This window comes from Bradyrhizobium sp. CCBAU 53421 (assembly GCF_015291625.1).
Classification (GTDB): domain Bacteria; phylum Pseudomonadota; class Alphaproteobacteria; order Rhizobiales; family Xanthobacteraceae; genus Bradyrhizobium.
In genome coordinates, this window is sequence record NZ_CP030047.1 from 2,094,527 (window position 1) to 2,152,197 (window position 57,671).

Consider the following 57,671-nt stretch of genomic DNA (forward strand, 5'->3'; position numbering starts at 1 on the left):
GTTGCCGCGATCGGCGTGTTCTGCACCTTCGCGGTGTTCTGGACGCTGCCGACGGCCTGGCTGTCAGGCACCGCGGCCGCCGGCGCGATCGCGCTGATCAACTCGATCGGCAACCTCGCCGGGTTCGGCGGGCCCTATCTGATCGGCTGGGTGAAGGAGACAACCGGCAGCACGTCGACCGGCCTCCTGGTGCTGTCGCTGTTGCCGCTCGCCGCCGGCCTGCTGGTCTTCCTCGGCAGCCACGAAACCAAGACCGAGTTCGCGGGGGCGAAGTAGGGCGCCTCTCACATATCAGGTGCTCCCGTAGCCCGGATGGAGCGGAGCGCAATCCGGGGACCCTACCGTCACCGATGGGGTCCCGGATTGCGCTTCGCCTCATCCGGGCTACGCATTTTCGGAACTTTCCGCCGCCGAACCTCACCCTGCTCACGAATAGGTTATCACTGACGAATATTGACATTCATCAGTGATAAATCGATACTCTTCATCAGTCGTCAGTCCGATGGAGATTTCAGATGTTCGTTCGTTCCGTTTTGTCGAGCTATTACAAGCTCTTGACCGGAGCGTCGCTGGCTTTCGCGGTGTTCGCGCTGACCGGCTGCAACGATAAGGCGGCCGAAAACGCTGACCCCGGGCGCCCCGTTCTGGTGGCGACCGTCCATTACGAGGCTGAAACCCCTGAGCGCAGCTTTGTCGGCACCATCAAGCCCCGTATCGAAGCCGATATGGGCTTTCGGGTTGCCGGCAAGGTGGCCAAGCGGCTGGTCGAGGTCGGACAGACAGTCGACGTCGACCAGCCCTTGGCCACCCTCGACGAGGTCGACCTGAAGCTGCAGGCCGAGCAGGCGGAGGCGGAATTCCGCGCCGCCACCGGCGTGCTGGCCCAGGCCGCGGCCGCCGAGCAGCGCGCCAAGGACCTGAAGACCAAGGGCTGGACCACCGATGCGGCGCTCGATTCCGCCAAGGCGGCCGGCGACGAGGCGCGGGCGCGGCTGAACCGCGCCGAGCGCTCGGTCGAGCTGACCAGGAACTCCCTCTCTTATGCAACGCTGGTGGCCGACACCCGGGGTGTCGTCACAGCGACCATGATCGAGCCCGGCCAGGTGGTTGCCGCGGGCCAGGCCTCGGTCCGTGTCGCCCGACTTGGCGAGAAGGAAGCTGTCGTCGCGATCCCCGAGACGCTTCTTGCTCGTGCCAGGTCGGGCGTTGCCACGGTGGCGCTGTGGTCGGATGCCAAGAAGAGCTATGCCGCGAAGCTGCGTGAGGTCGCCCCGCAGGCCGATCCCGCGACCCGCACCTATCTCGCGAAATTCTCGCTGCCGGATGCCGACGAGGCGGTCTCGCTCGGCATGACAGCTACCTTGACCCTGGCCGACAAGGCGAGCGAGCGGGTGGCAAAGCTGCCGCTGTCGGCGCTGTACAGCCAGGGCGGCGATCCCTCGCTCTACATCGTCGACGACAAGGGCGACATCGCGCTGAAGCCGGTCAAGGTGAAGGCCTATGAGAGCAGCAACGTCGTGATCTCCGGCGGTGTCGATGACGGTGCCAAGGTGGTCGCTCTCGGCGTGCAGAAACTCGATCCGAGCCAGAAGGTCCGGGTCGTGTCGTCGCTGTCGTTCTAGTCGGTTTTGTTCCGTCATTGCGAGCGAAGCGAAGCAATCCATCTCGCAGCAAGACAAGTGTGGATTGCTTCGTTCGCTTCAGCGCAAAATTGCTCTGCAATTTTGTCGCGAGCTCCTCGCAATGACGGCCGTGGCGGTAACGGTTTGGGGAATTGGAGTCTGACATGAAGCGCTTCAACCTTTCGGCCTGGGCGGTCAGCCATCCGACGCTGGTGCTGTTCCTGATGATCATCCTCGGCGCCGCCGGCTTTTTCTCCTACGAGAAGCTCGGCCGTGCCGAGGATCCGTTCTTCACCGTCAAGGTGGTGAACGTCTCGGTGATGTGGCCGGGCGCGACCTCGCAGGAAATGCAGATGCAGGTTGCCGACCCGATCGAGAAAAAGCTGCAGGAGCTGCCGTTCTTCGACAAGGTGCAGACCTATTCCAAGCCGGGCTTCACGGCGATGCAGGTCTCCTTCAAGGATTCGACCTCGCCGAAGGACGTGCCCTATCTCTTCTATCTCATCCGCAAGAAGCTGGTCGACGTGCAGGGCGAGCTGCCCTCCGGCATTCTCGGACCGGTGGTCAACGACGAGTTCTCCGACGTCGATTCGATCCTCTATATGATGACCGGCGACGGTGCCGATTACGCGCAGCTCAAGAAGGTCGCGGAAGGTTTTCGCCAGCGTCTGCTGAAAGTGCCTGGGGTCACCAAGATCGACCTCTATGGCACCCAGGACGAGCGCATCTTCGTCGAGTTCTCGCACGCCAAGCTTGCCACCCTCGGCATCACGCCGCAGGCGCTGTTCGACTCGCTCGCCAAGCAGAACAATGTCACCCCGGCCGGCATGGTCGAGACCTCGTCGCAGCGCGTGCCGCTGCGCGTCACCGGCGCGCTTGACGGCGTCAAGGCGGTTGCCGAGACGCCGGTCGAGAGCAACGGCCGCGTGTTCCGGCTCGGCGATATCGCAACCGTCAGCCACGGCTATGTCGATCCGCCGAGCTTCAAGGTGCGTCAGGAAGGCAAGCCCGCGCTCGGCATCGGCGTCGTCACCGCCAAGGGCGCCAACATCCTCGAGCTCGGCAAGGAAGTCCAGAAGGCGACCGCCGAGTTCCTCAAGGCGGTGCCGCAGGGCGTCGATGTCCAGCAGATAGCCGACCAGCCCAAGGTGGTCGAGCACGCCGTCGGCGAGTTCGTGCACTCCTTCGTCGAGGCGCTCGCGATCGTGCTGTTCGTCTCCTTTGTCGCGCTCGGCTGGCGCACCGGCATCGTGGTGGCGCTCTCGGTGCCGCTGGTGCTCGGCATCGTCTTCATCGTGATGAACGCGATGTCGCTCGACCTGCACCGCATCACGCTCGGCGCGCTGATCATTGCGCTCGGCCTGCTGGTCGACGACGCCATCATCGCGGTCGAGATGATGGTGGTGAAAATGGAACAGGGCTGGGACCGCATGAAGGCGGCGTCCTTTGCCTGGGAATCTACCGCGTTTCCGATGCTCACGGGAACGCTGGTCACAGCCGCTGGCTTCCTCCCCATCGGCTTTGCCAATTCGGCAGTCGGCGAATATGCCGGCGGCATCTTCTGGATCGTGGCGATCGCGCTGGTCGCCTCCTGGTTCGTCGCGGTGATCTTCACGCCCTATATCGGCGTCAAGCTGCTGCCCAACATCAAGGTGCACCAGAACCACGACCCGCACGCGATCTACGAGACGCGGATGTATCGGGCCTTGCGTAGCGTCGTGCAGTGGTGCGTCGATCACCGCATCAAGGTGGTGGTGGCGACCGTCGGCGTGTTCGTCGCCGCGATCGTGGGCTTCGGCCACGTCCAGCAGCAGTTCTTCCCGCTGTCGGAGCGGCCCGAGCTGTTCCTGCAGCTCCGTCTGCCCGAGGGTACCGCCTTCAACGTGACTGAAAAGGCGGTGAAGCAGGCCGAAGGGCTCTTGAAGGGCGACGACGATATCCAGACCTACACCGCCTATGTCGGCCAGGGCTCGCCGCGCTTCTGGCTCGGCCTCAACCCGCAACTGCCGAACGAGGCGTTTGCCGAGATCGTGATCCTCGCCAAGAACGTCGAGGCGCGCGAGCGCGTCAAGGCCAAGATCGAGCAGGCTGCCGCCGACGGCGCGCTGAACGAGGCGCGGGTCCGGGTCGACCGCTTCAACTTCGGTCCGCCGGTCGGCTTCCCGGTCCAGTTCCGCGTGATCGGGCCCGATGCCAACAAGGTGCGCGACATCGCCTACCAGGTCCGCGAGGTCATGCGCCAGAACAAGAATGTCAAGGACGTCCAGCTCGACTGGAACGAGCAGTCGCCCTATCTGAAGCTCGCCGTCGACCAGGATCGGGCGCGCGCGCTCGGCCTGACCCCGCAGGACGTCTCGCAGGCGCTGGCGATGCTGATCTCGGGCGCGCCGGTGACGACGATCCGCGACGGCATCGAGAAGGTCGGCGTGGTCGCCCGTGCGGTGCCGTCGGAGCGGCTCGATCTCGGCCGCGTCGGCGATCTCACCATCACCACGCGCAACGGCGTCGCGGTGCCGCTGCAGCAGATCGCCAAGATCGAATATGCGCATGAGGAGCCGATCCTGTGGCGGCGCAACCGCGACATGGCGATCACCGTGCGCTCCGACGTCGTCGACGGCGTGCAGGCGCCCGACGTCACCAACCAGATCGCGCCGAAGCTGAAGGACATTCAGGCCCATCTCGAGCCGGCCTACCGGATCGAGCCGGGCGGGGCGTTCGAGGAATCCGCCAAGGGCAATGCGTCGATCTTCATCCTCTTCCCGGTGATGGTGATGGTGATGCTGACGCTGCTGATGATTCAGCTGCAGAGCTTCTCGCGCCTGACCCTGGTGTTCCTGACCGCGCCGCTCGGGATCGTCGGCGCCTCGCTCGGGCTCAACGTCGCCAACCAGCCGTTCGGCTTCGTGGCGCTGCTCGGCCTGATCGCGCTTGCCGGCATGATCATGCGCAACGCGGTGATCCTGGTCGATCAGATCGAGAGCGACGTGGCATCCGGCCTGACCCGGCGGGAGGCGATCGTCGAGGCCACCGTCCGGCGCGCCCGGCCGGTGGTGCTGACCGCGCTCGCGGCGATCCTCGCCATGATCCCGCTGTCGCGCTCGGCGTTCTGGGGCCCGATGGCGATCACCATCATGGGCGGATTGTTTGTTGCGACTTTCCTGACCTTGCTGTATCTGCCGGGCCTTTACGCCCTCTGGTTCCGCAAGACCCTCGAGGAGAGCGGCCCCGAGCAAATCAATACTGCGCCGCAGCATGCCGGCGATGCGCAACGCGCATTTCCGCTTGCTGAAGCCGCTGAATAATTGAAGATTGAGCAGGCCAACATGACACTGATCTCGGAACATAGCGAAACCGACACCCGCGAGCGAATTCTCGTGGTGGCGGAGCGCTTGTTCCGGCAGATCGGCTACCAGAAGACCACGGTCGCCGACATCGCCAAAGAGCTGCGGATGAGCCCCGCCAACGTGTACCGCTTCTTCGATTCGAAGAAGTCGATCCACGAGAGCGTGGCCCGCGGCCTGATGGGCGAGGTCGAGATCGAGGCGCAGCGCATCGCGCGGTCGGAAGGGCCGGCGGCGACGCGCCTGCGCCAGATGATGACGACCATCAACCGCATGAACACCGAGCGCTATGTGGGCGATTCCAAGCTGCACGAGATGGTCGAGATCGCGATGCAGGAGGACTGGGAGGTCTGCGCCGCCCATATGGAGCTGATCGGCCAGACGATCGGTGAGGTGATCGCGCAGGGCGTGGCCTCGGGTGAATTCGAGGTCAAGGACCTGCAGCTTGCCGCGCTGTGCGCCGGCACGGCGATGATGCGGTTTTTCCACCCGCAGATGATCGCGCAATGCGCCAACAAGCCGGGCCCGACCATCGACCAGATGATCGATTTCGTGATCGCCGGCCTGTCGCCGCGCGCCCGTGCCAATTGAGCTGCCGGGCCTGACGTTTTCGTCAGTTGACTCTTGCATGATTGCAGGCAAATCGACGTGGTAGCCCGGATGGAGCGCAGCGTAATCCGGGGTCATTTCCGTGTGTGACACTGTCCCGGATTGCGCTGCGCTCCATCCGGGCTACGGCAACAGGGGCTCTCCGTGACCGCCAAAGACCTGCATTTCTATGAGCCGAAGAACGGCCACGGCCTGAAGCACGACCCGTTCAACGCCATCGTGGCGCCGCGGCCGATCGGCTGGATCTCCTCGCGTGATGCGGGCGGCAACGTCAACCTCGCGCCCTACAGCTTCTTCAACGCCTTCTGCTACACACCGCCGATCATCGGCTTCTCCTCCACCAACTGGAAGGACAGCGTCGCCAACATCCAGGACACCGGCGAGTTCGTCTGGAATCTGACGACGATGGATCTCGCCAAGAACATGAACGCGACCGCCGCGCATGTCGCGCGCGACGTCGACGAGTTCAAGCTCGCAGGGCTGACGCCGGTCGCCGGCAAGCTCGTCAACGTGCCGCGCGTCGCCGAAAGTCCGGTGTCGTTCGAATGCAAGGTGAGCCAGATCGTCCAGCTGCAGGGCGCCGACGGCAGGAAGGCCGAGGCCTGGCTGACGCTCGGCGAGGTGGTCGCCGTGCACATCGACAAGGCCTTCATCAAGGACGGCGTCTATCAGACCGGTCTCGCGCATCCGATCGTCCGCGCCGGCCGGAGAGGGGACTATTTCGAGATCAAGCCGGAAAACCTGTTCGAGATGATCCGGCCGGATTGAGTACTGCTCTATCCTCCCTCTCCCCGTTCTTCACGGGGAGAGGGTTAGGGTGAGGGGCAGCTTCCACGAGTCGTGTACGCGGTGAGACGTGTACCCCCTCACCCGGAACGCATCTGGCGATGCGTTCCGACCTCTCCCCGCAAGCGGGGCGAGGTCAGGGACGACGCATTCGCGCGCTCCGCATGACGACAACTCACCACGACAATGTGAAATTTCCGCCCGCAGTGATGAAAAACCGTCACTCGCAACCTCCGAGCGAGCAGTCTAACCTCCCGCGCGCCAGGCCGGATCAACGGCCGGCCAACAGAGTGGGAGGATGCGATGACACGCCAACCGCGGAGCAATCCAACAGAAGAGCGGCGCGATCCGGACGTTTCACGACGAACGCTGGTCCAGGGGCTTGCGGTTTCCGCGGCCGCCGGCGTAACGGGCATCGGCAGCGCGCTGGCCCAGAACGCGCCCGCGCCGGTCGGACCGCCGACAACCATCACCAGCCCGCCGCGCGACTTCAGTCCGCGCGGTGCGCCGACCACCTATTTCTGGGACCCCGACATCATCGCGGTCGATCCGTCCTTCAACGACCTTGCCCAGCCCAACACCTCGATCAAGCGCCTCTATACAGGGCTGCTGTGGGCGGAAGGCCCGGCCTGGAGCTCGCAGGGCCGCTATCTCCTGTGGAGCGACATCCCGAACAACCGGCAGATGCGCTGGTCGGAGGATGACGGCCATGTCAGCGTGTTCCGCATGCCGTCGAACTACTCGAACGGCAATTCGTTCGACTTCCAGGGCCGCCAGCTGTCCTGCGAGCATCTCACCCGCCGGGTGACGCGCTACGAGAATGACGGCACCGCGACCGTGCTCGCCGACAACTACCAGGGCAAGCGGCTGAACTCGCCGAACGACATCGCCGCGCATCCCGACGGCAGCTACTGGTTCACCGATCCGCCCTATGGCGGCCAGCTCTATGAAGGCGAGCCTGACGCGGCCGGCGGTCCGAGCAATTCCGCCGGCAAGCTCAATCCGCGGATCGGGCAGCCGGCGGGCTTCGTGCCGGCCAAGCGCGAGCTGCCGACCAATTGCTATCGCATCGATCCCTCGGGCCGGATCGATCTCGTGGTGACCGAGGACCAGGTGCCGGACCCGAACGGCATCTGCTTCTCGCCGGATTACAAGAAGCTCTATGTCGTCTCGACCGGCAAGGGACCGGGCGACACCGGCGCCGGCGGCAAGGGCGACGTCTTCGTGTTCGATGTCGGCGCCGACAACAAGCTCTCCAACGGCAAGCGGTTCAGCGATTTCACGATCGACGGCGTGAAGTGCGGGCCGGACGGCATCCGCTGCGACGTCAACGGCAATGTCTGGTGCTCGAGCAATGCCGGCCGCGCGGTCGGCTACAACGGCGTGACGGTGTGGTCGCCGGAAGGCAAGCTGCTCGGCCGCATCCGGCTACCCGAGGTCTGCGGCAACATCACCTTCGGCGGCCCCAAGCGCAATCGCCTGTTCATGGCCGCAAGCCAGTCGCTCTACGCGGTCTATCTGGCGACCCAGGGGGCCGGGCCGGCGTAAGCGCGCGGGCAGCAGGGCGCCGGCATGACCCGCCGGCGCCGTCCCCCGCTACCTGATTGTCGCAGCTCAGCTTTCGGAACTGAACGCGCGCCCCGCCGTTAACAAACGGCGGCTCGGCCGCGTCAATTTCGCTTTATTTGCAGGGCGAGGTGTTCACCCGTGAACGGCACTTTCCGCTAGGATCATCCCACCGCAGCGCCGATCCATGAGGACCCCGCCATGAGCTTCCGCCGCGATTATCTTTCCAAACCGATCTTCTCCTGGGCGCGTGGCGTGCTGCCGACCATGTCGGACACCGAGCGCGAGGCGCTGGAAGCCGGCGACGTCTGGTGGGACGCCGACCTGTTCACCGGTAATCCCGACTGGTCGAAATTGCTGGCGTTCGCGCCGGCCCAATTGACCGACGAGGAGAACGCCTTCCTGCACGGTCCGGTCGACGAGCTCTGCGCGATGCTCGACGAGTGGAAGATCAATTGGGAATGGCGCGACCTGCCGCCGGAAGTCTGGGCCTTCATCAAGGCGAAGAAGTTCTTCGGCATGATCATCCCGAAGGAGTTCGGTGGCCTCGGCTTCTCGCCCTATGCGCATTCCGAAGTGGTGCGCAAGATCTCCTCGCGCTCGCTGACCGCGGCCGTCACCGTGATGGTGCCGAACTCGCTTGGGCCGGGCGAGCTCCTGATGCGGTTCGGCACCAAGGAGCAGCAGGACAAATGGCTGCCGCGTCTCGCCGCAGGCCAGGACATCCCCTGTTTCGGCCTGACCAGCCCGGAGGCCGGCTCGGACGCCGCCTCGATGATCGACACCGGCATCATCTGCAAAGGCAATTTCGAAGGTCGCGAGGTGCTCGGGCTGAAGCTCAATTGGCACAAGCGCTACATCACGCTCGGGCCGGTGGCGACGCTGCTCGGCCTCGCCTTCAAGGCCTATGATCCGGATCACCTAGTCGGCAGCGAGGACGAGCTCGGCATCACGGTTGCGCTGATCCCGACCCATCTGCCCGGCGTCTCGATCGGCCATCGTCATCTGCCGGCGATGCAGGTGTTCCAGAACGGCCCGAACTGGGGCAAGGACGTCTTCATCCCGCTCGACTACATCATCGGCGGCCAAGAGCGGTTAGGGCAAGGTTGGAAGATGCTGATGACGGCGCTTGCCGCCGGCCGCGGCATCTCGCTGCCGTCGCTGTCGGCCGCCGGCGCGGCCTATGCCGCGCGCACCACCGGTGCCTATGCCCGCATCCGCGAGCAGTTCGGCATCTCTATTTCCAAGTTCGAGGGCATCGAGGAGCCGCTGGCGCGCATCGCCGGCACCGCCTATCTGCTCGACGCCGCGCGGCGGCTGACCTGCGCCGCGTTGAACGAGGGGCATCATCCCGCCGTCATCTCGGGGATCATGAAGCTGCACGCCACCGAGCGGATGCGGATCGCGATCGACGACGCCATGGACATCCATGGCGGCAAGGCCGTGATCGACGGCCCGCAGAACTATCTCGGCGGGCTCTACCGCTCGGTGCCGGTCGGCATCACGGTCGAGGGCGCCAATATCCTGACCCGCAATCTGATCGTGTTTGGGCAGGGCGCGATCCGTGCGCATCCTTATCTGCTGCAGGAGATGAACGCGCTCAGCGAGATCGATCGCGACAAGGGCTTGACCGCGTTCGACACCGCATTCTGGAAGCATGTCGGACATAGCTTTGCGACCATGTTCCGCGCCTGGGGCCGCAGCTGGAGCTTCGGCCTGTTCGCGCCGGCGCCGGATGCCGGCGATGCCACCGAGTTCTATCGCCAGCTCTCACGCTATTCGTCGGCGTTCGCGCTGTGCGCCGACATGGCGCTGCTCACCCTCGGCGGCGCGTTGAAGCGCAAGGAGATGCTCTCCGCACGGTTCGGCGACATCCTCTCCGAGCTGTATTTGCTCTCGGCCGCGTTGAAACGCTGGCAGGACGAGGGCCGGCAGAAGGAGGATCTTCCGGCGCTCGAATGGTGCATGGCATCGGGCTTCAAGACCATCGAGAACCGCTTCGCCGAAATCCTTGCCAACCTGCCGAACCGCCCGGTGGCATGGATGTTGAAATTCCTGATCCAGCCGTTCGGCGCACGCGTCACGGGTCCGTCGGACCGCGTCGTGCATCTCTGCGCACAGCTCGTGCTGTCGGCCTCTGTGGCACGCGACCGCCTGACGCCCGACCTCGCCTTTGTCGAGGACGATGGCGGCATCGCGCGGCTGGAAAAGGCCTTCCGCCTCGTCGTCGCGGCCGAGGACGCCGCCAAGCAGCTGCGCGCGGCGCGGCTGCATGACTGGAAGGAGGCGGTGAAGAAAGGCGTCATCACCGAGGCCGACGGCGAGAAGCTCGCCGCCGCTCATGAGGCCGTCACAAAAGTCATCGAGGTCGATGATTTTGCGCCAGAGGCGCTGTCCCCGATTTACAAGAAATCCGCCGACGTGCATCAGTTCTTCCAGGAGCTTGGTGAGCAGAGGGCGGCGAGCTGATGGCGCGACCAGTCTTTATCGTCGACGGCAGCCGGACGCCGTTCCTGAAGGCGCGCTCCGGTCCTGGCCCATTCACCCCGGTCGATCTCGCCGTGCAATGCGGCCGGCCGCTGCTGGCGCGGCAGCCGTTCGCGCCCACCGCGTTCGACCAGGTCATCCTCGGCTGCGTCAACGTGATCGCCGACGAGATGAACCCGGCGCGGGTCGCGGCGCTCCGGCTCGGCATGGGCGAGCAGATGGTCGCCTTCACGGTGCAGATCAATTGCGGCTCCGGCATGCAATCGATCGACACCGGCTATCGTTATATCCGCGAGGGCATCTCCGATTTGATCCTCGCCGGCGGCGCCGAGGCATTGAGCCACGCGCCGCTGGTCTGGCCCAATTCCGGCGTGCGCTGGTTTGCCGGCTTTGCCGGCGCCAAGGGCTTGGGCGCCAAGATCGCCGCGGCCCTGAAGGTGAGGCCGAGCTACTTCAAGCCGATCATCGGGCTGGAGCGCGGGCTGACCGATCCCATCACCGAGCTCAACATGGGGCAGACCGCCGAGAAGGTCGGCCATCTCTTCGGCATCACCCGCGCGCAATCCGACGCCTACGCCGCCGAGAGCCATCAGCGGCTCGCCAACGCGCAGAAGCAGGGTTTTCTCAAGGGTGAGGTCGAGACCGCGTTCTCCCGCGACGGCAAGTTCTACGACCATGACGACGGCGTCCGCCCGGACTCGACGCCCGAGACGCTGGCAAAGCTGAAGCCGGTGTTCGAGCGCCCGTGGGGCCAGGTCACCGCCGGCAATTCCTCGCAGATCACCGACGGCGCGTCCTGGGTGATCCTGGCGTCCGAGATGGCCGTCGCCAAGCACGGGCTGACGCCGAAGGCCGTCATCCTGGACAGCCAGTGGTCGGCGCTCGATCCCTCGATCATGGGGCTCGGTCCGGTGCTGTCGGCGAGCGCGCTGCTCAAGCGCAACGGGCTGACCCTTCAGGAGGTCGAGACCTGGGAGCTGAACGAGGCCTTTGCCACCCAGGTGCTCGGCTGTCTCGCTGCCTGGAACGACGACAAATTCTGCCGCGAGATCTTGGGACTCGACGGCGCGGCGGGCGAGATCGACCGCGCGAAGCTCAATGTCGACGGCGGCGCGATCAGCCTCGGCCATCCCGTCGGCACCAGCGGCAACCGCATCGTGCTGCATCTGGTCAATGCGATGAAGCGGCTCGGCACCAGGCGCGGCGTCGCCACCGAATGCATCGGTGGCGGGCAGGGCGGCGCGATGTTGATAGAGACGGTGTGATCATGGATTCACGGATCATGGACGTTCTCTCTGGCCGCGTGCTCGAGCTCGGGCCGAAGCCGGCCGCCGACAGCCCCTACAGGAATTTCAAGCTGACGCGCGACGAGGACGGCATTGCCTGGCTGCTGTTCGACCGCGCCGGCACCAGCGCCAACACGCTGTCCGCCGATATGATCGAGGAGCTCGATGCCGTCGTCGCGGCGCTGGAGAGCCAGCGGCCGACCGGCCTTGTGGTGCGCTCGGCGAAAAAGAGCGGCTTCATCGCCGGCGCCGACGTCAACGAGTTTCGCGGCGCCAGCGATCCCAGCGCGGTCGAGACCGCGATCGGCCGCGCCCATGCGGTGATCGATCGGCTCGAGGCGCTGCGCGTGCCCTCGGTCGCCGTGATCCATGGCTTCTGTCTCGGCGGCGGCCTCGAGGTCGCGCTGGCCTGTCAGATGCGGATCGCGATCGACGATGCCAGGTTCGGCTTCCCCGAGGTGATGCTCGGCCTACATCCTGGCCTGGGCGGCACCGTGCGCTTCACCGAGCTGGTCAACCCGATGCAGGCGATGACCTTGATGCTGACCGGCAAGACGATCGACGCGCGCCGCGCCAAATCGCTCGGCCTGGTCGATGCCGTCACCCAGGAGCGCCATGTCCGCAACGCGGTGAAGGACGCCGTGTTCGGCCGGCTGAAGCGCGCCAGGCCCGGCGTGCTCAACTCGCTGCTCAATCTCGGTCCGGTCAGGGGCTTGCTTGCGTCGCGGATGCGCAGCGAGGCCGAGAAGGCGGCGCCGCGCAAGCATTATCCGGCGCCCTATGCGCTGATCGATCTCTGGGAGAAGCACGCCGGCAACCGCTCGGCGATGCTGAATGCGGAGAAGGCCTCCTTCGCCAATCTGATGGTGACGCCGACCGCACAGAATTTGATCCGCGTGTTCTTCCTGCGCGAGCAGATGAAGAAGGTCGCCGGCAGCGGCAACAAGGTTGCGTACGTCCATGTCATCGGCGCCGGCGCGATGGGCGGCGATATCGCCGCCTGGTGCGCCAACCAAGACATGCGCGTGACCTTGGCCGACATGAAGGCCGAGCCGATCGCGGGCGCGATGAAGCGCGCCGCGGAGCTGTTCGGCAAGATCATGCGCAAGAAGATCGATCAGCGCGACGCGCTCGATCGGCTGATCCCCGACATGGACGGCGAGGGCGTCCGCAACGCCGATCTGATTATCGAGGCGGTGCCGGAAAAGCTCGAGCTCAAGCAGAAGGTCTATGCCGGCCTCGAGCCGAAGATGAAGGCGGGCGCGATCCTCGCCACCAATACGTCGAGCATCCCGCTGCAGGATCTGCGCACCACACTGGCACGGCCGGAGCGGCTGCTCGGCCTGCATTTCTTCAACCCGGTGTCGCGGCTGCAGCTCGTCGAGGTCGTCAGCCATGACGGCACCGATGCGGCGATGCTGAAGGAGGCGCTGGCCTTCGTCGGCGCCATCGATCGTCTGCCGCTGCCGGTGAAGAGCTCGCCGGGCTTCCTCGTCAACCGCGCGCTGACGCCCTACATGCTGGAAGCGATGATGATGCTGGACGAGAAGACCGACCAGCGCCTGATCGACGCGGCCGCGGTCGAGTTCGGCATGCCGATGGGGCCGATCGAGCTCGCCGACCAGGTCGGCCTCGATATCTGCCTCGATGTCGGCGACATGCTGCGCTCGAAGTTCGGCGACAGCTTGCCGCCGACGCCGGCATGGCTGCGCGAAAAGGTCGCCAAGGGCGAGCTCGGCCGCAAGACCGGCAAGGGCTTCTACACCTGGAAGGACGGCAAGGCGGAGAAGACGCCGCTGCCGGAGACCGGCCCGAAGGTGAGCGACGAGATGATCGACCGCCTGGTGCTGCCGATCTCCAATGTCTGCGTCGCCGCCTTGCGCGAGGGCATCGTCGACGACCCCGACATGGTCGACGGCGCGATGATCTTCGGCACCGGCTATGCCCCGTTCCGCGGCGGCCCGCTCAACTATGCGCGCAGCCGCGGCGTCGACAATGTGGTGTCGACCATGCAAACGCTGATGCGCAAGTTCGGCGGACGATTTGCGCCGGATACCGGCTGGGAGGGCTTCAAGTGACCGACACCCAAACGCCCGAAACTCATGTTCACGCGCCGCCGATCAGCGGCAACGAGCCGCAGGGCGATCTCTGCATCCGCACGCTGGCGATGCCGGCCGATACCAATGCCAATGGCGATATCTTCGGCGGCTGGCTGCTCAGCCAGATGGACGTCGGCGGCGGCGTGTTCGCCTCGAAGGTGGCGAAGTCACGCACCGTGACGGTTGCGATCGACGCGATGAACTTCCGCAAGGCGGTGTATGTCGGCGATCTCGTCTCGGTGCACGCCAACCTCGTGCGCGTCGGCCGCACCTCGATCACGGTGCATCTCGAAGCCTGGGTGCTGCGCCGCCGCGAGCAGCAATCGATCCTCGTCACCGACGGCAATTTCACCTATGTCTCGATCGACGAGCAGGGCCATCCGCAACCGATCCAGCGCGATGGTGCGACGATTTCGTCCTGACGTCTCTCGCGCGCAGACGCTGCTGATTCGACGCGAGGGAAAACGCGTCGAAACTGAGACCGCAGCGCGGCTTGATTGCAAAAGCGCCGCTTCGCATCGCAAATAAACCGAGGAACAAACAGGCAGTGACACCGTTGTCGGGCCGGAATCAAACTGAGGCCCGACTATGTCTGACTGCTACGTCATCGAAGTGAGTTCACAGACCGCGGGTATCGTGGTGCGCGATACCGGTGGTTACGCGTTTTTTGCAGCCTCGCACCGCTTCCAAGCCCTCGAAGGCCAGATCTTCCGCAATGCACGCGAAGCCGAGCGCGCCGCGCGGCGGCTTGTCACTGGGCAAGATTTGCAGCTGGCCTCCTGATATGGAGCCCCGGCGGCGCGCCGTTTGCGTGCGCCGCAATACTCTGTATTGATGCATCCGAACTCACGGAAATGTTTTTCGGATGTCGCAGACACAAGACAAGGCGCTGCTGTTCGATATCGACGGCACGCTCGCCGACACCGATCCGCTGCATCTGGCAGCGTTCAACCGGGTGCTCGGTCCTCATGGACACAGCTTCGATCACGCGCGCTTCGGCCGTGAGCTGCAAGGCTTCTCCAACGCGTCGATCGGCGAGCGCTTCCTCGCTCGCGAGCCGGCCGAACGCCGCGCCGTCATCCTCGGCGAGAAGGAGCGGATCTTCCGCGAATTGGTCGCTGGCCGGATCGTGCCGGTGCCGGGATTGCTGGCGCTACTCGAGGCGGCCGATCGCGCCGGCGTGCCGATGGTGGCGGTGACCAATGCGCCGCGCCCGAACGCCGAGCTGCTGCTCGCGGGACTAGGCATCGCGCACCGATTCAAGGCGGTGGTGATCGGCGACGAACTGGCGCACGGCAAGCCGCACCCATTGCCGTATCTCGAGGGGCTGCGCCTTGCAGGCGCGCAGGCTTCGGCTTCGATTGCGTTCGAGGATTCGCGCTCCGGCATCCAGTCCGCGACGGCGGCGGGCATCGCGACGATCGGGATGCGAACCGGGCTCAGCCATGCCGATCTGGTCGCGGCCGGCGCCGTCGCCAGCGCGGCGGCATTCGATAATCCGGAATTGATTCGCCTCGTCGCATCGGCCATGTCTTGGTGAGCAACGGCATGGTGAGGAATCGTGCCGGCACTCACCGGCCTGGCCTTGCTGCAACGCAGTCCTTAACCCCGATGATGCTTGCTCGTTGACCTCGGTGCCGAACGGTCGCACCATGGGCCAGAGCGTGATCAGGAAGACTGGAATCCGGTTTTCCGAATCGATCGTGCTCCAACCGTCGCCGTTTCAAGGGGGCCGCCGTGGCCGGACTCTCCCACCGCCAGACTGAAATCCTCAACATCGCACGTGCATTCGGCCGGGTCATGGTCGAGGACCTTGCCAAGCGATTCGAGGTGTCGGCGCAGACCATCCGCAAGGACCTCAACGATCTCTGCGACGAGCGGTCGCTGACCCGCATCCATGGCGGCGCGATCATCGCCTCGGGCGTCGAGAACCTCGCCTATGAGGCGCGCCGCTTCGTCGCCGCCGAGGAGAAGAAGGCGATCGGCGCCGCCGCGGCGGCGCGGATTCCGAACGGCTGCTCGCTGTTCATCAATATCGGCACCACGACCGAGGAGGTCGCGAGTGCGCTGACCTCGCATGAGGACCTCTTGGTCATCACCAACAACCTCAACGTCGCGATGCTGCTGTATCGCCATCCGCGCATCGAGGTGGTGGTGGCCGGCGGCACGGTGCGCCGCGCCGACGGTGCCGTGGTCGGCTCGACCGCGACGCAGCTGATCGGCCAGTTCAAGGTCGATTACGCGATCATCGGCGCATCCGCGATCGACGAGGAGGGCGCGCTGCTCGACTTCGACTATCGCGAGGTGCAGGTGGCGCAGGCCATCATCGCCAATGCGCGCAACGTGATGCTGGTGTCGGATGCGACAAAGCTCCGCCGCAGCGCGCCGGTGCGGATCGCCCATATGAGCCAGATCCAGACCTTCGTCACCGACTCGCCGCTGCCCGCGGGCCTCGCCAACATTTGCCACAGCCGCGGCATCGAGGTGGTCGTCGCGATGGACAAGCCGGCCGTCGATATCGACGACAACGGCACCGACGCTGCACCGGCGACGCTGCGTAGCGCGTAGCCGACTCTCCACGCATTCGTGCTCTGACCCGTCACCCTGAGGAGCGCGCATTTGCGCGCATCTCGAAGGGCGAACGGCCACACTCGGGCCATGCACCCTTCGAGACGCTACGCGCTCCTCAGGGTGACGGATCTGGTAGCGGATGTGCCGGACGAAACCTGCCCCACCTCGGTCATCCTGCCCAAAGAATCCCCAGCAAAAGTTCCCCATTTTCACTTTGCTTTCGTTTTCTGTTGTGATCTACTCAATTCCGAAAGTAAAACCGTCAAAGCGAAAACGGTTGCCGGGGGAAGCGTTCTTTGGACCGAATTTACGACCTCGCCATCATCGGAGGCGGCGTTAATGGCTGCGGCATCGCGCGCGATGCGGCGGGCCGGGGTAATTCTGTTTTCCTCTGTGAAATGAATGATTTGGCCAGCGGGACGTCGTCCTGGTCGACCAAGCTCGTGCATGGCGGCCTGCGCTATCTCGAGTATTACGAGTTTCGTCTGGTGCGCGAGGCGCTGATCGAGCGCGAGATCCTCTGGCAGATCGCGCCCCACATCATTCGCCCGCTACGTTTCGTTTTGCCGCACCACGCAGGCCTGCGCCCGGCCTGGCTGCTGCGGCTCGGCCTCTTCCTTTACGACCATATCGGCGGCCGGCATTTGCTGCCGGCGACCCGCTCGCTTGATCTGACCCGCGACGTGGTCGGCAAGCCGCTGATCCCCGGGCGCTACACCAAGGGCTTTGAATATTCCGACTGCTTCGTCGACGACGCGCGGCTGGTGGCGCTGACCGCGCGCGACGCCGCCGATCGCGGCGCGGAGATCCGCACCCGCACCCGCGCGGTCGAGGCAAGGCAGGTCGACGGCATCTGGCACGTCACGGTCGAGGATACGACGAGCGGTTCGCGCGAAACGATCAAGGCCCGCGTGCTGGTCAATGCCGGCGGTCCCTGGGTCGAGCAGGTGCTGGCGTCGGGTGTCGGCGTCAATGCGCGCGCCAAGGTGCGGCTGGTGCAGGGCTCGCACATCGTGGTGCCCAAGCTCTACGATCACGACCGCGCCTACATCTTCCAGAACGCCGACGGCCGCATCATCTTCGTCATCCCCTATCAGAACGATTTCTCGCTGATCGGCACCACCGATCGCGACTATGACGGCGATCCGGCCAAGGTGAAGGCGACGCAGGAAGAGATCGAGTATCTCTGTGCCTCCGCCAGCGAGTATCTCGCCAAGCCGGTGAAGCCCGAGGACGTGGTCTGGAATTACTCCGGCGTGCGTCCGCTCTATGACGACGGTGCGAGCGAGGCCAAGGCCGCGACGCGCGACTATGTGTTCGAGCTCGATACGCCCGGCGGTGCGCCGTTGCTGTCGATCTATGGCGGCAAGATCACCACCTATCGCCGTCTCTCCGAAGAGGCGCTGGAGCGGCTGTCGCCCTATCTGCGCGGCGCGAAGGCGCAGGAAGGCTGGACCGGCAAGGCGCCGCTGCCCGGCGGCGACATGGACGTCTCCGCGGTCGCGGCGCTCGCCGCCGAGTTGGTTCGCAGCCATCCGTTCCTCGCGCAGTCCCACGCCAACCGCCTCGCGCATGCCTATGGCACGCGCGCCGGCAAGGTGTTGGGCAATGCAGCAACGGCTGAAGATCTCGGCCGCTCGTTCGGCGCCACCTTGACGGAGAGTGAAGTCCGGTACCTGATGGCGAACGAATGGGCTCGGACTGCGGAAGATGTCGTCTGGCGACGATCCAAGCTGGGCTTGCGGATGACGGCGGGTGAAATCGCCGCGCTCGACGAGTGGATGGCCGCCAACCGCGTGTCCGGTGAACGTCCCCTCCGCGAAGCGGGAGGACGGGCATGAGCGTTACACTGCAGAATGTCACGCGAACCGTGGATGGCATTCAGACCATCCGCGACGTCTCGCTGACGCTGGAGCGTGGCACGCTCAGCGTGCTGCTCGGCCCGACGCTGTCGGGCAAGACCTCGATCATGCGGCTGCTTGCCGGGCTCGACAAGCCGACCACCGGCCGCGTGCTGGTCGACGGCAAGGACGTCACCGGCGCCGACGTGCGGCAGCGCTCGGTGGCGATGGTCTATCAGCAGTTCATCAACTATCCCTCGCTGACGGTGTACGAGAACATCGCCTCGCCGCTGCGGGTGCAGGGCAAGCCGAAGGCCGAGATCGAGCAGCGGGTGGCCGAGGCGGCCAGCCTGTTGCGGCTCGAGCCTTACCTCAAGCGCACACCGCTGCAGCTCTCCGGCGGCCAGCAGCAGCGCACGGCGATTGCGCGCGCGCTGGTCAAGGGCGCCGACCTCGTGCTGCTCGACGAGCCGCTCGCCAACCTCGACTACAAGCTGCGCGAGGAGCTGCGCGCCGAGCTGCCGCGGATCTTCGAGGCATCGGGTGCGATCTTCGTCTATGCCACCACCGAGCCGTCGGAGGCGCTGCTGCTCGGCGGCGACACGGTGTGCATGTGGGAAGGCCAGGCGCTGCAGACCGGCGCGACGTCGAAGGTCTACCGCCATCCCGACACGCTGCGGGTCGCGCAGGTGTTCTCCGATCCGCCGCTCAACATCATCGGCATCGAGAAGAAGGGCGACCGGGTGGTCTACGCCGGCGGCGAGCAGGCGCCCGCCGCCGGGCTCTACGCCAAGCTGCCCGACGGCGCCTACAAGATCGGCTTCCGCGCGCACCAGCTCGAGGTCGGCAGCGTCGCGCCCGGCCGCCACAAATTCTCCGCCGCCGTGACGGTGACCGAGATCACCGGCTCGGAGAGCTTCGTCCACGTCCATGTCCACGGCTCCAACTGGGTCGCGGTGCTGCACGGCGTGCACGAATATGAACCCGGGCAGGTGCTCGACGCCGCGCTCGATCCCGACAACATCTTTGTGTTCGACGCCGCCAACCGCCTGGTCGCATCGCCCGCGACCGCGTTTGCAAGCGAACTGTACGGCAGTTCGCTTGCGGAACGCGCGTCAGCCAGCAAGAGCAATTGAGGGAGATGCCCGATGGCTCGCATTGACCTCGTCGATCTCGCGCAATCCTACAACGGCAATGACGCGCCGCTGGAATCCTTTGCGCTGAAGCCCGTGACCATGACCTGGCGGCAGGGCGGCGCCTATGCGCTGCTCGGCCCCTCCGGCTGCGGCAAGACCACGCTGCTGAACCTGATTTCCGGCATCGTGACGCCGTCGCGCGGCAAGATCCTGTTCGACGGCCAGGACATCACGCCGCTGTCGACCCAGAAGCGCAACATCGCGCAGGTGTTCCAGTTCCCGGTGATCTACGACACCATGACGGTGGGTGAGAACCTGGCGTTCCCGCTGAAGAACCGCGGCGTCGCCAAGGCCGAGGTCGATGCCCGGGTCAGGCAGATCGCCGATCTGCTCGACCTCACGCCGTACCTCAACCGCAAGGCGACGCGGCTCACCGCCGACGCCAAGCAGAAGATCTCGCTCGGCCGCGGCCTGGTGCGCTCCGACGTCGCCGCCGTGCTGTTCGACGAGCCGCTGACCGTGATCGATCCCGAGCTGAAATGGCAGCTGCGCTCCAAGCTGAAAGCGCTGCATCGCGAGCTCGACCTCACGATGATCTACGTCACCCACGACCAGACCGAGGCGCTGACCTTTGCCGACACCGTCGTCGTCATGCATGACGGCCGGGTGGTGCAGAGCGGCACGCCGGCCGAACTGTTCGACAAGCCGGCGCACACCTTCGTCGGCTATTTCATCGGCTCGCCCGGCATGAACATCGTGCCCGCCGAGGTCTCAGGTCACGAGGCGCGGATCGACGGCCATGTCATCGGCCTGCATCGAAACTATGGTGTGCTGCCGGCCGGCAAGAAGATCGAGATCGGCGTGCGGCCTGAATTTGTCGATGTCGCGGCGCCCGCGTCCGGGCTGCTGTCGGCCACCATCGAGCGGATCGACGATCTCGGCCGCATCCAGTTCGCCCGCGTCCGCGTCGGCAACACCAAGCTCGCGGCGCGCGTGCCGCCGGGCTTCTCGGTCTCCGGCGATACCGCCGGCCTGGTGTTCAATCCCGCCTACGTCCACGTCTATGCCGACAGCCATTTGGTGGAAGGGGTCGCCTGATGGACAAGACCATCAACCAAAAAGCTTGGTTCCTGGTGCTGCCGGTCTTCCTGGTGGTCGCGTTCTCGGCGGTGTTGCCGCTGATGACCGTCGTCAACTATTCGATGCAGGACACCTTCGGCAACAACCAGTTCTTCTGGAACGGCGTCGGCTGGTTCAAGGAGCTGCTCGATCCCTCGACCGATCTCGGCGGCCGCTTCCTGGCCTCGCTCGGCCGCAACCTGTTCTTCTCCGCGGTGATCCTCGCGATCGAGGTGCCGCTCGGCATCGTGGTCGCGCTGTCGATGCCGCGCGAGGGCTGGAGCGTCGCGGCCTGCCTCGTCATCCTCGCATTGCCGCTGCTGATTCCGTGGAACGTGGTCGGCACCATCTGGCAGATCTTCGGCCGGCCCGATATCGGCCTGCTCGGCTATGTGCTGAACCACCTCGGCTTCAACTACAATTACGTCTCCAATGACGTCGACGCCTGGGTCACCGTCATCGTGATGGACGTCTGGCATTGGACCAGCCTGGTCGCGCTGCTGTGCTACGCCGGCCTGAAGTCGATCCCCGACGCTTATTACCAGGCGGCGCAGATCGACGGCGCCTCGCGCTGGGCGGTGTTCAAGGCGATCCAGCTGCCGAAGATGAACCGCGTGCTGCTGATCGCGGTGCTGCTGCGCTTCATGGACTCGTTCATGATCTACACCGAGCCGTTCGTGGTCACCGGCGGCGGTCCCGGCAACTCGACGACCTTCGTCTCGATCGAACTCGTCAAGATCGCGCTCGGCCAGTTCGACCTCGGCAAGGCCGCGGCGCTGTCGCTGGTCTACAATCTGATCATCCTGATCGTCTGCTGGGTGTTCTACACCGTGATGACCAATGCCGGCGCCGATCGTCCGCAGAAAGAGGGGAAGGCCTGATGCATTCGATCCCCGGCCGTCGCCTCATCATGGGGCTGTTCCTGATCTTCCTGCTGTTGCCGATCTACTGGCTCGTCAACATGAGCTTCAAGACCAACGCCGAGATCGTCTCGACGATGACGCTGTGGCCGCATACGCCGACGCTGCAGCACTACAGGCGTATCTTCACCGACGAGAGCTGGTATTCGGGCTACATCAACTCGCTGGAGTATGTCGTCATCAACACCGTGATCTCGATCGCGGTGGCGTTGCCGGCGGCCTACGCGTTCTCGCGCTACCGCTTCCTCGGCGACAAGCATCTGTTCTTCTGGCTGCTGTCCAACCGCATGGCGCCGGCGGCGGTCTACGCCCTGCCGTTCTTCAACCTGTACTCGGCGATCGGCCTGTTCGATACGCCGTGGGCAGTCGCGCTCGCGCACTGCATCTTCAACGTGCCGCTGGCGGTGTGGATCCTCGAAGGCTTCGTCTCGGGCGTGCCGCGCGAGATCGACGAGACCGCTTTCCTCGACGGCTATTCGTTCCCGCGCTTCTTCATCAGGATCCTGGTGCCGTTGATCGCGAGCGGGATCGGCGTCGCCGCCTTCTTCTGCTTCATGTTCTCGTGGGTCGAACTGCTGCTGGCGCGCACGCTGACCTCGGTGCAGGCCAAGCCGATCGCCGCGATCATGACGCGCACGGTCTCGGCTGCCGGCATGGACTGGGGGCTGCTCGCCGCCGCCGGCGTGCTCACCATCATTCCGGGGGCGCTCGTGATCTGGTTCGTCCGCAACTACATCGCGCGCGGCTTCGCGCTCGGCCGGGTCTAGGAGGCACTTATGGAATCCATCGCATGGATGGCATGGACCTGGCCCACCGCGGCCTTCTTCGTGCTGCTTGCCTCCACGCTCGGGATGATGACCTGGCTCGCGATCGCCAATCCCGAGGCGGAGCGGGTCGGCGTGCTGCGCATTCCGACCACGCGCGGCGATCGTCTGTTCGTTTCGCTGGTGCTGGCCGCGGTGATCCACCTTTTGTGGATCGGCCTCGTCGGTACCGATCCGATTTTCACCCTGCCGATCGGGGAGGGGGTCGAGATTTCGAGCCTGTGGCTCGGAACGGTAATTTCGCTTCTTTCAGCCGTGGTGATCTTTCGCACCGTCTGAAGAACGCGAAGAAGAGCAGATCCGGGGTCTACCCGGGCCTGGATTTAGTCGCTGCAACCGGAGGAATCTAATGCGACATTTACGAATGACTAAAGATAGACTTTTGACGATGACCAGCGCGGTCGCGCTCGTCGCAGCATCGGTCACTCTTGTCGCGCCGGCCCGCGCCGACGAGGCGGCCGCGAAGAAGTGGATCGACAGCGAATTCCAGCCGTCGACCCTCTCCAAGGACGACCAGATGAAGGAGATGCAGTGGTTCATCAAGGCCGCTGCCCCCTTCAAGGGCATGGAGATCAACGTCGTCTCCGAAACCCTGACGACCCACGAATATGAATCCCGCACGCTCGCCAAGGCGTTCGAGGAGATCACCGGCATCAAGGTCAAGCACGACATCATCCAGGAAGGTGACGTCGTCGAGAAGATCCAGACCCAGATGCAGTCCGGCAAGAACGTCTATGACGGCTGGATCAACGATTCCGACTTCATCGGCACCCACTTCCGTTATGGCCAGGCCGTCGACCTGACCGAATGGATGAAGGGCGAAGCCAAGGACGTCACCGATCCGATGCTCGACATCGACGACTTCATCGGCAAGTCGTTCACGACCGCACCGAACGGCCACCTCTACCAGCTGCCCGACCAGCAGTTCGCGAACCTCTACTGGTTCCGCTACGACTGGTTCACCAACCCGGAATACAAGGCCAAGTTCAAGGCCAAGTATGGCTACGATCTCGGCGTGCCCGTGAACTGGTCGGCCTATGAAGATATCGCCGAGTTCTTCACCAACGACGTCAAGGAGATCAACGGCGTCAAGGTCTACGGCCATATGGACTATGGCAAGAAGGATCCTTCGCTCGGCTGGCGTTTCACCGACGCCTGGCTGTCGATGGCCGGCAACGGCGACAAGGGCCTTCCGAACGGCCTGCCGGTCGACGAATGGGGCATCCGCATGGAAGGCTGCCGTCCGGTCGGCTCGTCGGTCGAGCGTGGCGGCGACGTCAACGGTCCGGCGTCGGTCTATTCGATCGTCAAATATCTCGACTGGATGAAGAAGTATGCTCCGCCGCAGGCGCAGGGCATGACCTTCTCCGAGTCGGGCCCGGTGCCGTCGCAGGGCAACATCGCCCAGCAGATATTCTGGTACACCGCCTTCACCGCCGACATGGTGAAGCCGGGCATCGCCGTGATGAACGCGGACGGTACGCCGAAGTGGCGTATGGCCCCGTCGCCGCACGGCTCGTACTGGAAGGACGGCATGAAGCTCGGCTACCAGGACGTGGGTTCGGCCACGCTGCTGAAGTCGACCCCGGTCGACCGCCGCAAGGCGGCGTGGCTCTATCTGCAGTTCATCGTCTCCAAGACGACGAGCCTGAAGAAGAGCCAGGTCGGTCTCACCTTCATCCGTGAATCCGACATCTGGGACAAGTCGTTCACCGAGCGTGCGCCGAAGCTCGGCGGCCTGATCGAGTTCTACCGCTCGCCCGCGCGCGTGCAGTGGACCCCGACCGGCAACAACGTGCCTGACTATCCGAAGCTTGCTCAGCTCTGGTGGCAGAACATCGGCGATGCGTCGTCCGGTGCGAAGACGCCGCAAGCTGCGATGGACGCGCTCGCCGCGGCCCAGGATTCGGTGATGGAGCGTCTTGAGAAGTCCGGTGTGCAGGGTGCCTGCGGACCGAAGCTGAACAAGAAGGAAACCGCCGAGTACTGGTACAAGAAGGCCGAGAAGGACGGCACCATCGCTCCGCAGCGCAAGCTCGCGAACGAGAAGCCGAAGGGCGAAACGATCGACTACGACACGCTGATCAAGTCGTGGCCGGCGAGCCCGCCCAAGCGCGCCGAAGCGAAGTAAGGCGGCAAGGCGTACCAGCCCACGCCATCCGCAAACTGCAAAAGGCCGGGAGCAATCCCGGCCTTTTTTGCTGCATCGACGGCTGTGGAGGCCGGCGCACGATTGTGCTCAAATGGAGCGATGAGGTCATCATGCGTCTCCGCGTCGCCGCATCATGATCCGGGGAGTTCACCATGCGCATGATTTTTCGCTGTGATCCGCGGCTCGCCGATCATCTGCCGCGGCCACATCCGGCCCGCAGTGCGTTGCCCGATTGGCTGCGCGCGATGCCGGCGAAGGCGCATTCCGACATCCACGACCGCGAGATCCGCACGGTCAAGCAATGTCCGCCCTTTGTCGATGCGATGGCCCATGGGGTCATGATCCCGCTGCCTTGCGATGTCAGGGTCGAGCGGGGCGCCTTCGCCTGGGACTGGGACATTCCGGAGCCCGCAACGCAGGGCCATCCGCGCGCGCCGCTCAGCTTCCATCCCGTCGCGCAATTCGCCGGCGCGCCGTTCGCCAACGGGCAGGCCGCGCTGAAGTTCAACAGCTTCTGGACCATCGAGCTCGAACCGGGCTGGTCGCTGTTCGCGACCCATCCGGTCAATCGCGACGACCTGCCGTTCCGCGTGATCTCAGGGCTGGTCGACGCCGACCGGTTTCACGACGGCGGAATCAATTTCCCGGCGGTCTGGACCCAGCCCGAATTTGCCGGTGTGCTGCCGAAGGGGATGCCGGTCGTGCAATGCTTCGCGGTGCCGCGCGAGGCCCCCGAACTGGCGTTCGAGGCCTTCGACGACGCGCACCGCGAAGCCTATTCGAAAGTCGTCGGCGAAGTGTTGGCCGCGCCCAACGTCTACCGCAAGCATTTCCGCGCCAAGCGCGGCCGGCTAACCACCTAGCGCGATACGCAGCGCGCCCTCGTCGAGCCAGAGGCGGCCGTGCGGGGCCGAGGTCAGCGCCATCGCGATCGATCCGAACAAATGCGGACGCAAGGCATAGGCGCGCGCGAAGGCCTGCATCGCGGCGTCGGTCTCGCCGCTCTCCTGTAGCGTGATCCCCAGATTGAGGGCCGCTTCGGCGTAATCCGGCTTGATCTCGAGCGCCTTGCGATAGGCGTTCGCGGCGCCATCGTGATCGCGCAAATCTTGCTTTGCGACGCCGAGATCGAACCACACCGAGGCCGGCGCCGCGCCTGTCGTGGCGCGTTCGAGCAGCCTCACCGCGCGAGCGAGATCACCAGCCTCCCAGGCCAGCCGGCCGAGCCGCGCATTGGCTTCCTGATGTTCCGGGATGGCCTTGAGGATCGCCTCCCAGGCCTCGCCGGCCTGCGCCTTACGACCGGCAAGTTCGAGCGTGCGTGCCTTCTCGACGAAGGCCTCGCGCTGCGGCTTGAGCGCGATGGCGCGGTCGAGATGCGTCAGTGCCGCATCGAATTCGCCGCCGGCACGGGCGAGGCGGGCCGCGAGCAGCCGCGCGGCCGCATTGTCCGGGCGTCGCGCCAGGCTGGTCTCGACATGCCTGCGGGCCGGCTCGATCTCGCCTTTGACAAACAGCACGGCGGCCAGCAGATGGCTCAACATCGGCTCGCCTGATTGGCGTGCAAGTCCGCGCTCGCAGAGTGCGATCGCCTCGTCGTGTCGGCCGCCATTGAACGCCGCGGTGGCGCGTCGAACGATATCCTCGGCGTTGTTCTTGCTCATTCCGTGCGCGACCGTCTTCAAGCACGTTCCATGCTATGCGGCGCCGGAGATCAATGAAAGAGGCCGGGAGCGATCCCGGCCTGCCTGTTTTCCGTCATTGCGAGCGAAGCGAAGCAATCCACCTATCCGTTCGCGGGAGACGATGGATTGCTTCGTCGCTTCGCTCCTCGCAACGACGACGTGGGCAGAGCGAGGTCCCTTACTCCGCCGGCTCGGTCGCCTTCAGCGTCGGATAATCCGTGTAGCCCTTGGCGCCGCCGCCGTAGAAGGTCGCCTTGTCCCACTCGTTGAGCGGGGCGCCGGTCTTGAGCCGCTCCACCAGATCGGGGTTGGAGATGAACGGCTTGCCGAACGCGATCAGGTCGGCAGCTCCTGCCTCCAGCACCTTCTCCGCCAGCGCGAAGTCGTAGCCGTTGTTGGCGACATAGGTCTGCTTGAAGCGCTTGCGCAGCGAGGCGTAGTCGAACGGCGCGTTGTCGCGCGGACCGCCGGTCGCGCCCTCGATGACGTGGATATAGGTCAGCTTCAGCGCGTTGAGCTGGTCGACGATGTGGTCGAACAGCGCTTGCGGATTGGAGTCGGAGACGTCGTTGGCCGGGGTCACCGGTGAGATGCGGATGCCGGTGCGGTCGGCGCCGGCCTCCTTGGCGACCACCTTGGAGACCTCCAGCATCAGCTGGGCGCGTTTCTCGATCGAGCCGCCATAGGCATCGGTGCGCTTGTTGGTGCTGTCGCGAGCGAACTGGTCGAGCAGATAGCCGTTGGCGCCGTGGATCTCGACGCCGTCGAAACCGGCCGCCAGCGCGTTCGCGGTGCCGCGCTTGAAGTCCTCGATGATCCCGGGGATTTCCGACAATTCGAGCGCGCGCGGCTCGGATACGTCGGCGAAGGTGCCGTTGACGAAGGTCTTGGTCTTGGCCTTGATCGCGCTCGGCGCCACCGGTGCGCCGCCGTTCGGCTGCAGCGAGGTGTGCGAGATGCGGCCGACATGCCAGAGCTGGATGAAGATGTGGCCGCCGCGCTCATGCACGCGATCGGTGACCTTGCGCCAGGCCTCGACCTGTTCCTTCGAATAGATGCCGGGCGTGTCCTGATAGCCCTGGCCCTGCTGCGAGACCTGGCTCGCCTCGGTGACCAGAAGGCCGGCGGAGGCGCGCTGGCCGTAATAGTCCGCCGCGAGCGGGCTTGGCACCATGCCGGGCGGCACCGCGCGGTTGCGCGTCAGCGGCGCCATCACGAAGCGGTTCGGCAGCGTCAGTGGGCCAAGCTTGTAGGGCTCGAGAAGTTTGGTCGATTGGCTCATGTGAAAAGGTTCCAGACAATGATGGATGAGGGAGAGTTGTGCATTGCGGCGACAAGCGCAATGGCCGAGCCATTCGCCGCCTGCAGATTAGCCGCGCACGATTCCGCCCATGTGGCCTGCATCGAGGAACAGGGTGTGCGCGTTCACATAGGAGGATTCATTCGAAATCAGGAACAGCGCAGCATAGGCGACCTCCCAGCCGGTGCCCTGACGGCCGAAAGGCACTGTCACGGCGCGGTCCGACCGCCTGCGGCTGGCGTCGCGGCCCATCGGCGTATCCATGAAGCCGGGCGCGATCACGTTGCAGCGAATGCCCTTGTCCTCGCCGGCCCGCGCGATCGCCCGGCCGAGCGCGATCTGCGCCGCCTTCGAGGATTCATAGGCCGGGTTGCGGCCGCCGGCGCGCTGGCTCGCCATCGAGGAGATCAGGATGATCGCGCCGCCCGGCGCCATCACCTCCAGTGCCTTCTGCGCGAACAACATGTGGCTGCGCACATTGACGGCGTAATCGCGGTCCCAGGCTTCCGCCGTCATCCTGGGCAGCGACAGGCCGGAGGAGATGCCGACATTGAGCGCCAGCCCGTCGAGCCCGCCGAGCTTTTGCGCACAGCGTTCGACCGCGGGGGCGATCGCCGCGACGTCGGAGACGTCGACCACGTCGGTGAAAGCCTTGCCGCCTTCGCCCGTGACCTGCGCAACGGTGTCGTCGGCGGCTTCCTTGTTGACGTCGAGGCACGCGACCGAGGCGCCCTCGCGCGCGAACAGCACGCTCATCGCGCGGCCGTTGCCGATCGGCGGTTCTTCGTCGATGGTTCTGCGCTGTCCCGCGCCGACCACGATGATGCGCCGGCCAGCGAGGCGGCCGTGGTTCTTCGCAAGCCCGAGCGATTCCGCATGCAGCGAGGCGGACGGATCGATGGCTTTCGGTGCGTGGGTCGACATGGCGTGCTCCCTGACGTCTTGTTGTGTCAGGGAGCAGTAGCACGGCTCTGCGTGCGAGGCGACGTATCCGCCGTAGTGAGAAATCCCGCGGCGGGGAATATGGACTACGCAGTCATTCCGGGGCGATGCGCAGCATCGAACCCGGAATCTCGAGATTCCGGGTCTGCGCCTAACGGCGCATCCCGGAATGACGCGCGAAGCGTGTCAGCTCACGCCGAGGAAGTCGCGCTTGCCGATCTCGACGCCGTTGTGACGCAGGATGCCGTGCGCGGTGACGGCGTGGAAATAGAAGTTCGGGAACGAGAACGCGTTGAGGAATTGCTGGCCCTTCAAGGTCATGGTGCGGCCGACGCCGATCGGGAAGGTGACGTCCTTGGCGTCGCCGCCGTCGAACTGCTCCGGCTTGAACGACTTCACATAGTCGATCGTCTTGGCCAGCCGCTGCTTCAATTCGGCAAAGGTCGTCTCGGTGTCGGGCGTCGACGGCACCTCGCTGTGGGTCAGCCGCGCGCAGCCGCGTGCGGCGTGATCGCAGACCAGCTGCACCTGCTTGGTCAGCGGCAGCATGTCGGGATAGAGCCGCGATCCCAGCAACACCTCGGGCGCGATCTTCTTGGCATCGCAATGCGCCTCGGCCTTGGTCAGCTCGCCGGTGAGGCTGTTGAGGATCTGCAAATACGCGGGGACGACGGCGTCATGAAAGGACATGTGATGCTCCCTGTTCTGATGAAATCCGGATGTTACCGAACGGCGATGCTGCAAGTGGGGCTGCAAGGGGAAGAAAACAACCGCGGGGAGTAGTAACAGTTGGTCAAATATTTCCCGTGGCCCGCTCTTCCCAGTCCCGTCATCCTGAGGAGCGCGCAGCGCGTCTCGAAGGATGCACGGCCCGGCTGGTGGCCGATTCATCCTTCGAGACGGCCGCGTTGCGGCCTCCTCAGGATGACGGTTCAGAGTCTGCGTAGCCCGGATGGAGCGCAGCGCAATCCGGGAGCCACATCGGTCGTCCTCCCGGATTTCGCTTCGCTGCATCCGTGCTACGGGAAATGAGCTGGAGAGACTACCGCGTCGGCGGTACCGCGGCGTCCGCGGCCGGCTGGGTGCGGCCGCCGCCGCGCATCCGCGCCAGCAACTCCGCGGTCGGCCAGGAATCCGCCGGCAGGCCGTATTTCATCTGCATCGCCTTGACCGCGCTGCGGCTCGCCTGTCCGAGCACGCCGTCGATCTTGCCGACGTCGTAGCCGGCGCGCGCCAGCAGCGACTGCAGCTCCTTGATCTCATTGAACGGCAGCTGCGCGACCGGCGCGTGCGGCCGCTGCATCGGCGGTGCGCCCGCGATGCGGCCGGCGAGATAGCCGGCGGTGGTCGAATAGATCAGTGAGTTATTCCACTCGGTGTAGGCGGCGAAGTTCGGATAAGCGAGGAATGCCGGGCCCATCCGGCCCATCGGCAGCAGCAGCGAGGCCGGCATCTCGTCATTCGGCAGCGCCTTGCCGTCGGTCAGGGTCACGCCGAGCGCTGTCCATTTCGAGCGCGGCAGCTTGACGGTGAGGTCGGCCTGGTCCCAAGGAAAATTCGCGAAATTCGCGGCCTGCGGCACGCGCACCTCCTGCAGCCACGGCTCGCCGCGCCGCCACTTCAATCCGTTGGCGATGTAGTTCGCGGTCGAGCCGATCACGTCGGGGCCGCTGGCGAGCAGGTTGCGATGGCCGTCGCCGTCATAGTCGACGGCGTAGTTGAAATAGTGCGTCGGCAGAAATTGCGTCTGGCCAAGCTCGCCGGCCCATGAGCCGATCATCTCATCGGGCGAGAGGTCACCGCGCTCGATGATCTTCAGCGCTGCGATGGTCTCGCCCTGGAACATCTCCGAGCGGCGGCAATCATAGGCCAGCGACACCAGCGATTTCAGCGTCGGCAGATTGCCCATCTGGGCGCCGAAATCGCTTTCCAGTCCCCAGAACGCGGCGATCACCGCCGGCGGCACGCCATATTCTTTCTCGGCGCGCGCGAACGCGGCTGCGTAAGTCCGGATGTATTGCTGGCCCTGCTGCATGCGGTAGTTCGCGGCCATGCGGCCCGCGAACTGAGTGAAGATCTGGCCGAACACGCGCTGGCCGCGGTCGCGATTGACGATGCCCTGGTCGTAAACCAGGTAAGGCGCGGCCTCCGCGATCGTGCGTTGCGAGACGCCGGCGGCGACCGCCTTCTGCTTCAGCTCGGCGAGGAAGCGATCGAAGGTCTGCCCGTTGTGGCAGGACGCAGCCCTTGGCGAGGCCACCGCGGCCGGGCGCGCCCTGACCGGCGCGGCGCCTGCGGGATTGGGCAACGGCTGCTGTGCCTGACCCAGTGACGAGAGCGCCAGCGCCCCCGCGATCGTTGCGATCATGGTCGGGGCGCGAAGGGGAGATGCTGGCATCGATGTCACCGGCCGGGAAAGGGGGATTGAGGCGCTTCCTGCATACACCAAGGCGACACCGGGCAACAACGGGGGTGCCGGCCTTAGACCAATTGGGCTTCGGCAGGTCGAAGAGCCGCCGTTATGATCGGCAGGTGATTCGCGGGCAGGGGTGTCGGCGGATCGATCACGCCCGGAGGGACCCATGTGGAGTTTTCTCGAGCGTCTGTTGGATTCGTCGACGTTTTCGCCACACGGCATCTGCCTGTTGTGGGAGCCGGAGCTGATCTGGCTCCACGTAATTTCAGACGCGATCATTGCCGCTTCGTATTTCTCGATCCCGTTTGCGCTGGCGATCCTGGTCTCCAAGCGGCGCGACTTCCAGTTCGGCTGGATGGCCTGGCCGTTCGCCGCGTTCATCCTTGCCTGCGGCCTCACGCATGTGTTCTCGATCTACACGCTATGGGTGCCGATCTACGGTCTCGAAGGCCTGCTCAAGGCGCTCACCGCCATCGCCTCGATCTTCACCGCGGTGCTGCTGTGGCCGCTGATCCCGAAGATCCTGGCGATCCCGAGCGAGGCGCAGCTGCGCGAGGCGCATGTCGCGCTCGCCGAGGAGGGACGGCAGCGCCAGCGCTCGGAAGTCCTGCTCGAGCGTTTCCGCGAGGCCGAGGCCAATGAGAGCAAGATCCGCCAAGCGCAGAAGATGGAGGCGGTCGGCCAGCTCACTGGCGGCATCGCGCATGACTTCAACAACATCCTCACCGTCATCACCGGCACCATCGACATCCTGGCCGAGGCGGTCGCCCACAACCGCCAGCTCACCGAGATCACCTCGCTGATCCGCGACGCCGCCGAGCGCGGCGCGTCGCTGACGCGGCATCTGCTGGCGTTTGCGCGCAAGCAGCCGCTGCAGCCGAGCGATGTCGACGTCAATGCGTTGATGGTCGATACCATCGAGCTGCTGCGGCCGGCCATCGGCGACCATGTCGATATCGATTTTCGCTCCGCACCGGATCTGCCGCGCGCGCTGGTCGATTCCAACCAGCTGGTCACCGCGATCATCAATCTCGCGCTGAACGCGCGCGACGCCATGCCGAAGGGCGGCCGGCTGCGGATCGAGACCCGCACCGCCGAGCTGAAGCCGTCGGACGTGCACGGCCATGACGGGCTCGCCGCCGGCGACTATGTCGCGATCGCGCTGATCGACAACGGCCAGGGCATCGCCGAAGCCGATCTCGCCAAAGTGTTCGAGCCGTTCTTCACCACCAAGGACGTCGGCAAGGGTACCGGCCTCGGGCTCTCCATGGTCTACGGCTTCGTCAAGCAATCCAACGGCCATATCGTGCTCGACAGCGAAGTCGGCCGCGGCACCCGCGTCATGCTCTATCTACCGCGCGCGGCAGTGCTCTCGCCGGCGGCGATGCCCGAGCGGCGGCAGCCGGAGGCGCGCGGCGCGAAGGAGATCGTGCTCGTCGTCGAGGACGACAGGCTGGTGCGCTCCTACGTGCTGACCCAGATCGAGAGCCTCGGCTACACCACGCTGTCGGCCAACAATGGCGGCGAAGCGCTCGCCGTGCTCGACAGCGGCGCGCCGGTCGATCTGCTGTTCACCGACGTCATCATGCCCGGCGCGATGAACGGGCGCGACCTCGCCACCGAGGCTGAGAAGCGCCGCCCCGGCCTGCGCGTGCTGTTCACGTCGGGCTACACCGAGAACGCCATCGACCAGGATGGCAAGCTCGAGCAGGGCATCCTGTTCCTGGCAAAGCCCTACAGCCGCGCCCAGCTCGCCCGCATGCTGCGGGTTGCGCTGCGCGAGCGAGAGTCCGCGTTCGCGCAGCAGGAGCCGGCGGAATAATTCAGAACTTCGTAGCCCGGATGGAGCGAAGCGCAATCCGGGATCAGTTTTTCCGCGGACACTGCCCTGGATTTCGCTGCGCTCCACCCGGGCTACAGGCACTACGGATCGCGGCACATGACCAATCGTTAATCCGCGCCGCGTCGCTGCGACGCACGCCTTGCTCTTGCGGTGCGCGCAACGAAATCCCTACCTCTGCGGCGTCAGTTGTGGCAGCATTCCGCTCGCCGTGAGGGAACAACGATGAACTATTTCCGCACCGCGCTCCTGCTTGCTGGCCTCACCGCCCTGTTCATGGGCGTCGGCTATCTGATCGGCGGCGGCACCGGCGCCGTGATCGCGCTGATCGTTGCGGCTGCGACAAATCTGTTCGCCTACTGGAACTCGGACCGCATGGTGCTGTCGATGTACGGCGCCCATCAGGTCGATGCGCGTTCGGCACCGGACCTTTACAATCTCGTCGCCGAGCTTGCGCAGCGCGCGAGCCTGCCGATGCCGCGCGTGTTCGTGATGGACGAGGCGCAGCCCAATGCATTCGCGACCGGCCGCAATCCGGAGAACGCCGCGGTCGCCGTCACCACGGGGTTGATGCAGCAGCTCAGCCGCGAGGAGCTCGCCGGCGTGATCGCGCACGAGCTTGCGCATATCAAGCATCACGACACGCTGACCATGACGATCACGGCGACGATCGCCGGTGCGATCTCGATGCTGGCGCAGTTCGGCATGTTCTTCGGCGGCAACCGCAACAACAACGGCCCCGGCATCATAGGCTCGATCGCGATGATGATCCTGGCGCCGCTCGGCGCCATGCTGGTGCAGATGGCGATCAGCCGCACCCGCGAATACGCCGCCGACAATCTCGGCGCGCGCATCGTCGGCCAGCCGATGTGGCTGGCGTCGGCGCTCGCCAAGATCGAGAACGCCGCGCACCAAGTGCCGAACATGGAGGCCGAGCGCAATCCGGCCACCGCGCACATGTTCATCGTCAACCCGCTGTCGGGCCATGGCGTCGACAACCTGTTCGCGACCCACCCCTCGACCGCGAACCGCATCGCCGCGCTGCAGCAGCTTGCTGCCGAGCTCGGCACCCAGACCGCGCCGCGTCCCACCGGTGCGAGCTACCCGCCGCGCAGCCCGTGGGGCGGTGCCTCAGGCCAGCGTGGGCCGTGGGGATAGCGGCAGGATAATTCCGATCGGGCCGCGGGCTCCGCTTCACCTCGCCCCGCGTGCGGGGAGAGGTCGGATCGCATCGTTAGATGCGATCCGGGTGAGGGGGACTCTCCGCAAACCCGGATACGCGGATGTAGCCCCTCACCCCAACCCTCTCCCCGTAAGGACGGGGCGAGGGAGCGCAGCGCCGTCGCGGCCATCAGCCGCTACGCGCTCGCTGTGTCCAGCCTTTCGACCTGACCCTTGCTCAGCTCGAGCCTGGCCGCCGCGACCAGCGTTGCGACCTGCTCGGGCTTGGTGGCGCTGGCGATCGGCGCGGTGACGCCGGGCTTCGCCATCAGCCAGGCGAGCGCGACCGCGGCCGGTTCGGCCCGGGTTTCCGCGGCGACCTCGTCGAGGCCGGCCAGGATGCGCATGCCGCGCGGGTTCATGTATTTCGGAATGCTGCGCGTGCCGCGTGGGCTCTTGGCGAAGTCGCTCTCCGAGCGATATTTGCCGGTCAGGAATCCGGCGGCGAGCGAGAAGAACGTGATCACGCCGATGTCGTTCTCCACACAGACGCGTTGCAGCGCGCCCTCATAGCTCGACCGCTCCGCAAGGCTGTATTCGGGCTGCATGCTCTCATAGCGCGGCAGCCCGTTGGCCTTGGAGATATCCAGCGCGCTCTTCAGCCGTTCCGCCGAGAAATTCGAGGCGCCGATCGCCCTGATCTTGCCGGCCTTGATCAGTTTGTCGTAGGCCGCGAGCGTCTCTTCCTGCGGCGTCGTCTCATCGTCCTTGTGCGACTGGTAGAGGTCGATATGGTCGGTCTGCAGCCGCCGCAGCGACTCCTCGACGGCGCGCGCGATGTAGTCCGGCTTCAAGCCGACATTGCCGTCGCCCATATCCATGCCGACCTTGGTGGCGAGGATGACGCGGTTGCGGTTGCCGCGCGCCTTCATCCATTTGCCGATAATCGTCTCGGACTCGCCGCCCTGATGGCCGGGCACCCAGCGCGAATAGACGTCGGCCGTGTCCAGGAATGTCAATCCATGCTCCACCACGACGTCGAGCAATCGGAAAGATGCAGCCTCGTCCACCGTCCAGCCGAACACGTTGCAGCCGAAGCAGAGGGGAGGGACGGTGAGGCCGGAGCGGCCGAGCGCGCGATGCATCATGAGTGTTCTTTCTCTTGTTCTGACGGGAGGCGCGCGAGACTGAGGCAGATCGGCCTTGATTGCAAGGCGCCGAGTCCGGATTGCGCTGCAGCTTCCGGGTGGTTGCGACCAGCACCGGTCACAAGCGCGCAACGCTGCTCGCCGGGCCCGGTGAGCACGCGGAAATTCTGGTCCTCGAAGATGACCTTGGGTGTCGGGATCGCCTTGATAGCTCGGCGGGGTCTACTGCGCCGCGGCCGCAGAAACTGCTGCGAGCAAGCCGGCATTCGAAAAGCTGAATGAAAGCAAATCATCCAGAAAACTCCTTGTCCAATGACGTCAGGGCGCCCGGCAATGGGCGCCGCGAAGCTCTACCACGCAGGCAGGTTCACGCAGAGATCGACTTCAGCCATCGCGTCAGCATGGCTGCCCAGTACGTTGTCGATTGTGAAGCGACTTTGACGCCAGCGTTGGAATGCGATTTCATTTGGCGGTCATTTGATGTAGATTGCGCCGCGAGCTGCCACCGGTTACGCCGAAATCCGGAGAATGAGCGGCAGCGCTCATGGCCATCGGCAGGCCTTACGGTCTCATTTTCAATACGAAAACCTTCTGCCTGGGTTACGCCCGGGTGACCGTCCTTTTCATGTTCAGCCAAATGGAGCGATTGCCATGCACTTCTGCTTCTCAGGTGAATACACCCCGCGTTCTCTCAACAACATCATGGAAAACCCGACGACCAATCGCTACGAAGCCGCGAAGAAGTTGATCGAGTCGGCCGGCGGGAAATTGATTTCGATGTACAGCACGGCGATTGACGGCCCCGGCGTGATGGTGATCTTCGATGTGCCGGATCCGACCGTCGCACCAGCGATCAGCGGCGTGGTCGTGGCAGCCGGTGCCATGCAGAATGTGAAGCTGGTGCGGTTGTTCACGCAGGACGAGATCAAGGTGGTGCGTCAGCACGCGAGCAAGCTCAAGGCTGCCTACTCGCCGCCCGGCAGTTGACGGGCGAGCGATCAAGAACGACGCAGAATGATCTGACGACCGCTGTCACTCTCGCGCGGTGACGCTTCGCAGCGTCCCGCGCGGAGGCGAGGGCCGTTGCGTGCCGCAGATCCGGGGCGCGTTCAACGGATGGGCAGTCGCCCGGCGGATGTCGCGCGCGCATGCTGGCTCGCATAGCCCCGGCCGGTTGTGCCGTCGCATGACGTCCGCCGCCTCGTGCCACGGACCTCGTCGCCGCTCACGCGGGTGGCGAGTCCAGGTAGACGTAGAGCGCCGCGATCTTGCCCTCCCGGACGATGATGAAATCCACGCCGGTATAGGCCGGCGTTTCGCCTCTCGGCCCGGAGCCCCACGCCAGGCGTCCCGAATTATGCAGCGCCTGCGGGGAGCCATGCGGCGTGTAAACGAAGTGCGGATGGGTCGCGCGGAGATCGCCGGCGAATTTGTCGAGTGCGTCGCGACCGACGAGAATACCTGGCGGCGCGTAGAGCGCGCAATCCTCCGCGTAGAGCTCCTCGATCGCGGCCCTGCGGCGCACCGGATCGCCTTCGCCGAAAACCTCCGGGAGGTTGCGGGTCAGCAGCGCCTCGATTACGCGCGCATCTGCGCCCGCGGAGGGCGGGACGCTGGTCCTGCTGGCATGCTCGTTCATGTGAGACCTCCATGTGATGCCTCAACATCATGTGGTCGCAGCCGCCGTCGCGAAACGGCAAGGATGGAAAGTCATCGTTTCACGATTTGATGCGTCGCCTACGGTTTGTCGTGCAAAAGCGTTCTCGCGCGCCGCGCCGTCCGCCGGGTCTTCATCCGCCCTTGAGTGCGGTGTATGTAGAGACATTGCCGGAGGATGATTTGCCCGGCGTCGAAGGGCGGGGGTTGGGGTCTGCGCGTGCATCATCCAGTTTCGATTTCAGGCCGCGTGGCGTCGATGCCGTGCGCGGGGTTGCCTTCCCATCTTGTCCGGCTGGCCTGCGCGATTGCGGTCGGTTGCGCCCTCAATGGCTTCGCTGCGCACGGGGCGATGGCGCAAGTGCCATTCTCCCCGTTTCAACCGGCGCGACAGATCGAAGCTGCGAAGCCGCTGGCGCGTGACGTCACTGGTCCGCCGGCGGTTAGCGAGCGGCTCGACGGTACCGCGTTCTTTGTCGACGATCTCGGCCACATGCTGACCGCGCGCCACGCGGTGGCGGACTGCGCCCGCATCATCGTCAGCAAAGAGGGCCGGACTGTCGCGGCGCGCGTGATGGCGCAGGCATCGACCGACATTGCCTTGATCAAGGTGCCGCGCACGCTCGGCCTTGCGGCGGTATTCCCGCGCGCCAGCGCGTCCGCCGCCAACGACATGGTATTTGCCGAGGCCTATGACCGGCTGAAACCGATGCTTGCGCACGGTGGATCGCTCGGCAATGCGTTCGTCGATACCTCGCTGCGCGATCCCGAGCACCTCGCGCTGCGCTCGAATGTCACTTTCGGCACCAGCGGCGCGCCGGTGCTGGATTCCCGCGGCCTCGTCGAAGGTGTCGTGAGCCGCAGGACCACGATCGACCGCGTGCTAGCCGTCGATGCCGCGCACGCCAAATCCTTTCTTGCCGCGCATGGCGTGCGCTTCCAGGAAGACGACCGGCCGCAGATGAGCGGCACCGCGTCACGTGCGCACCGCGCCGCCAGTATCTCGGCGCGCGTTACATGCCTGCAACAATGAGCGATCAGTTGCGGCGATGGCTGATGCTCTTGCGCGGTCGTGTCAGTCGCGCCTGCGGTTGCTTGCGTCGTTTCGGGTTGGACCTGTCGATCAACGACAATCCAGACAGCGCGGCAGACTGCGAGCAGGTTTCCGTTAAGGCAGAATTGCGGGCGCAGACTAGCCTGAACTGAGGTCGCAAGGGCGATCCGATGGTTCACTGTCTTTGAAGCCGAGCCTTGTGCTGAAACCCGACCGGTCGGCGCTGACGAAGGCCGTCACCGTTACCGCCATTGCATGCAGACAAGATCGAATAAGAAGCCAAGACGCCCGGCGCCACCATCTCGCGCTGCCGGACGGGGCAGCCGCCTTCGGCCGTAGCCAGTATTCCTCATACCAGTCGGGCTGGACCCGGAATGCGCGCACTGTCCGTTCGGATCTCACGAGAGGAGCCTTTTGTGCTGACGTGACGCAGCCTCTTCCCAAAGCGATGTTATCGCCGGCGTTCCCGTCGTCGGACACCTCTGTTCATGGAGGGTAGACGGCGCCCCGCGGGTCGACCGCGCGATGCGAGGCGACATAGTCGATCTCACCGCGCGCAATGCCGATATCCTGCAGCTCGTGATCGCTCAGATTGCTCAGGCGGTCCTGTATCTGGACGCGAAGCCGCCAATCCAGCAGCGCGGCCCAGCACCGGCTGACGACGCCAAAGCGCGGATGCGCTGACGCGATCACATGCGGCGATCCAACCACATTGTAGGACGTATCCATTGAATATCTCCCGACGTTTCGTCCTCTGCATGAAGCTGGCAGGACGGCGGGAGGCCTGCTTGACATATCGCTTACATTTTCCTCACCGGCGCCTTATTCTTTCCATGGTAGCCCGCGCGGGCGGCCGGAGGGCCATTTGGAGAATGGTGCCTTGCTCTATTTCTTCGAAGATTACGTGTTGGATACCGGGCGGCGTGAGCTGCAGCGCGGGCCTGAGATTGTCCCGACGACGCGACAGGTTTTTGCGCTGCTCGATTACCTGATCCGCAACAGGGATCGCGTCGTCAGCAAGGACGACCTTGTCGACGCGATCTGGGACGGGCGCGTCGTCTCCGATGGAGCGCTGACGACGCGCCTGAACGCTGCCCGACACGCGATCGGCGATTCCGGACAGGAGCAACGCCTGATCAGGACGCTGCCGCGACAAGGCTTCCGTTTCGTGGGTGCAGTGCAAGTGGCGCAGGAATCGCCGGCCGGGTCGCCAGCCATGGCTCTGGACGGGAAGGACATAAGCCGGCTCCGCCCGGAATGGTCGCCCCGCCGCGGGATCCGGCACAAGGTGGACGCACCGCCCAGCGCTCCAGGCAATATGCCGTCCGTCGCGGTGCTGCCCTTCGCCAATCTGTCGGAGGACAGAGAGCAGGATTATTTCAGCGACGGCATCACCGAAGACATCATCACCGAGCTGTCACGGTTCTCGCAGCTGTTCGTCATCGCCCGCAACTCGTCCTTCACGTACAAGGACAAGGCTGTCGACGTCCGTCAGATCGGTCGGGAGCTTGATGTGCGCTACCTGCTCGAAGGCAGCATTCGGCGTGACGGAGAGCGGGTTCGGATCACGGCGCAGCTGATCGATGTTCTGACCGGGGTGCATCGTTGGGCCGAGCGCTACGATCGCGAGCTGAAGGATATCTTCGCGGTCCAGGAGGAGGTGGCGCGCACCATTGTCGCTGTCCTCGCCGACCACGTGTATGTGGCGGAGCTCGAGCATGCCAAATGCAAGCCGACGGAGAATCTGGGCGCCTATGATCTCTATCTTCGAGGAATGGCGGAGGCCTACAAGTGGACCAGAGAGGGGAGTGAAGCAGCGCTCCGCCTGTTCTACAGGGCGATCGAACTTGATCCCGAATTCGCGACGCCTTACGGCGCTGCCGCGATGCGTTTCAGCGTGCGCAAGGGGTTCGGCTGGATCGTCGATCCCGATCAGGAGGTCGCTGAAGTCAGGAGACTGGCCCGCCGGGTGATGCAACTTGGCAAGAACGACCCGATCGCCCTCGTGCATGTCGGGCATTCGTTGGCCTATGTCGCCAAAGACCTAGTCGAGGGCGTCGCCTTGATTGATCGCGCGCTGGCTCTGAACCCGAACCTCGGGGCCTCGTGGACACATAGCGGCTGGTCGCGGCTGTGGCTTGGGGAGGCAGACTTGGCCATCGAGCACTTTGGACGCGCCATGCGGCTCAGTCCCGTCGATCCGGGCAGGTTCTGGCCGCAGGAAGGAACAGCTCATGCTCATTTCTTCGCGGGCCGCTACGACGAAGCACTGTCATGGGCGAGGATGGCGTTGTGCAGCCGGCCGGACAGCCACGCCGCGCTGCGCATCGGCGCCGCGAGCGGCGCGCTTGCCGGGCACTGCGACGAGGCCAGGAGACTTGCGATGCGATTGCACGAGCTCGATCCGGCGCTACGACCAGCGACGCTGAACACCGTGTTGGGTCCGTATCGGAACCTCGAAGACGTGGCGAAGTATGCGGACGCGCTGCGACGGGCTGGGCTACCCGATTGACGGCTGCGAGATCGGCGGGTTGCGGCGAGAGCGGCGTCTCGCACTCCCCATCGACTTGCGGGCCCATTGTGATCGGCCAGCGCGGCGAGGGCGCCGCCAGCATTTCGGCGCGTCACATGCCTGCAACAATGAGCGATTAGTTGCTGCTGCGGTGGACGCTCCTACGTCGTCCTGTCAGCCTGCTGTCTGCGGTCAACCCTTGTCCAGAACCATGCTCATCTTGCGGGGCACGCTCGTGCTCTCGTTCGGCCTGTTCATCCTCTCGACAGCGCGGGGCCACGCCCAAGATCCCAATTTTCGTAATCCCGAACAGGCGCCGCCGTCATGGGCGCAGTTTGCCAAGCTGGTCAAATACCGCTTCGAGGAGTGGATCGCGGCCGACGAGACGGTTGCCAATCGCTTCCGCAACTGGGTCATCGAGCATTCCGGCAAGGAGAACGGGCCGCCGCCGACGCTCGTGGTGCGCGCCTGGCTCAATCCGGACGGCACCGTCGAGCGCGTCACGTTTCCGGCCTTCAATGACGCCGGTGCCACCGAGGACCTGCGGAGCATCCTGAAGCGCGGCAATGTCGGCGAGGCGCCGCCGCCGGAAATGTTGCAGCCGCTGAACCTGCGCTTCTCGCTCAATCTGCGCAAACCCTGAGCGGCTTCACGCGCGCGCACTTGCGTTTCCTCGTCATTCGGGGGCGAGCGAAGCGAGAGCCCGGAATCCATTCATCTACGAGTTCTGCGGCATGATGGATTCCGCGCTCGCGCCAAAGAGGCGCGCCCCGGAATGACGTGGGAGAGAGACGCTGCGCCTTGGCACTGACTTGCCCGACGACGCAAGCCCTGGTGTGTCCTCAAATACACCTGTCATCGCCCGGCCTGTGCGCAATTGCGCACATGGACCGGGCGATCCGGTACGCCGCGGCCTCTCGGCTCAAGCACTGCTGCCTCTGGAATACTGGATCACCGCTTTCGCGGGTGATGACACCGCGTAGCTGTTTGACGGTGAAATCGTGCCAATCCCGTCATTCCCGCATAACCACAAATGCTTGTTGAGCGATGCTGGAACCGCGAGTCCCGCTTACAATGCCGCCGCGGAGTATATGGGTCCCGACTTTCGCAGGGACGACGCATGGGGTGAACACCATGGCCAAACGACAGTCCGAATGTTCGCGGCGCACCTTCGTCGCCGCCGTCATCGCAGGAATTCCCGCGGCACTGCTGCCGCGACCTGCCGCGGCCTCCGACAAAATGACGAAACCGCAGGCCGAATATCGGGACACGCCGAACGGCATCTACTCCTGCGGCCTGTGCACGCTGTTCGTTGGGCCCGATGGCTGCAAGGTGGTGGAGGGCGCGATCAGCAAGGATGGCTGGTGCAAGGCCTTTGCCGCGGTGGATTGATCTCACAGCTCCCGTGCATTGGAGAATGCGAACGACGACACCCGCCGCGTGGTCTCGTCCAGGATCAGGGTGCGCGTGATCGGCGGCTCGGCGCGCTGGCTGCAATTCTCGCGCTCGCAGAGCCGGCAGTTGACGCCGATCGGCGTGCCCTCGACTTTCTCCAGGTCCATGCCGGTGGCGTAGACGAGCTTGGCCGCGTGCCGGATCTCGCAGCCGAGCCCGATCGCAAAGCGCGGCTGCGGTTGCGGATAGGGCGCAACCGGCCGCCGCACCGTCTGCGCGATCGAGAAGTAGCGCGTGCCGTCGGGCAGCTCGATCACCTGGCTGAGCAGGCGGTCCGGCATGTCGAAGGTCGAGTGCACGTTCCACAGCGGGCAGGTGCCGCCGAATTTGGAGAACGGGAAGGTGCCGGAAGAAAACCGCTTCGACACGTTGCCGGCATTGTCGACCCGCAGCAGGAAGAAGGGCACGCCGCGCGCGTTCGGCCGCTGTAGCGTGGTGAGGCGGTGGCAGACTTGTTCGAAGCCGGCGTTGAAGCGCTGAGCCAGCACGTGGACGTCATAGCTCAAGGCCTCCGCCGCGGAATGGAACGCCTGATAGGGCATCATCGCGGCCGCCGCGAAATAATTGGCGAGCGTGATGCGGTACAGCCGGCGCGCGGTGTCGTCGAGCGGACCGGCACGGCTGACGATCGCGTCGATCGCGGCGCCGCATTCGACGAAGCCGATCTGCAGCGCGAGCTGGAAGCTGCGGCCGGCGCTGTCGACCAGTTCGGAGATCAGGATCTGCCGGCGATGGCGGTCGAAACGGCGCAGCGTCTCGCGCATCACGTCGACCGGCATGACGCGGGTGACGATCGAATGCTTTTCCCGCAGCCGCGTGGCGAGCGCCGTGAACAGCCCTTCGGTCGGCACGTTGAGCTCGTCTCGCAGGTTTTCCGCCGCGGTCTCGAGCTCCGGAAAATAGTTGCGGTTGGCCTCGATCAGGTCGCGCACCCGCTCGATCGGGTTGGCGTCGAACTGCGAGCCCTCGCGGTCGGCCATCTGCGCCGCCACCAGCGTCTCGCCGCGGCGCGCCTCGGTGTAGGCAGCGTAGAGCCGCTGCAACGCGTGCGTCACGCCGGGGCACAGTTCGGCGAGGTCGCGCAGCTCCTGCTTCGGCAGGTCGATCTGGCGGAACAACGGATCGGAGAAGATCTCGTTGAGTTCGGCGAAGAAGCGGTCCTCGTCGGCGGTGGCGAGGTCGCGCAAATCGAGGTCGTAGGTTTCGGCCAGCCGCAGCAGGATCTGCGCCGTCACCGGGCGCTGGTTGCGCTCGATCAGGTTGATGTAGGAGGGCGAGATGCCGAGCCCTTCGGCGATCTGGGTCTGCGACAGCCCCAATTGCTGGCGGATCCGCCGGAACCGCGGGCCGACGAACAGCTTCTTTCCGGACTCGCCAGGCATGACAGCCTTCCTGACCTATATTGTGACAAAATTTACAAATCGACATTTATTACAAGTTCAGATGTTACATGACATCACTAATAAAAAACAAGCTATCTGTACGAACTTCCCGTTTCGCGTTTATCTCCTGACACGCACTTCGCGATGCTCTGTCAAGAATGTCGGTATGGCGGGCAGGTCGCGGGGATCAGAATTCGGGCGGCTGAGCAAAGGCAGCAGGTTTAGAGGAGACTGACGATGAGCAAGGGCAGCAATTTCTGGGTGATTGGCGGCGAGTTCGGCTCGATGAACTTCCACAAGCTCGTCGAAGGCTCCGCCCAGGTCCGTGGCCCGTTCAAGACCCGCAAGGAAGCCGAAGAGTGCTGGAAGGAAGTCTCGGAAGAGAGCCGCCACAAGGCCGGCGTGCGCTTCTCGATCGTCGAGGAGCCGTCGCGGGTGTCTGCCTGAGCGCCAAAATTATCTAGCTTAAGAAACGTCCAAGGACGGCGGCCCCATCCGGTTCATCCGGGTGGGGCCGACCGCTTTTTGGGACAGTGCCAAGATTTTTCAGCTGGGGATAAGTGGCAGCCTAAGTGCTTGGGAACCAACGTCCTTTGCGGACGTCATGGTTGCTGATAGGTTAATTGGTAAGGCAACCCGTCACCACGAGGCCGTAAGGCATGTCCGATCCGCAGAACACCGGCAGCGAGGCGCGCGAGATGCGGCCGACGCTGCGAGAGGCGCTGCGGCGGGCGCGGATCGAGGCGGCCGATCGCACCGGCGTCGTCGTCGAGTTGCGCGACGCCGAGGTGGCTCGGCTCGAGATCCTCAACGACGCGCTTGATCCGCTGTTCGCGCAAGTGCCGGAGAAGGTCGACCTGTTCGACCGCGGCATCAGCCAGGGCGAGACGCCGCGGCTATGGATCGACGTCGTCGCGCACGTGCTGATGGGCCGCGACAAGCGGATCTATCGCTTCGTGCAGGACACGCGGTTCGGCCGCGTCGTGCTCGCCGAATCGCACGACGTGGCCGTGATCGTCGATGCGGTCACCGACTATGTCGCGCGGCGCCTGATCGAGCGCGAGCATGCGATGGTGGCAACGCCGCTCCCGGTTGCCGAGCCGCCGGCACCGCCGCCCGTGCCGGTGGTGGCGCCGAAGCGGCGCGGCGGGATCGGCATGTTCGTGCTCGGCTTCGTCCTCGGCGCGCTGGCGCTGTTCGGCTTCGCGCTGCTGGCGAGCTTGCAGAACTTCTAGCCGCTGAAAGGCGGGGGGCATCGTGGTCATAACACCCGCGTCGGCATTTTTCGGCGTCCTGGCGGCCGCCGCGGTGGTCGGCAGCGCCGTGCTGTTCGGCAAATGGCAGACGCTGCGGCGCGCCGAATATATCCGCACCTTCAAATGGCCGGCGGGGCTGTTGGCGCGGCTCGAGAAGCATCACCCCGACTTCACCCGCAAGGACAGCGCGCTGGTCTCGCGCGGCCTCCGGCAGTTCTTCCTCGCCCATCTGATGAGCGGCAAGCGCTACGTCTCGATGCCGTCGCAAGCCGCTGACGACCTCTGGCACGAATTCATTCTCTACACCCGCGAATACGATGCGTTCTGCCGCCGCGCCTTCGGCACTTTCCTGCATCACACGCCGGCCGTCGTGCTTGTGAAGGAGCGGCGCCGGAGCAATGAGGGGCTGCGGCGGGTCTGGTGGTACTGCTGCAAGTACGAGAACATCGATCCGGTCAGGCCGACGCGCTTGCCGTTGCTGTTCGCGCTCGACGCCAAGCTCAACATCGCGAACGGCTTCATCTATCACACCGACTGCGAGGCGCTGCGCCGCAGCGGCATCGGCGGCAGCAGTCCCTATTGCGGCGGCGATTTCTCGGACTCGTCGATCGACGGATCATCGGCAGGCTTTGGCGATGCCGGCAGCGACGGAAGCCATGGTGGCGATGGCGGCGGCCACGGCGGCGGTGATGGCGGCGGCGGCGACGGTGGAGGCGGCGGTGACGGCGGAGGCGGCTGCGGCGGTGGTTGCGGCGGCGGCGGGGGCGACTAGAGCGTTTTCGAGCGAAGTGGACACCGGTTCGCGTTGAAGAAAACGCGTCAAGAGCTCTAGGACAATCGTACCTGCTTTAGCTCGCGAATGCCCTCGTGACTGCCGAGGCCGCGCACGGTCTGCTCGCAGCGCCAGCCATTGCCGTCACGCTCGATCGAGAACAGATTGTAGGCCGCCGCGGGATAGTGCTTGCGGGCCAGCGCCGATGCCGACGGCACGCCGATCGCCGGGATCTTCCGCTCGGGGCCGTCGAACCACATCGTCGAATGGACGTGATCGTGCCCATGCAGCACCAACTCGACGCCGTGCCGCTTGAGCAGCGCCAGCAGCCGATGCGAATCGGTCAGGCGTTTGGCGCGCCCGTCGGAGTGCAGCGGGTGATGCACCAGCAGGACGCGGAAGGCATCCTCCCGCGACAGCTGCGCGAGGATCGTATCCAGCGCATTGAGCTGGGCGTGGCCGAGCCAGCCGGTCGCCATCAGCGGCGGCGTCGGGACTGCCGAGGAGACGCCGATCAGCGCCACCGGCCCGCGGCGGCGCACGAACGGAAAGTGCGTCGTCGCGCCATCGGCGTCGCCGCGCAGATAGTCGCCGAAGTGACTGACGAAGCGATGCCGGGTCGCGCGCACATAGGCGTCGTGATTGCCGGGGACCACGGTGACGTCGGCCGCGCCGCCGACGCCCTCCAGCCATTGCCGGGCCGGATTGAACTCGGCATCCAGTGCCAGATTGACGAGATCGCCGGTCACCGCGACGTGGTCCGGCTGCTGTGCCTGCATGTCGGACACCAGCGTGTCGAGCACGTCGCGGCGATGATATTTGTGACGGTTGCGCGTCCAGTTCAAATAGCCGAAGGCGCGCTTGCCGGCGAGATCACGCAGCCGCGCCGCCGGCAGCGGCGGCAGATGCGGATCCGACAGGTGCGCGAGGCGGAATGCCGCCATCAGGCGATTCCCTTCGGATTGTCCGCGAAAAGTGGCCGGCAGCCGGTCATGTCGTGCTATCCCGAACGTCCTGCCCCTGTATTGGCAAGAGCCGCGCAAGCGCGCAAGGATCAAAGCAAGGATCAAACACCATGACGTCGGGGGTTCAGTGACGGTCCTTGAGGATTTACGCAAGCGCTTTGAGCCGCAGATCAGGTGGGTGTTTCATTTCTACTGGCGGCTGGTCCGCAGCATGACGCTTGGGGTCCGTGCCGTCGTGCTCGACGCCGACAACAGGGTGTTCCTGGTCAAGCACAGCTATGTCCATGGCTGGTATCTGCCCGGCGGCGGGGTCGAGGTCGGCGAAAGTTTTATCGAGTCGCTGCGGCGCGAGCTGGAGGAGGAGGGGCGGATCGAGCTTGCCGGCGAGCCGGTGCTGCACGGCATTTTCCACAACAGCCACGTCTCGCCGCGCGATCATGTCGCGGTCTATGTCGTCAGGAACTACCGCCAGGACCGCCTCCCTGAGCCGAATCGCGAGATCGTGGCCTGCGGCTTCTTCGATCCGGCTGATCTGCCCGATGAGACCACCCCCGGGACGCGGCTGCGGATCGCCGAGGTGCTCCAGGGCAAGCCGCCGACGGCGACATGGCGGTGATGTCGCCGAAGGCGACGTGGCGGTGATGGACCGCGCCCGCGCCAGATGCTATCCCGCGCTCCACAATGACCGAACTGTCCCTGACCATCCTGCCCGAGACCACGAAAGACGCCCAGGCGATCGAGCGCCTGCACGAGCGTACCTTCGGGCCCGGCCGCTTCGTGCTCAGCGCCTACCGGCTGCGCGAGCATGTCGATCATCTGCTCGATGTCTCCTTCACGGCGCGGATCGGCACGCTGCTAGTCGGCTCGGTGCGCCAGCTGCCGGTCACGATCGGTGATACGCCGGCCCTGATGCTCGGGCCGTTGACGGTGGAGCCGCCGTTCCGCAGCCGCGGCGTCGGCCGCGCGCTGCTTGAGCGTGCGATCAATGACGCCCGTGTCAAGGGCCATCGGCTCATCGTGCTGGTCGGCGACGAGCCATATTATGCGCGGGTCGGCTTCAAGCCGGTCCCGAAGGGGCGGATGACGATGCCCGGCCCGGTCGACTACAGTCGCCTGCTTGTCATGGAACTGGTCGACGGCGCGTTCGAGGGCGTATCCGGGCCGATCCAGCCGGACTGGAGCAAGGCGATCTGACGTTCCCGCGAGTGTTGCCGGGACGGTTGCGTGCTATCGGAAACTGAAGCACAGTTGAGGCAAGCGCCGGGACAAGACCGGCGCATGTCATATCAACAGGGAGAGTGCGCGCCATGATCAAGGTCAGTGTGATGTATCCGAACAATCCAGGCGCACGCTTTGATCACGACTATTACCGCGACAAGCACATGCCGCTGTTGAAGGCGCGGCTCGGCGACAAGTGCAAATACTACACCATCGACAAGGGCCTTGCCGGCGGCGCGCCCGGTGCACCCGCCACGTATGTCGGGATGTGCCACATCTTCTGCGACTCGGTCGAGGACTTCCAGACCGGCTTCGGGCCGCACGCCCAGGAGATCTTGGGCGACATCCCGAATTACACCGATCTGCAGCCGGTGATTCAGATCAGCGAAGTCGTCGTCGGCCACTGAAGCCTGTATCGGTGAAGCCTGTAGCCGGAGTAGCGAAGCGAAATCCGGGACCGGCCTTACCGCGGGTGCAGTCGCCTGGATTGCGCAGAGCCTATCGGGCGCGCGTTCGCGCGACCCGTTGGCTCCATCCGGGCTACGCGCCGATTAAATCCCTCTGCCGCTGACGGCAGGGGGATTCGCTTGTCTCAGAACTTCAAGTTCGCAAAAGCCCGCACGCCGAGGCCCGGCATCAGCACCTCGTCCTTGGTGTAGGACACCGAGTTGCGGATGTTCTGGTTGAGCAGGTTGTTGCCGACCAAACCCAGCGTCATCTCGCGCGCGCCGATCCAAGATGATGTGAGCTTGGTGTTGTAGGTGATCTCCGCGTTCAGCAGGTTGTAGCCCGCGGTCGGGGTCTCGCCGATCACGGCGATGTCGTTCTGCGCAAAGGCGTGCACCAGGTTGATCCGGGTGAACCAGTTGCTGTCGCGCCAGTAGACGCCGCCACCGAGCCGCACCGGCGGAATCCGTGGCACGTTGCTGCCGTCGGTGAAGGTGGCGCGCACCACGTCGAACTGATTCTCGATGCCCCAGATGCCGCCGTTCAGCGGACCGATGTCGAGCTGGCTCTGGAATTCGGCGCCGCGGAAGGTCGCATCGCGCTGCGAATAGACCGCCTGGCGGCCCTCGTTACCGGGATCGCCATTGCCGCAGGAGTCGAAATCGCTGCCGCACATCACGCCGGTCAGGCGGCGATAGATGAAGTTGCTGAAGCGGGTGTAGTAGGCGGTGGCCTCGAAGCGGAACGGTCCGGTCGCCTTGCGCAGGCCGATCTCGACCGATTTCGCGGTCTCGATGGTCAGGTTCGGATTGCCGATGTCGAAGGTCGCGGTCGCATCATGTGCGCCGCGCGAGAACAGCTCCGCGGGCTTCGGCGCGCGCTCGACATATTGCGCCGTGATGCTGCCGACGAGATCGCCCGGCAGGTTCTGGATTAGCCCGACGCTGCCGCTGACCGGCGTGTAGGACGGATTGCGTGAAACCGAGCTTTGCGGCGCGCCGTCCGGCAGGAAGTCCGCCGGGAAATCCGGCGTCGATCCGTGCAGCTCGACATGCTCGATGCGGCCGGCGATCTGCGCTTTCGTCGAATCCGTGAACTTGAACTCGTTGAACACGTAGCCCGCGACGCGATTGTTGTTGTTCGGGCTCCACAAGCCGTTGAACAGCGTGCCCGGGTTGTCCGGGCTCGGCGCGGTCAGCTCCTGGTGCCCGCCCTGCAGGCCGAATGCCGTGGTCACCGTCGCGAAGCGCGCGTTGAACGGCATCAGCTGCACCTCGACGCGGGCCTCCTGCTCCTTGCTGGTGAAGGTCTGGCGCACGCCGTCGCTGAACAGGTCGGCCGGATCGGCGAGGCCGAGCTCGTTGTGCCGATAGTCGGTGGCGCCGACCCAGAACCGCACGGCGTCGATCGCGGCAGCGTCGGGCCGATACTCGCCCTTGACCGCGATCTTGGTCTGGTGCGCGTCGATCCGGGTCTGGTGATCGGCGCCGTCGATTCCCGGAATGTGATACAGCGAGTCGTTCTGGGTGATCGCCGCGCCGATATAGCCGCCCTGGAAGAAATAGGACGCGCCGACCGATGCGCCGTCGGACTGCGTCGCGGAGTTCGGCTGGCGGCCGTTCACCGGCCTGGTCTGGTCGAACAGATACGGATAGCTCGGGATGCTGTAGTCGCTGGTGGTGCGGCCATAGACGTCGGCATGCACGGCGACATTGTTGCCGCCGGCATCCAGCAGCATGCCGCCCTCGACGCCACGATTGACCGAACTCACCGACGTGCGGGTCTCGACATTGAGGCAACCCGGACTGCCGGCATCGGCGAGCGGCGCCTTCACCGGCAATCCGTAACTCTGGAACGGCGCCGCCGCGCAGGTCGGCATCGCGTCGGGAATGCGGTTGTTGGTGGCGCTGACCACGCCGCCGATCGAGGTCGAGCCGTAGCGCAGCGCGGCAGGTCCCCGCACCACCTCGATCTGGTTGGTCGAGAACGGATCGATCGGAACGAAATGATCCTCGCCGAGATCCGAGACGCCGCCGCCGCCGAGACCATTCTCGACGATGCCGACGCGGTTGACGTCGAGGCCGCGGATGATCGGTCGGCTCGATGCGCCGGGCGCGAAGCTCGAACCAGTGATGCCGGGCTTGGAGAACAGGAGATCGCCGAGCGTGGCGCCGCCGGAGCGCCGCAGTTCCTCGTTTGGAATCACGGTGACGGTGGCGAACTGGTCGGTGACGACGGGCAGCACGCCCTGCTGTGGTGCCGGCACCGGTGCCGCTTGCGCCGGTTGTACGGCTGCGGCGCGTTCGCGGTTGCGGCTTGGCGCAGCCCGGACGGCGTGAACCGGCGTACGCGTCGGCACAGTCCGGTGCCGCTGGATCGGGCTTGGCGCCGTCACCGTGATGTCAGGGAGTTGCGTTGGCGTGTCTTCGGCCAGTGCGCCGCTATGCATCGCCCCGAGCAGCAGCCAGCTCGCGCCTCCGATATGGAGTGCTCGTTTCTTCTGAAATGTCATTGTCCTGGTCCAGGTGCCGTCGAAATGACGGATCGATTCCGATTTGCCCTGCTGGAGCAGGCCGCAACTATGACGCGGCCGTCCGCTCAAGGCGTGCAGCAATCAGTCGATGTCAGGACAGAGGAGGTGCGCGGGAGTGGAACGCCGCAGGCGCCGACTTCAGATGGATGAATTCGGCATTTGTAGTGCGGAACAGAAGCTCGACGGCTTCCGGCAGCAACAGCACCGGCGGCGCCGTGAACAGCACGCTGCTCGCAATCGAGATGACGGCGCAGATCGCGCAATTGTCAGCCGGATGCCGGTCATTGTCATGCCTGGCGGGCGGCTCGGTCGCGGTCACCTGGACCGCGAGATCCGGTGTCGCCGAGGTCCCGATATAGGCGAGATCGAGCAGCGACAGGCCGGTCTGGACCGCGGGTGCCGCTTGCGCGGCGGCAACGGGGTGGAAATGGCCGAACGACAGCACGAACTGGACGGCAAGCGCGAACAGCGCCAGCCGCGAACCAGTCTTGATGTGTCTCCGGAACCACTTCATGCCGATTGAGCCCCACCCATCGGGACGGCATTCATTCCCCAGCCGTCCGATGTTACATTATAACATCGGAGGGGGGCCGCGATGTCAACGGTGGTTCAGGCACACAGTGTCGATCCGTTGCCGGTGTGTGATTGAAGCAACGGGCCGATCGGACGTTGAGCGGGTTCAGCGTCCCTCACGTAGCCAGGTTGCCGCGAACGCGCCGAGCAGCAGCAGCAGGCCGACCAGGCCGGCGAACATCGGCAGCACGCCGACGCCCTTGACCACGCTGGCGTCGCGCATCTTGACGCCGAGCCAGTTGTCGCCGCGGAAGATCGAGGACGCGCGCACCGGCACGATGCGCGGCATGTCGAGGCTCGATCCGTCAACGACGCGCCGCGCGTCGCCGCCGGTCGCCTGCGCCAGCGGCTTCAGCATGTCGGTGGTCGAAGTGACCTCGGAGAATTCCTTCGGGTTGGTCGGGCCGACATTGATCAGCGCCTTCAGCGTGCCGTCGGTGGCCTGCCACAGGCCGAGCTCGTTCGCGGGCAATGTCGCGCGCCACTCGCCGGGATCGCCGGCGGTCAAGGTCAGTTCATGCGCGGCGCCGCTCGGCGATGTCACCGTGACCGGCGCGACGGTGTCGGCCATGGTCTGCCGCACCACCATGAGGTCCTTGCCCTGCACCTGCATGCGCAGCGCCTCTTCGTCGAGGTCGGGCTGCTTCATCAGCCAGTGCGACACCCGCCGCAACAGATCGAGATGCGGGCCGCCGCCTTCATAGCCGCGCGCCCACAGCCAGATCTGGTCGGAGAGCAACAGCGCGACGCGGCCTTCGCCGAAGCGCGACAGCAGCAGCAGCGGCTTGCCGTCGGCGCCGGTCATGACCGGCGGGTTGATCGCGTTGCGGGTGTCGACGGTGCGGAAGAACCGGCTCCAATGCGGCGGCTCGGCATTCGAGCCTTCCAGCCCGCGGGTCACCGGATGGCGTTTCCCGGCATCGCTGAGATGCGCGTAGAATGGCTTCTCGGTGACGCCGACCGGTTCGGCCGGCAGCACCGAATCCAGCGGCGTGCGCCAGATGCTGGTGGTCGAGGCGTAATCGGGGCCGGCCGAGACCAGCACTGCGCCGCCGGAGCGGACATAGCGCGCGATGTTGTCGAAATAGGCGATCGGCAGCACGCCCTGGCGGGCGTAGCGATCGAAGATGATCAGCTGGAATTCGTTGATCTTCTGCTGGAACAGCTCGCGGGTCGGAAACGCGATCAGCGACAGCTCGTTGATCGGCGTGCCGTCCTGCTTCTCCGGCGGACGGAGAATCGTGAAGTGGACGAGATCGACGCTGGGGTCGGACTTCAACAGATTGCGCCAGGTCCGCTCGCCGGCATGCGGCTCGCCGGAAACCAGCAGCACGCGCAGCTTGTCGCGCACGCCGTCGATCGCGACCACGGCGCGGTTGTTGACCGGGGTCAGCTCGTTCTCGAGCGGCGAGGCCTCGATCTCGACGATGTTCGGGCCGGCATGCTTGATGTCGATATCGACACTCGAGGTCTGGCCTGATGTCATCGTGCGCTCGTTGATCACCTCGCCGTCGCGGCGGATCGTGACCTTGGCGCGCTCGCCGCTGACGCCCTGGTCGTCGAGCCGGAAGGTGATGGTCTGGGTCTGGCCGACGATGCCGAAGCGCGGCGCGGCCGTGATCGCGATGCGGCGATCGCGCTCATCCTTGCGGCCGGTGATCAGAGCGTGCACCGGTGCCTGGAAGCCGAGCGCCTGCGTGTTGGCGGGAATGTCGTGGACGCGGCCGTCGGTGATCATGAACGCGCCGGCGACGCGCTCGACCGGAACATCCGACAATGCCGAGGTAAGCGCGCCGAACAGCTTGGTGCCGTCGGTTTCGCCGTCGGCCTGGCCGGCCTCGACGACGCGGACCTCGAGGCCCTTGATCTGCTTCAGGCTGTCGACCAGCGCCTGCCTTGCCTTGTCGGTCTCCTGGTTGCGCGTGCCGAAATTCTGGCTCGGGCTCTTGTCGACCACCACGGCGGCGACCGAGGTCAACGGCTCGCGGTCCTCGCGGGTGAAGGAAGGATTGGCCAGCGCGAGCAGGATCAGCGCCAGCGCGGCGACACGCACCGCGGCGCCGCGAGCGCGCGACAGCAACAGCAGTGCCGCGATGACCACGATCGCACCGAGCGCGATCCACAGCACAATCGAGGGAACCAGCGGTGTGAACGCGATACCGTAGTTCATATTATTGTCCCAGCCGCTCGATCAGGGCAGGCGCGTGCACCTGATCGGCCTTGTAGTTGCCGGTCAGCGTGTACATCACGATGTTGACGCCGGCGCGGAAGGCGAATTCGCGCTGGCGCGGCTCGCCCGGCGTCAGCGGCAGCATCGGCTGCCCATCGGGACGGATTGCCCAGGCGCCGGCAAGGTCGTTCGAGGTGATGATGATCGGCGAGACACCGTCGCCGCCGCGGGCCGGACGCTGCGCGCTCTCCTCGTCGTCCTCGCGCGGCAGCGCCTCGACCCAGGTCTGGCCCGAATTGAAGCGGCCGGGGAAGTCGCGCAGCAGGTAGAACGTCTTGGTCAGCACGTGCTCGCGGGGCACCGGCTCGAGCTCGGGCACGTCGAGGGTCGACAGCAATTCGCGCAGCGTCTGCATGCCGGGCGTCTGCGAGGCGCCATTGTCGCCCGGCGGCGCCTCGACGGCGTCGCGGGTGTCGAAGATCACGGTGCCGCCCTGCTTCATGTAGGCGTCGATCTTGTTGATGGCGTCCTGTGGCGGCTTCGGCGCGCCGGGCACGATCGGCCAGTAGATCAGCGGGAAGAACGCCAGCTCGTCGCGCGCGGGATCGATGCCGACGGGATCGCCGGCTTCCAGCGCGGTGCGCTGGCCGAGGAACAGCGTCAGTCCGGACATCCCGGCCTTGACGATGGAATCGACGTCGGCATTGCCGGTCACGACATAGCCGAGCCGCGTCTGCGACACCGCCTTGATGGCGAAGTCGTCGCTGCTGCTGTTCTGCGCGCGGCTCGGCGAGGGCACCATCGCCGTCGCAAGGATGAAGGCCAAGACAAGCACCGCAGGCGCGGCGCGCCGCCGGATCAGCGCGGCGAGGCCGCCGCCGAGCATCGCCACCACGATCGCATCGAGCAGGAACAGCGCCAGCGCCGTCGAGAGCATGATGCCGCGCAGGTCACGCGGCTCGGTGTTGGTGTAGGTCGCATGCTTGGCGCGCAGGCCGGAGGTGTCGAGCGGCGCGATGCGATCGGCGGAGGCCAGCGTGTTGACCGCGATCGGGCTCTCGGCGGTGCCGTAGAAGCCGGGCGGATGGTCCGCGGTGCCGCGGTCGCGATAGTCCGCCGACATCGGCTTGGCGGTCGAGGGCGGCGGGCCGAACGCGCCGAAGCCGTCGAGCGTGCGCAGCGGCGCCACCGTCTCGGCGGTGGGATCGCTGGCGACGCCCGGGCCGGGCTTCGAGGTGTAGCCGGACATGTCGATCAGGCGGCGCAGCATCTCGACGAAGGTGCCGGACATCGGCAGGTCAGACCAGCGCATGTCGGCGCCGACATGGAACAGGCTGACCACGCCTTTGCCGCGATGCTCGCCGGTGACCAGCGGCGTGCCGTCCTCGAGCGAGGCCCAGCTCTTGGTCGCGAGCACGGCGTCGGGCTCGGCCAGCACCTGGCGACTCACGGTGATGTCCTTCGGCACTGTGAGGCCCGTGAACGGGCCGTCGGCGGCGAACGAGGCCATGTGTTGCGGCTTCTCCCAGGTCAGGCTGCCGCCGAGCGTGCGTCCGCCGCGGCGCAGCTTGACGGGGACGAGGTCGTCATCGGCCTGGGCGAGGCGGGGGCCGGCAAAGCGCACCAGCACGCCGCCTTGCTCGATCCAGGCGTTGAGCCGGTCGCGGATCTCCGGCGACAGCGTGCCGACATCCGCCATCACGATCATCGGCAGCCGCTGATCGAGGAATTGCCCGATCACCTGTTGCGGCGCGCCGCGGTCGCCGAGCCTGACATCGGCGAACGGCGACAGCGCGCGGGACAGATAGAAGGTCGATGCCAGCAGCGGCTGCGCGGTGTCGTTGCTCGCGCCCGAGACCACGCCGATGGCGCGGCGGCGCCAGCGCCGGTCGAGCAGTTGCACGGCGCCGGCGGAATGCTCGCCGGCAATTTCCAGCCGTGAGATGTCGTTGCGCAGTTCGACCGGAAGATCGAAGGCGGCTTCGGTCTCGCGGTCCTGCGGGCCGAATGTGTAGCGGGCCTCGCCGATCGGCGAGCCCTTGGCATCGACCGCGCGCACCGTTCCGGCCGCGATGCCGCTCTCGGTGCGCAGCACCTTCACGGTCATCTTGGCGGCGGCGTTCTCGGCCGCGACCAGCGCCTGCGCTGATTGCGCGCCGCCGGCATAGATCGTCAGATTGCGGCTCTCGATCACCCTGCCGAGACCTTCGGTGAACTCGCTGCCGCGTCCGGTGTCGACGCCGTCGGACAGCCAGGCGATGTCGCAGTCGCAGGTGGATTTGAGGAAACGTCCAAGCGTCGCCAGGGTTTCAACGCGATCGATCGAGTAGGGCTTCGGCGCAAGCTGGCGCAACGCGACGCGCGCGGCGCCGGCCGGCATCAGCGTGATGTCGCGCGCAGGCTCGGACAGCGGCACCAGCGCGACGCCGCGGCGGTCGCTGTCGGCATTGGTGATCAGTTCGTCCGCGGCCCTGATCCGCGCGTCCCAGCTCGAGGCGGCGCTCCAGCCGTCGTCGAGCAGGATCATCAGCGGCTGCTTGCCGGCGGCAACGCCGGTCTGCGGATTCCAGATCGGCCCCGCAGCGGCGAAGATGACCAGCGCGGCGGCGGCGAGCCGCAGCAGCGTCAGCCACCACGGCGTGCGCGACGGCGTCTCCTCCTTGGGCGCGATGTCGAACAGCAGGCGCGTCGGCGGGAATTCGACCCGGCGCGGCCGCGGCGGCATCACGCGCAAGAGCCACCACAGCACCGGCAGGCTGACCAGCCCCAGCAGCAGCAGCGGTTCGGCGAAGGAGAGCGGAAGGCCTGCGATCATGCGCTGCGTCCCGCCTTGACGGTTGAGCGGCCGCCGCCCTTGCTCACCATCATGCCGGCGTGCAGGAACAGCAGCAGCTCGGCCGCGGAGCGGCTGGTGGTGTGGGTCGAGAACAGCCAGTCGAGCCGGTTGGTCTCGGCACGGATCTGGTCGCGATGCAGCGCGACGCGGGCGACATAGTCGTTTGCCCAGCTCTCGGCGCGGCCCGCGGTGATGGCGCTGCCGGCCTCCGGCTCGACGAATTCGACGCGGCCCGAATAAGGGAAGGTCTCTTCAGCGGGATCGACGACCTGGATCATGGTGCCGTGCGCGCCGGAGGACGAAAGCCCGCCCAGCATCGCCGTGATCTCCGCGATCGGCGACCAGAAATCCGACAGCACGACGATCTCGGCCAGCGACGACGGCACGAAGGACGGCGGCAGGCTCGCCCGCGTCTTCTCGTCGTGCAACATCGCTTCCGCCATCTTGTCGATCACGTTGAGGCTTGCGGTCGGGTTCATCAGGCCAGGAATGCCGACGCGTTCGCCGCCCGTAACGAGCAACTCGGCAAGCGCGAAGGCGACGATCAGCCCGCGCTCCAGCTTGGAGTCGCGCGCCTCGCGCGAGGCAAACGCCATCGAGGGCGAGCGGTCGGGCCAGATCCAGACGGTGTGCGCGGCCTCCCACTCCTGCTCGCGGACATAGAGATGGTCGTCGCGCGCCGAGCGGCGCCAGTCGACGCGCTGCGACGGCTCGCCGGAGACGAAGCGGCGGTACTGCCAGAAATTCTCGCCCGAGCCGGCGCGGCGGCGGCCGTGCAGGCCGTGGATGACGTTGGCGGCGACACGGCGAGCCTCAAGCACCAGACGCGGCAGCGATGCGGCGAGCGTTCGGCTTTCGCCATCGGCACGTCGAACCGCAAGGATCTCCTCGTTCTGGTGCCTGTTGTCTGCTGCCATCAACCGATCCGCGTCTTCAGCTGCTTGATCACGTCAGGAATGGTGCGGCCCTCGGCGCGGGCCGAGAAGGTCAGCGCCATGCGATGCTTGAGCACGGGCTCGGCAAGGTCGAGCACATCGTCGATCGACGGCGCGAGCCTGCCGTCGAGCAGCGCGCGGGCGCGCACCGCGAGCATCAGGGCCTGGCTGGCGCGGGGACCGGGTCCCCAGGCGATCAGCTTGCCGGCCTCGCCGCCCTCGGTGCCGGGGCGCGCGGCGCGCACCAGCGTCAGGATCGCCTCGACCACGGAATCGCCGACCGGCAGGCGCCGCACCAGGCGCTGCGCCGTGAGCAGCGTCTCCGCGTCCATCGACGGCTTGGCCGATGCCTCTTCGGCGCCGGTGGTCTCGAACAGGATGCGCCGCTCGGCGTCGCGATCGGGATAGTCGACGTCGATTTCCATCAGGAAGCGGTCGAGCTGCGCCTCGGGCAGCGGATAGGTGCCTTCCTGCTCGAGCGGGTTCTGCGTCGCGAGCACGTGGAACGGCTTCGGCAGATCGTGCCGCGCACCGGCAATGGTGATGTGCTGCTCCTGCATGGCTTGCAGCAGCGCAGATTGAGTGCGCGGGCTGGCGCGGTTGATCTCGTCGGCCATCAAGAGCTGCGCGAACACCGGACCCGAGATGAAGCGGAACGAGCGTTTGCCGGCCGAGCTCTCGTCGAGCACTTCGGCGCCGAGAATGTCCGACGGCATTAGGTCGGGCGTGAACTGGATGCGCTTGGCGTCGAGCCCGAGCGTGACGCCGAGCGTCTCGACCAGCTTGGTCTTGGCGAGGCCGGGCACGCCGATCAGCAGCGCATGGCCGCCGGACAGGATCGTCACCAGGGTGTTTTCGATCACCTGGTCCTGGCCGAAAATGACCGTGGACACCGCTTCCTTGGCGGCCTTGATCTGGCCCGCGACCTGTTCGGCCGAACGGACGATCACATCCTCCAGTTTCTCGACGCTGTCTGCACCGGCCATTCGATCCGCTCCTTCTTGACGATGCGTGCGATTCCCGCGTCGTCACCACATGGCTCGCATGCTAAACCTG

At 65.5% G+C, this 57,671-nt stretch carries 51 protein-coding genes (1 of these 51 cut by a window edge); 35 read left to right on the forward strand and 16 right to left on the reverse strand.

Annotated features, from left to right (window positions below; translation table 11 throughout):
• The 22 genes from XH92_RS09920 to XH92_RS10025 all read left to right on the forward strand — a co-directional run.
• Positions 1-276, forward strand: the 3' end of a protein-coding gene (locus XH92_RS09920; RefSeq protein WP_194459053.1) for an MFS transporter. The gene continues 1,050 nt to the left of window position 1, outside the view; only the last 276 of its 1,326 coding nucleotides appear in the window; its start codon lies off the left edge, out of view; the stop codon is at positions 274-276.
• Positions 277-515: 239 nt separating this feature from the next.
• Positions 516-1,622, forward strand: a complete 1,107-nt coding sequence (locus tag XH92_RS09925) for an efflux RND transporter periplasmic adaptor subunit (protein ID WP_194459054.1) — start codon at positions 516-518, stop codon at positions 1,620-1,622.
• Between the two features lie 164 nt (positions 1,623-1,786).
• Complete coding sequence (locus XH92_RS09930; RefSeq protein ID WP_194459055.1) at positions 1,787-4,924, forward strand: efflux RND transporter permease subunit; 3,138 nt, start codon at positions 1,787-1,789, stop codon at positions 4,922-4,924.
• Between the two features lie 21 nt (positions 4,925-4,945).
• On the forward strand, positions 4,946-5,554 hold the full coding sequence (locus tag XH92_RS09935) for a TetR/AcrR family transcriptional regulator (protein WP_194459056.1): 609 nt from the start codon (positions 4,946-4,948) through the stop codon (positions 5,552-5,554).
• 162 nt (positions 5,555-5,716) lie between these two features.
• Entirely contained in the window at positions 5,717-6,340 is a 624-nt protein-coding gene (locus XH92_RS09940; RefSeq protein ID WP_194459057.1) for a flavin reductase family protein, read from the forward strand.
• Positions 6,341-6,661: 321 nt separating this feature from the next.
• Positions 6,662-7,906, forward strand: a complete 1,245-nt coding sequence (locus XH92_RS09945) for an SMP-30/gluconolactonase/LRE family protein (RefSeq protein WP_194459058.1) — start codon at positions 6,662-6,664, stop codon at positions 7,904-7,906.
• Between the two features lie 219 nt (positions 7,907-8,125).
• Positions 8,126-10,393, forward strand: coding sequence for an acyl-CoA dehydrogenase (locus XH92_RS09950; protein WP_194459059.1), 2,268 nt, complete (start codon positions 8,126-8,128; stop codon positions 10,391-10,393).
• Positions 10,393-11,676: an acetyl-CoA C-acetyltransferase gene (locus XH92_RS09955; RefSeq protein ID WP_194459060.1), complete on the forward strand. Its 1,284-nt coding sequence runs from the start codon at positions 10,393-10,395 to the stop codon at positions 11,674-11,676. Before XH92_RS09950 ends, XH92_RS09955 begins: the two co-directional genes overlap by 1 nt.
• Positions 11,677-11,678: 2 nt before the next feature.
• A complete protein-coding gene (locus tag XH92_RS09960; RefSeq protein WP_194459061.1) occupies positions 11,679-13,775 on the forward strand; it encodes a 3-hydroxyacyl-CoA dehydrogenase NAD-binding domain-containing protein in 2,097 nt (698 codons plus the stop codon).
• Between the two features lie 89 nt (positions 13,776-13,864).
• Complete coding sequence (locus XH92_RS09965) at positions 13,865-14,218, forward strand: acyl-CoA thioesterase (RefSeq protein ID WP_194461196.1); 354 nt, start codon at positions 13,865-13,867, stop codon at positions 14,216-14,218.
• Positions 14,219-14,384: 166 nt separating this feature from the next.
• The gene (locus XH92_RS09970; RefSeq protein ID WP_163161526.1) at positions 14,385-14,579 is read left to right on the forward strand and encodes a hypothetical protein; all 195 of its coding nucleotides are present in this window, start codon (positions 14,385-14,387) and stop codon (positions 14,577-14,579) included.
• A gap of 82 nt (positions 14,580-14,661) precedes the next feature.
• The gene (locus tag XH92_RS09975; protein ID WP_194459062.1) at positions 14,662-15,336 is read left to right on the forward strand and encodes an HAD family phosphatase; all 675 of its coding nucleotides are present in this window, start codon (positions 14,662-14,664) and stop codon (positions 15,334-15,336) included.
• A 197-nt stretch (positions 15,337-15,533) separates the two neighbouring features.
• Positions 15,534-16,364: a DeoR/GlpR family DNA-binding transcription regulator gene (locus tag XH92_RS09980; RefSeq protein ID WP_194459063.1), complete on the forward strand. Its 831-nt coding sequence runs from the start codon at positions 15,534-15,536 to the stop codon at positions 16,362-16,364.
• A gap of 123 nt (positions 16,365-16,487) precedes the next feature.
• The gene (locus tag XH92_RS09985; protein ID WP_194461721.1) at positions 16,488-16,769 is read left to right on the forward strand and encodes a hypothetical protein; all 282 of its coding nucleotides are present in this window, start codon (positions 16,488-16,490) and stop codon (positions 16,767-16,769) included.
• On the forward strand, positions 16,664-18,208 hold the full coding sequence (glpD, locus tag XH92_RS09990) for a glycerol-3-phosphate dehydrogenase (RefSeq protein WP_194459064.1): 1,545 nt from the start codon (positions 16,664-16,666) through the stop codon (positions 18,206-18,208). The genes XH92_RS09985 and glpD overlap by 106 nt, the downstream gene beginning before the upstream one ends.
• The gene (locus tag XH92_RS09995; RefSeq protein WP_194459065.1) at positions 18,205-19,344 is read left to right on the forward strand and encodes an ABC transporter ATP-binding protein; all 1,140 of its coding nucleotides are present in this window, start codon (positions 18,205-18,207) and stop codon (positions 19,342-19,344) included. The genes glpD and XH92_RS09995 overlap by 4 nt, the downstream gene beginning before the upstream one ends.
• A 12-nt stretch (positions 19,345-19,356) precedes the next feature.
• A complete protein-coding gene (locus tag XH92_RS10000; protein ID WP_194459066.1) occupies positions 19,357-20,442 on the forward strand; it encodes an ABC transporter ATP-binding protein in 1,086 nt (361 codons plus the stop codon).
• Entirely contained in the window at positions 20,442-21,344 is a 903-nt protein-coding gene (locus tag XH92_RS10005; RefSeq protein ID WP_194459067.1) for a carbohydrate ABC transporter permease, read from the forward strand. The genes XH92_RS10000 and XH92_RS10005 overlap by 1 nt, the downstream gene beginning before the upstream one ends.
• Positions 21,344-22,150, forward strand: a complete 807-nt coding sequence (locus XH92_RS10010; RefSeq protein WP_194459068.1) for a carbohydrate ABC transporter permease — start codon at positions 21,344-21,346, stop codon at positions 22,148-22,150. Before XH92_RS10005 ends, XH92_RS10010 begins: the two co-directional genes overlap by 1 nt.
• Before the next feature lie 9 nt (positions 22,151-22,159).
• Positions 22,160-22,486: a DUF2160 domain-containing protein gene (locus tag XH92_RS10015; protein WP_194459069.1), complete on the forward strand. Its 327-nt coding sequence runs from the start codon at positions 22,160-22,162 to the stop codon at positions 22,484-22,486.
• Between the two features lie 109 nt (positions 22,487-22,595).
• A complete protein-coding gene (locus tag XH92_RS10020; RefSeq protein WP_194461197.1) occupies positions 22,596-24,338 on the forward strand; it encodes an ABC transporter substrate-binding protein in 1,743 nt (580 codons plus the stop codon).
• A 173-nt stretch (positions 24,339-24,511) separates the two neighbouring features.
• Positions 24,512-25,222, forward strand: a complete 711-nt coding sequence (locus tag XH92_RS10025) for a hypothetical protein (RefSeq protein ID WP_194459070.1) — start codon at positions 24,512-24,514, stop codon at positions 25,220-25,222.
• Here the strand turns inward: XH92_RS10025 and XH92_RS10030 are convergent.
• The 5 genes from XH92_RS10030 to XH92_RS10050 form a co-directional block, all read right to left on the reverse strand.
• Complete coding sequence (locus tag XH92_RS10030; protein ID WP_194459071.1) at positions 25,211-26,023, reverse strand: tetratricopeptide repeat protein; 813 nt, start codon at positions 26,021-26,023, stop codon at positions 25,211-25,213. The two genes, XH92_RS10025 and XH92_RS10030, sit on opposite strands and share 12 nt — an antisense overlap.
• A gap of 199 nt (positions 26,024-26,222) precedes the next feature.
• On the reverse strand, positions 26,223-27,326 hold the full coding sequence (locus XH92_RS10035; protein ID WP_194459072.1) for an alkene reductase: 1,104 nt from the start codon (positions 27,324-27,326) through the stop codon (positions 26,223-26,225).
• Positions 27,327-27,413: 87 nt separating this feature from the next.
• Positions 27,414-28,268, reverse strand: a complete 855-nt coding sequence (locus XH92_RS10040) for an SDR family NAD(P)-dependent oxidoreductase (RefSeq protein WP_194459073.1) — start codon at positions 28,266-28,268, stop codon at positions 27,414-27,416.
• A gap of 204 nt (positions 28,269-28,472) precedes the next feature.
• Positions 28,473-28,976 (reverse strand): DUF1993 family protein, encoded by a 504-nt coding sequence (locus XH92_RS10045; RefSeq protein ID WP_194459074.1) that lies wholly within the window; start codon positions 28,974-28,976, stop codon positions 28,473-28,475.
• 352 nt (positions 28,977-29,328) lie between these two features.
• Positions 29,329-30,654, reverse strand: coding sequence for a lytic murein transglycosylase (locus tag XH92_RS10050; protein WP_371818071.1), 1,326 nt, complete (start codon positions 30,652-30,654; stop codon positions 29,329-29,331).
• 214 nt (positions 30,655-30,868) lie between these two features.
• Here XH92_RS10050 and XH92_RS10055 point away from each other — a divergent pair, with 214 nt between their 5' ends.
• Positions 30,869-32,524 carry an ATP-binding protein gene (locus XH92_RS10055; RefSeq protein WP_194459075.1) on the forward strand — a complete coding sequence of 552 codons (1,656 nt, stop codon included), beginning with the start codon at positions 30,869-30,871 and terminating at the stop codon, positions 32,522-32,524.
• Between the two features lie 243 nt (positions 32,525-32,767).
• Positions 32,768-33,700, forward strand: a complete 933-nt coding sequence (htpX, locus tag XH92_RS10060; RefSeq protein ID WP_194459076.1) for a zinc metalloprotease HtpX — start codon at positions 32,768-32,770, stop codon at positions 33,698-33,700.
• A 200-nt stretch (positions 33,701-33,900) separates the two neighbouring features.
• Here htpX and XH92_RS10065 read toward each other — a convergent pair whose 3' ends face one another.
• On the reverse strand, positions 33,901-34,851 hold the full coding sequence (locus XH92_RS10065; protein WP_194459077.1) for an aldo/keto reductase: 951 nt from the start codon (positions 34,849-34,851) through the stop codon (positions 33,901-33,903).
• 651 nt (positions 34,852-35,502) lie between these two features.
• On the opposite strand from XH92_RS10065, the gene XH92_RS10070 reads away from it, so the two are divergent.
• Positions 35,503-35,838, forward strand: coding sequence for a GYD domain-containing protein (locus XH92_RS10070; protein WP_194459078.1), 336 nt, complete (start codon positions 35,503-35,505; stop codon positions 35,836-35,838).
• A 238-nt stretch (positions 35,839-36,076) separates the two neighbouring features.
• Here XH92_RS10070 and XH92_RS10075 read toward each other — a convergent pair whose 3' ends face one another.
• Positions 36,077-36,490, reverse strand: coding sequence for a nuclear transport factor 2 family protein (locus XH92_RS10075; RefSeq protein WP_194459079.1), 414 nt, complete (start codon positions 36,488-36,490; stop codon positions 36,077-36,079).
• Between the two features lie 369 nt (positions 36,491-36,859).
• Between XH92_RS10075 and XH92_RS10080 the strand changes: the two genes are divergently transcribed.
• The gene (locus tag XH92_RS10080; RefSeq protein ID WP_194459080.1) at positions 36,860-37,540 is read left to right on the forward strand and encodes a serine protease; all 681 of its coding nucleotides are present in this window, start codon (positions 36,860-36,862) and stop codon (positions 37,538-37,540) included.
• A 507-nt stretch (positions 37,541-38,047) separates the two neighbouring features.
• Here XH92_RS10080 and XH92_RS10085 read toward each other — a convergent pair.
• Positions 38,048-38,290, reverse strand: coding sequence for a DUF1127 domain-containing protein (locus XH92_RS10085; RefSeq protein ID WP_194459081.1), 243 nt, complete (start codon positions 38,288-38,290; stop codon positions 38,048-38,050).
• Between the two features lie 151 nt (positions 38,291-38,441).
• Here XH92_RS10085 and XH92_RS10090 point away from each other — a divergent pair, with 151 nt between their 5' ends.
• The 3 genes from XH92_RS10090 (at position 38,442) to XH92_RS10100 (ending at position 41,465) form a co-directional block, all read left to right on the forward strand.
• A complete protein-coding gene (locus XH92_RS10090) occupies positions 38,442-40,073 on the forward strand; it encodes a winged helix-turn-helix domain-containing tetratricopeptide repeat protein (RefSeq protein ID WP_194459082.1) in 1,632 nt (543 codons plus the stop codon).
• Positions 40,074-40,284: 211 nt separating this feature from the next.
• On the forward strand, positions 40,285-40,716 hold the full coding sequence (locus XH92_RS10095) for a hypothetical protein (RefSeq protein ID WP_246788359.1): 432 nt from the start codon (positions 40,285-40,287) through the stop codon (positions 40,714-40,716).
• 491 nt (positions 40,717-41,207) lie between these two features.
• The gene (locus tag XH92_RS10100; RefSeq protein WP_194459083.1) at positions 41,208-41,465 is read left to right on the forward strand and encodes a hypothetical protein; all 258 of its coding nucleotides are present in this window, start codon (positions 41,208-41,210) and stop codon (positions 41,463-41,465) included.
• Between the two features lie 2 nt (positions 41,466-41,467).
• Here XH92_RS10100 and XH92_RS10105 read toward each other — a convergent pair whose 3' ends face one another.
• Complete coding sequence (locus XH92_RS10105; RefSeq protein ID WP_194459084.1) at positions 41,468-42,910, reverse strand: short-chain fatty acyl-CoA regulator family protein; 1,443 nt, start codon at positions 42,908-42,910, stop codon at positions 41,468-41,470.
• 237 nt (positions 42,911-43,147) lie between these two features.
• On the opposite strand from XH92_RS10105, the gene XH92_RS10110 reads away from it, so the two are divergent.
• The 3 genes from XH92_RS10110 to XH92_RS10120 all read left to right on the forward strand — a co-directional run bounded on the left by XH92_RS10110 (position 43,148) and on the right by XH92_RS10120 (position 44,938).
• Positions 43,148-43,357: a hypothetical protein gene (locus XH92_RS10110; protein WP_016839740.1), complete on the forward strand. Its 210-nt coding sequence runs from the start codon at positions 43,148-43,150 to the stop codon at positions 43,355-43,357.
• Between the two features lie 212 nt (positions 43,358-43,569).
• A complete protein-coding gene (locus XH92_RS10115; RefSeq protein ID WP_194459085.1) occupies positions 43,570-44,145 on the forward strand; it encodes a hypothetical protein in 576 nt (191 codons plus the stop codon).
• Between the two features lie 22 nt (positions 44,146-44,167).
• Complete coding sequence (locus tag XH92_RS10120) at positions 44,168-44,938, forward strand: hypothetical protein (RefSeq protein WP_194459086.1); 771 nt, start codon at positions 44,168-44,170, stop codon at positions 44,936-44,938.
• 56 nt (positions 44,939-44,994) lie between these two features.
• Here the strand turns inward: XH92_RS10120 and XH92_RS10125 are convergent, their stop codons facing one another.
• Positions 44,995-45,882, reverse strand: a complete 888-nt coding sequence (locus XH92_RS10125; protein WP_194459087.1) for a metallophosphoesterase — start codon at positions 45,880-45,882, stop codon at positions 44,995-44,997.
• Between the two features lie 148 nt (positions 45,883-46,030).
• On the opposite strand from XH92_RS10125, the gene XH92_RS10130 reads away from it, so the two are divergent.
• The 3 genes from XH92_RS10130 to XH92_RS10140 all read left to right on the forward strand — a co-directional run bounded on the left by XH92_RS10130 (position 46,031) and on the right by XH92_RS10140 (position 47,528).
• On the forward strand, positions 46,031-46,519 hold the full coding sequence (locus XH92_RS10130) for an NUDIX domain-containing protein (protein WP_194459088.1): 489 nt from the start codon (positions 46,031-46,033) through the stop codon (positions 46,517-46,519).
• A gap of 65 nt (positions 46,520-46,584) precedes the next feature.
• On the forward strand, positions 46,585-47,097 hold the full coding sequence (locus XH92_RS10135) for a GNAT family N-acetyltransferase (protein WP_194459089.1): 513 nt from the start codon (positions 46,585-46,587) through the stop codon (positions 47,095-47,097).
• Between the two features lie 113 nt (positions 47,098-47,210).
• Complete coding sequence (locus tag XH92_RS10140; RefSeq protein WP_194459090.1) at positions 47,211-47,528, forward strand: EthD family reductase; 318 nt, start codon at positions 47,211-47,213, stop codon at positions 47,526-47,528.
• 185 nt (positions 47,529-47,713) lie between these two features.
• Here the strand turns inward: XH92_RS10140 and XH92_RS10145 are convergent, their stop codons facing one another.
• From XH92_RS10145 to XH92_RS10170, 6 genes are all read right to left on the reverse strand, one after another.
• A complete protein-coding gene (locus XH92_RS10145; RefSeq protein WP_194459091.1) occupies positions 47,714-50,080 on the reverse strand; it encodes a TonB-dependent receptor in 2,367 nt (788 codons plus the stop codon).
• A gap of 112 nt (positions 50,081-50,192) precedes the next feature.
• Entirely contained in the window at positions 50,193-50,615 is a 423-nt protein-coding gene (locus XH92_RS10150; RefSeq protein WP_194459092.1) for a DUF2946 family protein, read from the reverse strand.
• Between the two features lie 165 nt (positions 50,616-50,780).
• Positions 50,781-52,844, reverse strand: a complete 2,064-nt coding sequence (locus tag XH92_RS10155) for a hypothetical protein (protein ID WP_194459093.1) — start codon at positions 52,842-52,844, stop codon at positions 50,781-50,783.
• A gap of 1 nt (position 52,845) precedes the next feature.
• The gene (locus XH92_RS10160) at positions 52,846-55,656 is read right to left on the reverse strand and encodes a DUF4159 domain-containing protein (protein WP_194461200.1); all 2,811 of its coding nucleotides are present in this window, start codon (positions 55,654-55,656) and stop codon (positions 52,846-52,848) included.
• Positions 55,656-56,597 (reverse strand): DUF58 domain-containing protein, encoded by a 942-nt coding sequence (locus XH92_RS10165; protein ID WP_194459094.1) that lies wholly within the window; start codon positions 56,595-56,597, stop codon positions 55,656-55,658. The genes XH92_RS10160 and XH92_RS10165 overlap by 1 nt, the downstream gene beginning before the upstream one ends.
• Positions 56,597-57,601, reverse strand: a complete 1,005-nt coding sequence (locus XH92_RS10170; RefSeq protein ID WP_194459095.1) for a MoxR family ATPase — start codon at positions 57,599-57,601, stop codon at positions 56,597-56,599. Before XH92_RS10170 ends, XH92_RS10165 begins: the two co-directional genes overlap by 1 nt.
• Positions 57,602-57,671: the final 70 nt, after the last annotated feature.

Coding starts and splice junctions, on each gene's coding strand:
- XH92_RS09925 (WP_194459054.1), top strand. CDS start 516: ATGTTCGTTCGTTCCGTTTTGTCGAGCTATTACAAGCTCTTGACCGGA.
- XH92_RS09930 (WP_194459055.1), top strand. CDS start 1,787: ATGAAGCGCTTCAACCTTTCGGCCTGGGCGGTCAGCCATCCGACGCTG.
- XH92_RS09935 (WP_194459056.1), top strand. CDS start 4,946: ATGACACTGATCTCGGAACATAGCGAAACCGACACCCGCGAGCGAATT.
- XH92_RS09945 (WP_194459058.1), top strand. CDS start 6,662: ATGACACGCCAACCGCGGAGCAATCCAACAGAAGAGCGGCGCGATCCG.
- XH92_RS09950 (WP_194459059.1), top strand. CDS start 8,126: ATGAGCTTCCGCCGCGATTATCTTTCCAAACCGATCTTCTCCTGGGCG.
- XH92_RS09955 (WP_194459060.1), top strand. CDS start 10,393: ATGGCGCGACCAGTCTTTATCGTCGACGGCAGCCGGACGCCGTTCCTG.
- XH92_RS09960 (WP_194459061.1), top strand. CDS start 11,679: ATGGATTCACGGATCATGGACGTTCTCTCTGGCCGCGTGCTCGAGCTC.
- XH92_RS09965 (WP_194461196.1), top strand. CDS start 13,865: ATGCCGGCCGATACCAATGCCAATGGCGATATCTTCGGCGGCTGGCTG.
- XH92_RS09970 (WP_163161526.1), top strand. CDS start 14,385: ATGTCTGACTGCTACGTCATCGAAGTGAGTTCACAGACCGCGGGTATC.
- XH92_RS09975 (WP_194459062.1), top strand. CDS start 14,662: ATGTCGCAGACACAAGACAAGGCGCTGCTGTTCGATATCGACGGCACG.
- XH92_RS09995 (WP_194459065.1), top strand. CDS start 18,205: ATGAGCGTTACACTGCAGAATGTCACGCGAACCGTGGATGGCATTCAG.
- XH92_RS10000 (WP_194459066.1), top strand. CDS start 19,357: ATGGCTCGCATTGACCTCGTCGATCTCGCGCAATCCTACAACGGCAAT.
- XH92_RS10005 (WP_194459067.1), top strand. CDS start 20,442: ATGGACAAGACCATCAACCAAAAAGCTTGGTTCCTGGTGCTGCCGGTC.
- XH92_RS10010 (WP_194459068.1), top strand. CDS start 21,344: ATGCATTCGATCCCCGGCCGTCGCCTCATCATGGGGCTGTTCCTGATC.
- XH92_RS10015 (WP_194459069.1), top strand. CDS start 22,160: ATGGAATCCATCGCATGGATGGCATGGACCTGGCCCACCGCGGCCTTC.
- XH92_RS10020 (WP_194461197.1), top strand. CDS start 22,596: ATGACCAGCGCGGTCGCGCTCGTCGCAGCATCGGTCACTCTTGTCGCG.
- XH92_RS10025 (WP_194459070.1), top strand. CDS start 24,512: ATGCGCATGATTTTTCGCTGTGATCCGCGGCTCGCCGATCATCTGCCG.
- XH92_RS10030 (WP_194459071.1), bottom strand. CDS start 26,023: ATGAGCAAGAACAACGCCGAGGATATCGTTCGACGCGCCACCGCGGCG.
- XH92_RS10035 (WP_194459072.1), bottom strand. CDS start 27,326: ATGAGCCAATCGACCAAACTTCTCGAGCCCTACAAGCTTGGCCCACTG.
- XH92_RS10040 (WP_194459073.1), bottom strand. CDS start 28,268: ATGTCGACCCACGCACCGAAAGCCATCGATCCGTCCGCCTCGCTGCAT.
- XH92_RS10045 (WP_194459074.1), bottom strand. CDS start 28,976: ATGTCCTTTCATGACGCCGTCGTCCCCGCGTATTTGCAGATCCTCAAC.
- XH92_RS10050 (WP_371818071.1), bottom strand. CDS start 30,654: ATGATCGCAACGATCGCGGGGGCGCTGGCGCTCTCGTCACTGGGTCAG.
- XH92_RS10055 (WP_194459075.1), top strand. CDS start 30,869: ATGTGGAGTTTTCTCGAGCGTCTGTTGGATTCGTCGACGTTTTCGCCA.
- htpX (WP_194459076.1), top strand. CDS start 32,768: ATGAACTATTTCCGCACCGCGCTCCTGCTTGCTGGCCTCACCGCCCTG.
- XH92_RS10065 (WP_194459077.1), bottom strand. CDS start 34,851: ATGATGCATCGCGCGCTCGGCCGCTCCGGCCTCACCGTCCCTCCCCTC.
- XH92_RS10070 (WP_194459078.1), top strand. CDS start 35,503: ATGCACTTCTGCTTCTCAGGTGAATACACCCCGCGTTCTCTCAACAAC.
- XH92_RS10075 (WP_194459079.1), bottom strand. CDS start 36,490: ATGAACGAGCATGCCAGCAGGACCAGCGTCCCGCCCTCCGCGGGCGCA.
- XH92_RS10080 (WP_194459080.1), top strand. CDS start 36,860: ATGGCGCAAGTGCCATTCTCCCCGTTTCAACCGGCGCGACAGATCGAA.
- XH92_RS10085 (WP_194459081.1), bottom strand. CDS start 38,290: ATGGATACGTCCTACAATGTGGTTGGATCGCCGCATGTGATCGCGTCA.
- XH92_RS10095 (WP_246788359.1), top strand. CDS start 40,285: ATGCTCATCTTGCGGGGCACGCTCGTGCTCTCGTTCGGCCTGTTCATC.
- XH92_RS10100 (WP_194459083.1), top strand. CDS start 41,208: ATGGCCAAACGACAGTCCGAATGTTCGCGGCGCACCTTCGTCGCCGCC.
- XH92_RS10105 (WP_194459084.1), bottom strand. CDS start 42,910: ATGCCTGGCGAGTCCGGAAAGAAGCTGTTCGTCGGCCCGCGGTTCCGG.
- XH92_RS10110 (WP_016839740.1), top strand. CDS start 43,148: ATGAGCAAGGGCAGCAATTTCTGGGTGATTGGCGGCGAGTTCGGCTCG.
- XH92_RS10115 (WP_194459085.1), top strand. CDS start 43,570: ATGTCCGATCCGCAGAACACCGGCAGCGAGGCGCGCGAGATGCGGCCG.
- XH92_RS10125 (WP_194459087.1), bottom strand. CDS start 45,882: ATGGCGGCATTCCGCCTCGCGCACCTGTCGGATCCGCATCTGCCGCCG.
- XH92_RS10135 (WP_194459089.1), top strand. CDS start 46,585: ATGACCGAACTGTCCCTGACCATCCTGCCCGAGACCACGAAAGACGCC.
- XH92_RS10140 (WP_194459090.1), top strand. CDS start 47,211: ATGATCAAGGTCAGTGTGATGTATCCGAACAATCCAGGCGCACGCTTT.
- XH92_RS10145 (WP_194459091.1), bottom strand. CDS start 50,080: ATGACATTTCAGAAGAAACGAGCACTCCATATCGGAGGCGCGAGCTGG.
- XH92_RS10150 (WP_194459092.1), bottom strand. CDS start 50,615: ATGAAGTGGTTCCGGAGACACATCAAGACTGGTTCGCGGCTGGCGCTG.
- XH92_RS10155 (WP_194459093.1), bottom strand. CDS start 52,844: ATGAACTACGGTATCGCGTTCACACCGCTGGTTCCCTCGATTGTGCTG.
- XH92_RS10165 (WP_194459094.1), bottom strand. CDS start 56,597: ATGGCAGCAGACAACAGGCACCAGAACGAGGAGATCCTTGCGGTTCGA.
- XH92_RS10170 (WP_194459095.1), bottom strand. CDS start 57,601: ATGGCCGGTGCAGACAGCGTCGAGAAACTGGAGGATGTGATCGTCCGT.